Source organism: Bacillus cereus group sp. N12 (assembly GCF_016483575.1).
In the GTDB taxonomy this organism is placed as follows: Bacteria; Bacillota; Bacilli; order Bacillales; family Bacillaceae_G; genus Bacillus_A; species Bacillus_A toyonensis.
The window spans coordinates 1-40,932 of sequence record NZ_JAEHBO010000051.1 but is presented as its reverse complement, the minus strand read 5'-3'; the positions used below and the strand labels follow the sequence as shown (position 1 = coordinate 40,932).

Sequence of the window (40,932 nt, the reverse complement as noted above, 5' to 3'; positions counted from 1 at the left end):
TATGTAGACGATCGTATGAAAGGACAAGCTGTATACGATATGATGCAAGGCATTGATTATGATATACAGTCTTACTTAAATGAGGCCCGTAAAGAAGTGAATGAAACGATGTGGTATGGAAAAGTAGATGGGTTTATTAATGAAATAAATCGTATTGCTCTTCTAAATGAAGTAACGTCAGAAAATAAATGGCTCGTTAATAATGGAATTTATTTTGCTAGCCGTTTAGGGAAGTTTCATAGCAATCCAAATAAAGGATTAGAGGTTGTTACACAAGCGATGCATATGTATCCACGTTTAAGTGAACCGTACTTTGTTGCGGTAGAACAAATTACAACAAATTATAACGGGAAAGATTATAGCGGGAATACGGTAGATTTAGAGAAGATTCGTAAAGAAGGAAAAGAGCAATACTTACCAAAAACGTATACATTTGACGATGGATCTATTGTATTTAAAACTGGGGCTAAAGTGTCTGAAGAAAAAATTAAGAGATTATATTGGGCTGCGAAGGAAGTAAAAGCGCAATATCACCGCGTAATCGGAAATGACAAAGCTTTAGAACAAGGTAATGCAGACGACGTATTAACGATAGTAATCTATAATACTCCAGATGAATATCAGTTAAACAGACAATTGTATGGATATGAAACAAACAACGGTGGAATTTATATTGAAGAGACAGGTACATTCTTTACATATGAGCGTACGCCAGAGCAAAGTATTTATAGTTTAGAAGAGTTATTCCGTCATGAGTTTACTCACTATCTTCAAGGGAGATATGAAGTTCCCGGTTTATTTGGAAGAGGAGATATGTATCAAAATGAAAGATTAACTTGGTTCCAAGAAGGGAATGCAGAATTTTTCGCAGGATCTACTCGTACAAATAATGTAGTACCGAGAAAGAGCATCATTAGCGGATTATCATCTGATCCTGCAAGCCGTTATACAGCAGAGCGCACACTATTTGCTAAATATGGTTCTTGGGATTTCTATAACTACTCGTTCGCATTGCAGTCTTACTTATATACGCATCAGTTTGAAACATTTGATAAAATTCAAGATTTAATTCGTGCGAATGACGTGAAAAATTATGATGCATATCGTGAAAATCTAAGTAAAGATTCTAAGCTAAATAAAGAGTATCAAGAGTATATGCAGCAGTTAGTTGATAATCAAGATAAGTACACTGTACCGGAAGTAGCAGATGATTATTTAGCTGAACATGCACCAAAGTCGTTAACAGAAGTGAAGAAAGAAATTAGTGAGACGTTGTCTATGAAAGATGCAAAAATGACAAAACACGAGTCTCAATTCTTTAATACATTTACATTAGAAGGTACGTTTACAGGTAGTGTAACAAAAGGCGAATCAGAAGACTGGAATGCAATGGGTAAAAGAGTAAATGAAGCTTTAGAACAATTGGCGCAAAAAGAATGGAGCGGCTACAAAACGGTTACAGCATATTTCGTCAATTATCGTGTGAATAGTTCCAATGAATTTGAATATGATGTAGTCTTCCATGGTATCGCAAAAGATGACGGAGAAAATAAAGCTCCGACAGTTCATATAAACGGTCCTTATAATGGGCTTGTAAAAGAAGGAATTCAATTCAAAAGTGATGGATCAAACGACGAAGATGGAAAAATCGTTTCTTATTCATGGGAGTTTGGAGACGGAAGAACAAGTACAGAAGTTAATCCAGTACATGCATATGAAAAAGAAGGAACTTATAAAGTAGTGTTAAGAGTAAAAGATGATAAAGGAAAAGAGAGTAGAAGTGAAACAACTGTTACGATTAAAGATGGAAGTTTAACAGAATCTGAACCAAATAATCGTAAAGAGGAAGCAAATCGTATCGGACTAAACACTACTATAAAAGGTAGCCTTATCGGCGGGGATCACACCGATGTTTATACATTTAATGTAGCAGCAGCGAAAGATCTCGATATTTCTGTTTTAAATGAGTATGGAATTGGGATGACGTGGGTACTTCACCATGAATCAGATATGCAAAATTATGCTGCTTACGGTCAAGCTAATGGAAATCATATAGAAGCAAAATTAAATGCAAAACCAGGTAAGTATTACTTGTATGTATATAAATATGATAATGGCGATGGAACGTACTCATTATCACTAAAATAAGTGCTTTTCCAATGTATGTTTAACTTTACTTTTTGTGGAAAATAGTATATTATATAGATATATAATATATCGGTTATTTTCTAGGAGGAGCCTGTCACAATAGGTTTCTCCTGTTCTTTTTTAGAGACCTGTCTTACAGGTTTTTCTTTAAAGAGTAAATAACTGAAAATTGAGATTAATAATCTTTGAAAGAGGTGAGGCATACACATAACAAAAAAGGGATTGTTTAAGAAAGGGGGATAAGAAATGTTCTTGTTTGGTTATCCACTTGAAACAATTTATTTATATGGATTTGTTATTGCGACTATACTCACTGTTATTTATATTTTCTTTGGAGATATATTTGAATCAATATTTAGTTTTGGGGGCGGATCTGTATCCGTTGTTACCTTATTACTTAGTTTCTTCGCTATGTTATGTGGAATTAGTTATATAGGAGAATATTTATTTTCCTTTAATAGTACTATTATTTTCGCTGGTTCATTTGCTATATCTTTTATCGGTGTTTTCATAATGAAAATATTAATTTTAAAACCGATTGCAGAAGCAGAACAAAATACCGTACAACGTATGGATGAATTCATTGGTTGCAAGGGAGAAGTCATTACGACAATTCCTACAGAAGGATTTGGTGAAGTATTAATCTCCTCCCAATTTGGAAGTAATGCAATCCCAGCTAAAACAATTGGAAAGAAAGACATTTCACAAGGAACCGAAGTTATTATCGAGGGGGTTCAAGATGGTGTTTTGCTTGTACAAAACATCGCTTATTCTTTAAAGAAACCAAAATTATAAGGGGGAATTTACATGACAATTCCATTAATTATCGGTGGAGTTTTACTCGCAATTTTAATTCTACTCATTTTAGTATTCATTACGAAGTATCGAACAGTTGGTCCAGATGAAGCGTTAATTGTTACAGGGAACTGGCTTGGTGGTGGGAAAAATGTTGTTACCACTGATGATGGAAAGAAGATTAAGATTATTCGCGGTGGCGGTACTTTTGTAGTTCCAATTATGCAAAGAGCAGAGCCTTTAAGCCTATTAAACTACAAATTAGAAGTTGGTACACGTGATACGTATACGAAACAAGGTGTACCAATTACAGTAAATGGTGTTTCTATTATTAAAGTAGGATCGACAATTGAAGAAGTTTCTACAGCAGCTGAACAATATTTAGGAAAAGAAACGGAAGAGTTAAAAATAGAAGCAAAAGAAGTTTTAGAAGGGCATCTCCGTGCTATCTTATCTTCTATGACAGTAGAAGATGCGTATAGTAATAGAGAGCAATTTGCTCAAAAGGTGCATGAAGTAGCTTCTACAGATTTAAAGAAGATGGGTCTTCGCATCGTCTCTTTTACAATTAAAGAAATAATGGACAAAAACGGATACTTAGATGCGCTTGGACAGCCGCAAATTGCAATGGTTAAGCGTGATGCAACAGTTGCAAATGCAGAGCGTGAAAAAGAGGCACGAATTGAAAAAGCTCGTGCTGAGAAAGAAGCAAAAGAAGCAGAATATCAACGTGATGCACAAATCGCTGAAGCTGAAAAACATAAGGAATTAAAAGTGCAGTCCTATAAGAGAGATCAAGAACAAGCTCGTGCAGATGCGGACCTTTCTTACGAATTACAACAAGCGAAAGCGCAACAAGGTGTTACAGAAGAGCAAATGCGCGTTAAAATCATTGAGCGTGAAAAGCAAATTGAATTAGAAGAAAAAGAGATTGCACGTCGTGAAAAGCAATATGATGCAGAAGTGAAGAAAAAAGCAGATGCAGATCGCTATGCTGTCGAACAATCAGCAGAAGCGGAAAAAGTAAAACAAATGAAAAAAGCAGATGCGGATCAATATAAGATTGAAGCAGAAGCAAGAGCACGTGCAGAAGAAGTTCGTGTAGAAGGTTTAGCGAAAGCAGAGATTGAGAAAGCACAAGGTCAAGCGAAAGCGGAAGTACAAAAAGCACAAGGTACAGCAGAAGCAGATGTTATTAGATTAAAAGGTTTGGCTGAAGCTGAAGCCAAACAAAAAATTGCAGAAGCATTTGAATTATATGGTCAAGCGGCAATTATGGATATGGTTCTTAAAATGCTTCCAAGTTACGCGAAAGAAGTCGCAAGCCCACTTAGCAACATTGATAAAATTACAGTTGTCGACACAGGCGGCGGTGGTAAGAATAGCGGTGCTGGAAAAGTAGCAGGGTATGCGACTGATTTAATGGCAACGATGCAGGAGACATTAAAAGCTTCCTCTGGTATTGATTTAAAAGAGTTATTAGAAGGGTTTGCAGGTAAAGGTGCAGTACAGCAGTTATCGAATGATAAACCTGTCGTATCTGTAGTAGAAGATAAGAAAAAAGAAGTAGAAAAAGATAAAGAATAGTAAGGTAGGAAGAACCTCTAGCATGTGCTAGAGGTTCTTCTATGAATCGTAATATTTCGAATAATATACATTTTTATACATTGTTTTAATTATTTAATTTTTATAGAATGAAGTAAGTATGCAATAATCCTTTAAATTTAGAAAGATGGGTAAAAGAGAAATAGAGAGTCTCGTCAATCTATTTATATCTTAAAATTTTTATAAATGGATTAATTGTAATTTATTGCATGTAAAACGGTATGGAGGGGTAGAAATATGTTTCAAAGGAAGTTAAGGAGTAGTAGTTTAAAAACAAAGTTACTTGTTTCATTTATTATCATTTTAATTCTTCCAAGTATTGTAATTGGTTGGACGTCTTATCAGCAGGCGAAAACAAATTTTAATGAAACGATTTTAAACTCGGCGAAAGATAATATAAAAATTTTGGATAATGTAATTAATAAGGAATTGGATAGTAAAAAAGTAGATGCAACTTATTTTACGAAATTATTTACACAATCAAGTTACCAAGCGGATCAAATACAAAATATCCAAAATAAACTAGAAGAATATAATAAGTTACATCCGGAAATGGAAGCTATCTATACTGGGTCTAGCAACGGGCAATTTATTCAATCACCGGCAATTCAAATGCCAGAAGGATATAATCCTACAGAAAGAGATTGGTATAAAGAGGCAGTGAAAAAAAGCGGAGAAGTGATTGTAACTGCTCCATATAAGTCAAAAACGACAGGGAATACTGTTATCACACTGGCAAAACAAAATGAGGATAAAAGTGGCGTTCTTGGGATTGACTTAATTATCAATAATATTGTAACTACTTCCAAGATGGTTAATATCGGTAAGGAAGGTTATGTAGCGATATTTGATCAAGATAAAAATGTAGTCGCACACCCGACACTGAAGCCGGGTGAGAAGTTAGAAGAGAAACTTAGTAAGGAATTTTATAAACAGGAAGCTGGTGATTTTCATTATTCATTAGATGGTGAAGATCGTAACATTACTTTTAAAACGAATAAGAAAACTGGATGGAAAATAGCGGGGATAATGCCTTCAAAAGAAATTATTCAAGCGGCTGAACCTATTTTCTATAAAACGATAACTGTTATTGGGATTTCATTAATGATTGGTGGGGTTTTAATTTACTTCATAATTGCTTCTATTATTAAACCGTTAAAACAACTTGTTCTATCATCTAGGAAAATTAGTGAAGGTGATTTAACAGAATCTATTACAGTTCATTCTAAAGATGAAATCGGGCAGTTAGGAGAAAGTTTTAATGAGATGGCATCATCATTACATAATGTCATTTCCAATATAAATATTTCAGCAAGTCATGTAGCAGCATCTTCAGAAGAATTAACAGCTAGCATGAAGCAGACAAGTGAAGCGACAGAACAAATTACACAAGCTATAGAGCAAGTGTCGAGTGGGGCTGAAATACAAACGAGAGAAGTTGAAGAAGGAGCGACGTTATTAGAAGAAGTTACAGAAGGAGTTCAGCGTGTTGCTGATAGTTCTTCATTAGTATCAACAGCTTCTATGTATACGAAGAAAAAAGCTGAAGATGGTGGGAAGTTAGTTGAGCAAACTGTGAATCAAATGCAATTAATTCATGAGTCAGTTTCAAATTCAGATAAAGTCATTGCTTTATTAGATGATAAGTCGAAACAAATCGGAGCAATTCTGGAAGTGATTCAACATATTGCAGAGCAGACAAATTTATTAGCATTAAATGCTGCAATTGAGGCTGCAAGAGCTGGGGAGCAAGGAAGAGGATTTGCAATTGTAGCGGATGAAGTGCGAAAATTAGCTGAACAATCAGGACAGTCTTCTACGGAAATTGGAAAACTAGTGAAAGAGATTCAATTTGATATAAAAGAAACGGTAAGCTCTATGAATCAAGTTGGAACAGAAGTACAATCAGGTCTTGTAGTTGCAAATGAAACGAAGCAAAGCTTTGCTGAAATATTGAAATCTACAAATGATACAGTTGTGCAAATTGATAGTATGGTAGAAGTAGCGAAACAAATGACGGTAGATGCCAAACAAGTAAGTGCATCTATTAATGAAATTGCAGCTACGATTGAAGAAAATGCAGCAAGTGTTCAAAATATTGCTGGCTCTTCTGAAGAGCAATTAGCTTCAGTAGATGAAATTAATGGAGCAGCAGTTCACTTATCACAAATGGCAGAAGAATTGCAAGAGATGATTGGCAAGTTTAAAGTGTAATAAAAAATATTAAGAAACGAGGTAGTAATTTTACTTCGTTTCTTTTTTTATGGAGATAAAAATAAAGAAATGTGTAGTAACCGTGTTATGATTAAGTTTAACAATTGAAAAAACTGTATTTTCTTTAAATTCTATCTTTATCCATGTTAGGGGAATGGTTTTGAAATTAAAAAAATTAAAACTACAACCGAGAATTACATTAACTATTAGTACACTTATTCTTGTTGTGCTTTTGTTAACAAGTTATTTGTTTTACTACATATTATCTGAAACAGTAGAAGAGCAAATTGGTAAAAGAGCTTTGCATGTTGCGAAAACAGTTGCAGCTATACCGGAAATCGCGGAAGCTTTTCAAAAAGAAAATCCAGCTTCTATTATTCAGCCGATTGCAGAAAAAATTCGAATTGATACAGATGCTGATTTTATTGTGGTTGGAAATAAAGAAGGGATTCGTTATGCACACCCCAAGAAAGACAAAATAGGAGAAGTAATGGTTGGTGGAGATAATAAAGGAGTGCTATTAGAAGGGAAATCTTACGTTTCGAAAGCAACGGGATCACTAGGACCTTCCTTACGCGGAAAAGTTCCAATCCGTAATCAGGATAATAAAATTATTGGTGTAGTATCTGTTGGATTTTCAATGGATGATATTCATGGAGCGGTAGAAGTGTATGGAAAGCGTGTATTTTGGATTACAATAATCGGTTTGTTAATGGGGATAATCGGTTCCATATATTTAGCTGCAAGTATAAAAAGAATGATGTTTGGGATGGAACCAGAAGAAATTTCATCTTTATATGAAGAGCATAGTACAGTGATTCAATCTGTACGAGAAGGGATTATCGTAATTGATAAAAAGGGCATGATTAGTTTAGTCAATCAAGCAGCCTACGATATTCTTTCACTAGACAACCGAAAAAATATCATTGGATCATTTATTTTAAATATAATTCCTAATTCATCCATACTAGATGTACTTCAAACTGGTGAAGAACAGTTTGATCGTCAATTAAATATAAAAGGGCAGGCTGTTATTGCTAATCGTCTACCTATTAAAGTAAATAATAAAGTAACCGGCGTCGTATCGAGCTTACGTTTGAAATCTGAAATGGATCAGTTAACAGCAGAATTATCTCAGACGAAGCAATATACAGAGGCGTTACGAGCACAAACCCATGAATACAATAATTTATTGTATACGCTTTCAGGTCTTATCCAATTAGAGTCATATGAAGATGCTCTAGAGCTCATTCATAAGGAGACGGCGGTATATCAAGATTTTGTTCAATTTATTATGAAGCGAATTCAAAATCCATGGCTAGGTGGAATTTTAATTGGATTTTATAATAGGGCAAGAGAGTTGAAGATTGATTTTGTACTAGATCGAGAAAGTAGTTTAGAAACATTAAGTCCGCATATTGAGAGTAATTATGTCGTTTCGATTTTAGGGAATTTAATTACGAATGCATTTGAAGCAATTGAAAAAAATCAAGAGCATGATAAGAAAGTTAGAATGTTTGTAACAGATATCGGAGAAGAAATATTAATTGAAGTGGAAGATTCGGGGCAAGGGATTCATGATGAAATAATTACTAGCATATTTTATAAAGGCTTTTCAACGAAAGAAGGAGAGAAGCGAGGATATGGATTAGCAAAAGTGAAAGAGTTAGTAGAAGATTTAAATGGAAGCATTGCAATTGAAAAAGGGGATTTAGGTGGTGCGTTGTTCATTATTGCATTACCGAAAGAGAGAGGCGAGTTGTAATGGGTGAGGAGATTGAAGTATTAATTGTAGAAGATGATATTCGGATTGCTGACATTCATCGGCGTTTTACTGAAAAAATTGAAGGATTTAAAGTAATTGGAACAGCAACGACTGGGGAACAAGCGAAGGAATGGCTAGAGCTTGTGAAGCCACAACTCGTTTTATTAGACGTGTACTTACCTGATATACAAGGAACAGAACTTGTCACATATATTAGGCATAATTTGCATGATACAGATATTATTATGATTACAGCTGCATCGGAAACAGATGTAGTAAGGCATGCTTTACGTGGTGGAGTAACTGATTATATCGTAAAACCACTTATGTTTGACCGTTTTAAAGCGAGTTTAGAAAGTTATCAAAAAAAGATTAGGCAGTTAAAGAAAAGCAATCAATTATCTACAGAACAAATTGAACACTTATGGTCTCAAAGAGGTGTGAAGGGAAATACAGTTGAATATGCTCCAAAAGGAATAGATCCTTTAACTTTAGCGAAAATAAAAAAGCATATGTTAACAGTTAATGAAGAAGGAATTACCGCAGAAGTGTTAAGCTCGATGGTTGGAGTAAGTCGATCAACAGCGAGACGCTATTTAGAGTATTTAATATCTGGGAAGAAAGTACATGCAGAGCTTATATATGGAAGTGTAGGGAGACCAGAGAGAAGGTATTTTCTCGTTTCTTCATAACAAAAACAGTAGAGGATTTATTTCTTCTACTGTTTTTTGCGTCTTATATTGGAATAATCCCAATTACAATTCCAGTAATCAACATCACCATTGTCGTTCCAACGGCCCACAATAAAGTGAAGCGTTGATGTTCACCAAAATCAACTTTAGCCATTCCGACCAATAAATAAGTGGAAGCGACAAGAGGACTTAATAAGTGAACGGGTTGACCGAGTAAGGAAGCGCGTCCCATTTCAGCTGCACTAATTCCATAAGTAGCAGCAGCCTTCGTTAAAATAGGTAATACCCCGAAGTAAAATGCATCATTGGACATGAAAAATGTGAACGGCATACTAAGAAGAGCTGTAATAATTGGCAACTGTGGTCCAAGTGCATCTGGTATAAGAGTTACTACACTTTGAGCCATTGCATCTACCATTTTTGTTCCAGATAAAATACCAGTGAAAATTCCAGCAGCAAATACGAGTGAAACAACAGCTAATACGTTTCCTGCATGAGAGGCAATACGTTCTTTTTGTTGTTCTAAGTTTGGATAGTTAATCATAACAGCAATAGCGAAAGCAACTGTAAAGAGAACAGGTAACGGCATAACTTCTAGTATGAGACAGACAAGTAATGTAGCGGTCAATAAAAAGTTAATCCATAGAAGTTTAGGGCGTTTATGCACGGCAGCTTCTACTGTGGCAGCTTGCTCATCCATTGTTTGCATTTGTTTTAAATATTGCACATCTATAATGCCTAAACGTTTTCTTTCTTTTTTTCCAAGATAGTAGGCAACGAAAACTACCCAAATTGCACCAGCAATCATTCCTGGTATAAGTGGTGTAAAGAGCTCTGATGCATCTAGTCCAAGTGCACTCATAACTCGAGCAGTTGGTCCACCCCAAGGTGTAAGATTTGTCACACCTGCCCCTAACATAACAACCCCAGCTAATATAAGTGGATTCATTCCGAGACGTTTATATAATGGGTACATTGCGGAAACAGTAATCATATACGTTGTTGTTCCGTCCCCATCTAATGAAACAATAATAGTAAGAATGGCTGTACCAACAACAATTTTTAAAGGATCCCCTTTTACAAATTTTAATATTTTACTAATGACAGGATCGAATAAACCGCTATCGATCATAATTCCAAAATATAAAATGGCAAACATAAGCATAATACCGGTAGGTGCTAATTTTTGAATGCCCTCTAACATCATAGGACCCATGTCTGCATAAAATCCGCCAATTAATGCGAAAGTAATTGGAATTAATATTAATGCTACTAATGCTGACATACGTTTCGTCATGATTAAAAACATAAAGACAAATACCATTGTAAATCCAAGTAGAGCTAACATCCGATCTCCCCCTTAAAAAAATGATTGCGCTTTCAAAATAAAGTAAAAATTCAGAACAATGTTTTTTGTTTATCATAAAAGCATCTATCCAAATGGTAAATAATTTGAAAAATAACACCATTAGAAGCATAATTTTTATTTTGGTCATATTGTTCACGAAGGTAATTTTGAATTTTTAAAAATATAATTTACTTCTAACAAGAGTGATAGAATAAGGTGAAAATAGTGAAGTGCGAAGTAGGGAGTAGATTTTGAATGGAAACGAGAATAGAAGAAGTTTATAGTTCTTATGAGGGGAAGATAGAAGAGATTTTTGTTAATGAATCTTCTTATGTATATGAGTGGGAAAAATTAATGATGGTCCGAAAAAATAATGGTGAGCTTGAAAAAGTCGCGGTCGGTATCAGTGGAAATATAAGATTAGTAAATGTAGAAGTTGGGCAGAAAATTAATACAGATACATTATTAGTTAAGTTAGAAGATGATTTATTAATTACAGGCTGTGAATGATGAAAGATGTGTAGAAATAGCTACACATCTTTTTTGTTTTCTATATTACAAAAAGCACATTGTTTTTTCACAAATCCCACACAAGTTTTTGATATTCTCCTTGTGGAGTATACGGTTTTTAGGGAGGAATAGTGATGAGAATAAAGTATGTTGTGCTTGCTATATGTTTATGTTTCTTATTTACGATAGTGGGGTGTGGGAAAAAGGGAACAACAGCTGTGGCAATTGATGAGAAACATGATAAGTGTGATATTTGCCAAATTGGGGTAACGGATAATCAATTTGCAACAGAAATCATTTTAGAAAATGGAAAAGCGTTAAAGTTTGATGATATTGGTTGTATGTATAAATGGATGGAGATTAATCCAGGCGAAAAGACGAAAGAACAATTTGTTCGAGATTATGATTCGAAAGATTGGGTTTCGTTAGAAGACGCTACTTACGTATATGATAAAACAATAACGACACCAATGGCTTATAATGTCATTTCATTTAAAAATAAAAAAGATGCAGAGAGCTTTGTATCTAACTATAAGGGTAAGGTTCTTTCGTATAAAGAGCTAGCAGAGCATAAATGGGAAATGAATAAAGAAATGATGGGGAAACCGAAAACAGGGAATCACGGTGGGCATCATTAATACTAGAAAAAGACAACTATATAGTTGTCTTTTTCTAGCATTACTCAGGTGCAAATATAGAAAAGGTGTAAAATTTTTAGAAGAACGGTTACAATGGAGTATAGTGACCTAAAGCAATCATTTATCCCGCATTAACGGGCAGTAAGATCCCCACCTCAAAATTTAGTGAAAGCAAAGAAGTTAGGTGGAGATCAACTGCCCGTAAAAGCCTGATTGGTTCAACTAATAATTAGTGGTAGATGAACAAAACCCCCACTAATTAAAGTTTCACTTTATGTACTTTTTAGAAATGTATACAAATGCGGTTAAAACGTGCTAAACTAATTGCTTCATAATGTTAATGATGAGGCCATCAGGCGTATCATTCCAATAGGTTGAGAAACATAGGAAAAGCTTAAGATAATCCGATTAAAGAAGGAATATAAAGGGCTTATGGATAAATGTACTCAAGAAGAGTTATTGTATGTGATGGAGGAATGGTTAAGAAAACATTATCTTTCATAGGAGCTGTAGTTGTGAGAAAACAAAAAATTTTATTATGTATGTTATTAGGACTTTTAATGACGGTAGTGGCTTGCGATAAGCAAGAGGAACCAGAATCGAAACCGGTTCATGTGAAAAACGAAAAGAAAAAAGAAAAGCATAAAGAACAAGAAGAAGTTAAAGAAGAAAAAAGTATAAATTTACTGGACAAACAGTTGTTACTTTCAGCGACTCTTGGAGACACAGAGACAGCTATGAAGTTGATTCAGGATGGAGCGAATATAAACGTAGAAGGTGACAACCGAGAAACGCCTATCCTTGCAGCAACGTACCAAAATCATGTAGAGACAGTTAAAGCATTAATTGGTGCAGGTGCAAATATTGAAGTCAAAGATGAGAAACAAAGCAATCCATTCCTTTATGCAAGTAGAGAAGGGTATACGGATATTGTAAAAGTATTAATTAATGCAGGAGTTAATACGAAAGAAACGACTAAGTCAGGTGGCACAGCACTCATTTCTGCATCTGAGCGTGGTCATGTAGAGGTTGTTAAAGAATTATTAGAGCATACAGATATTGATGTGAATTATAAAAATGAACGTGGTGGTACAGCTTTAATAGAAGCAATTGTATTGGGAAATGGTAGTGAAAGCCATAAGAAAGTAATTCAAATGCTTATTGACCACGGGGCAGATGTAAATATGGCCAATAAGGAAAATATTACGCCGCTGCAATATGCTGAAAAAAGAGGTTTTAAAGATATTGCGAATGTGTTGAGAATAGCTGGTGCGAATGAAGTAGTGCAGCCGCAACCACAATCGGTGGAATAATAAGAAAAAGACATAAAGAGTACGAAATAATCCCATTTAGATAGACAGAATGAAGAAGTCATTTTAGTATGATTGATTCAGTAATGTGTATTTAAATGGGATTTTTGTTTTGAACATCAGAAAATAGAGTATGAATGGATGGTATATGGAGGCTACACAGGGTAATGAAGGAGGGCATAAATGCGATTTTCAGAACTTGAGTTAATAGTAATTCAGGCAGAGGTTTTATTTGTTCATAATCAAGTGGGAAGAATAAAGAGTGTAAATGAACAGGGAAATCCGAAAGCACCACGTTTTTTTCTTAGCAAAACTCGTGAAGGGAATATAACGAGATATCATTGTAGTCTGGATGGTGAAATAATAAGTAAGATTGAGAAATTAATTCGAGAACGTTCAAATCACATAGAGATAGCAAAGATCATGAAAGTATTAAATGAAGAGAGAACGGTAGAGAATATTTGGATGGGTCCTGCTTACATGTTTCCAAATAATTCAAATGAGCCGACTAGGGTGATACAAATAACAGAGAAGAATAAAGAGCTCATGCGAGAAAATTTTCCTAATCTAATAGAACAGATGGAATGGAGGCAACCTTATTTTGCAATTGTTGAAAATGAACAAGTCGTTTCTATATGCTGCAGTGCAAGAAGTACGCCTATAGCTGCTGAGGCAAGTGTGGAAACTGTAGAGGGCTTTCAGGGAAAGGGATATGGTGCTGATGTCGTTAGAGCTTGGGCAATGTCAATAAAAGAAGAAAAACGTATTCCGCTTTATAGTACCTCTTGGGATAATTGTGCTTCACAAGCAGTGGCGAGAAAACTAAAACTCATTAACTATGGAATTAATTTACATATTGATTGAAATGTAAATATTGTTGTGTTCTGTTAGAGTTTATTCGTATATCTAGATTATTGTAAAAGTAATATGGTGAATATTAACATTCGATTAACACCTAATTAACAATTTATCAAAACTGACTTAATAAATGCGTAATATAGTAAAGGTAACAAAATAACTAGGGTAGAGAACATTTGAGAACACCCGCTTACATATAACGTGCCACTTTCTTAGGTGTGCTCTATTCCCTAGAGTTCAAATAAGGAGAAAGGTGTTCTATGTAAGTAGGTGTTTTTAGTTTGGATAAAAATAGAAAAGCTAGGTGGAATAAATGTTTAAAGAACCTCATATCGCGATGATAAAGGATTGGAAAGGGTATAAAGCATACAAAAAATTACCGAAAACAGTTTTTCTTATGACTGGTTCAATGCTGGAGTTACCAGAGCGTGTATACGAATTACAGAAACATGGACATGATGTATTTCTTCATTGTGATTTTATACAAGGCTTAAATACGAACACAGAGGAAGCCCTTTTGTATATTCAAGATGTTATCGGAGCACAAGGTATTATTTCAACAAAAGGTTCGACAATTCGAAATGCCAATAAAATTGGATTAAAAACGATTCAACGAATTTTTATTGTCGATACTTTATCTCTTACAAAATCAGTTGAAAATTGTAAAACGACTAAACCAAATGCGGTAGAGATTATGCCTGGAATTATGCCTTCTATTATTAAACAGCTAGCAGAGAAAATAGAGTTTCCCATTATTGCAGGTGGATTGATTCAAACGCGGGAAGATGCGGAAACTGCCATTCGTGCAGGAGCAAGTGCGATTTCAACGAGTCATTATGAAGTATGGATACAAGAAGAAAAAAGGAGTGCAACCTTGTGATCGAATTGAAAGATGTTTCAAAGGTATATAAAAATGCGGAAGAGACAGCGGTTAAAGACGTATCGGTTCATATTAAGAAGGGAGAATTTTTCGTTTTAGTTGGACCTTCGGGATGTGGAAAAAGTACATTACTACGAATGATTGCTGGCTTAGAAGAAATCTCTTCGGGAGATTTAATGATTAATGAACGTGTTGCAAATGATTTAGAGCCGAAAGACCGTAATCTATCAATGGTATTTCAAAATTATGCACTATATCCACACCTAACTGTAGAAGAAAATATTTTATTTGGACTTAAGGTAAGGAAGGTACAAAAAGAAGAGCGACAAAAGCGATTAATGGAAGCTATTGAAATGGTAGGGCTGAAAGAGTATGTGAAAATGAAACCGGGCCAATTATCAGGCGGACAAAGACAGCGTGTTGCGCTTGCCAGGGCAATCGTGAGTCAAGCACCGATTTGTTTAATGGATGAACCACTTTCGAATTTAGATGCGAAATTACGTGCGCAAATGAGAATTGAAATTAGAGAAATTCAGCAACGACTAGGAATTACGATGATTTACGTTACTCACGATCAAATAGAAGCGATGACTATGGGAGATCGTATCATGGTCTTGAATAAAGGAAGTATACAACAAGTTGGAACACCTCTTGATATATACAACGAACCAGCAAACGAATTTGTTGCAAGTTTTATAGGTTCTCCTTCTATGAATATAAATGATGGAGAAGTGGATAAAGAAAAAGGCGTATTACATATAGGGCAATTGCAAATTCCATTATCTATTGGACAGTTAAAGCAATTACCAGCAGGGACAATTCGAATAGGTATGCGTCCTGAGCATATTGCATTGTCTGAGGCAGGACAAGAAGTTACGCTGCAATCTGTAGAAGTATTAGGGAATGAGTCTATATTAAACTTTGCGGTAAATGGAACAACTTGGAGTGCGAAAGTCATAGGACAGTTACTCCTGAACAAAGGTGACAAAGTAAAATTATTATTCTCGCAAGAAAAACTATGTTTCTTTCACCAAAATAAGAATGAACGATTAAAAGTGGTGGCTGAAGAAGAGTTGAAAGTGGTGGCGAAATAATGATTGAAGTAGGGAAGTTACCAGTTCAAACAGCAGTGTCAAAAAAGAAGAGTTTATGGGGCAGAACGAAAGATTTAAGAATAGGATTATTGTTTTTGGCTCCATCTATTTTGTTATTTTCAATTTTTCTTTTCTATCCATTGTTTAGGACGATTTACTATAGCTTTTATTTAACAGATATACACGGAGAAGCCAATCTTTTCGTTGGCTTAGAAAATTATCAATATTTATTTTCTGATCCTGCTTTCTACAAAAGTATAAAGTCAACTTTATTATTTGTTTTATATACAGTGCCTACTAGTATTGTATTCGCCTTATTTCTTGCATTAATTGCAAATGAAAAAGTAAGAGGTATTGGATTGTTCCGTGTTCTCTTTTCTTCAACGATGGGAATATCAGTAGCTGCTAGCGCAGTGATTTGGCTATTTTTATTTCATCCAAGTGTAGGGTTATTTAATAATATATTAGCCGCTATGAATCTTCCGGCAATCGCATGGTTAACGAGTCCGGACTGGGCACTGTTTTCTGTATCGGTTACAACGGTTTGGGTGAATACAGGATTTGCATTTTTAGTTATATTAGGTGGTTTGCAAAATATTGATACGTCTTTATATGAGAGTGCATCTATAGATGGTGCTAGTTATTTATATAAGCTTCGCCGCGTTACATTACCGATGCTATCACCAACTTTATTCTTTATCGTGACAGTAACGTTAATTAGTGCATTCCAAAGCTTTGGACAAATTGATATTTTAACGCACGGTGGACCGAATGATGCAACGAATTTAATTGTGTATTCGATTTATAAAGAGGCATTTGTGAATCATCAATTTGGAACAGCGAGTGCACAAGCGATGGTATTATTTGTTTTCATTTTTATTGCTACATTACTTCAATTCAAGTTTGCTGAGAGAAAGGTGCATTATAAATGATCGTTAAACAGTGGAAACAAAATTTCCTATTATACATGCTGCTCATTATTAGTGCAGTAATGGTGTTTTTTCCTGTACTCTATGCGTTTTTAATAAGCTTTATGACACCAGATGATATTCAAATGAGAAGGTTATTTCCGACCCAATTTACTTTCGATAATTTTATGAATATCTTTCAAAAAGTACCGCTTTTTACATACTTGTACAACAGTTTAATTGTATCGACGATTGTTATGATTGGACAACTTATCGTATCCAGTTTAACAGCTTATGCTTTTGTTTTTCTTCAGTTTAAAGGGAGAAACGTAATTTTCTTCTTGTTTATTTCAACGATGCTTATTCCGTGGGAAGCAACGATGGTACCGAACTTTTTAACGATTCAAAACTTTGGTTGGATCAATAGCTTTGCTGGGATGACAGTGCCATTTTTTGCAACAGCTTTCGGTATTTTCTTACTACGCCAACATTTTATGACGCTTCCGAATGAATTGAAAGAAGCTGCTTTTATTGAAGGGATTGGAAATGTAAGGTTTTTATTCAGCGTTGTAATTCCGTATTGTAAAACGAGTTTTATTACGCTTGGAGTATATAGCTTTTTAACAACATGGAATATGTACTTGTGGCCGCTCTTAGTGACCACTGATGAAAAAGTCAGAACAGTTCAAATTGGTGTGAAGCAACTTCAATCTCAAGAAGTTGCAACTGATTGGGGAAGCGTAATGGCCGGTGTTACGGTTATCGTCATTCCAACGTTGATTTTACTATTTTTAGGGCAAAAGCAATTACAACAAGGATTAACAAAAGGTGCAATTAAATAAGCATACATAGGAAAAGGTGGGATTGAGATGAGTTTATTGAAAAAAAGTGCTGCTCTTTTAATGGCAGCCACAATGGCATTAACTGGGGCTGCTTGTTCAAATAGTAAAACAGAGGGGAAACCTGAAGCGCAGGCAAAAGTAGCACCAGTTGAAAAAAATGGTGATAAAACTGTAATTCGTTTTTGGCATGCGATGGGTGGAAAAACACAAGGTGTACTAGATGGGCTTGTTGCAGACTATAATAAATCGCAGAATAAGTACGAGATAAAGGCAGAGTTTCAAGGAACATACGAAGAGTCTTTAACGAAGTTTAAAACGATGTCTGCTACGAAAGAAGCTCCAGCTCTTGTTCAATCGAGTGAAATTACAACGAAATATATGATTGATAGCAAAAAGATTACGCCTATCGATAGTTGGATTAAAAAAGATAAGTACGATACATCAAAATTAGAAAAAGCAATTACAAATTATTATTCAGTTGATGGAAAAATGTATTCTATGCCATTTAATTCATCTACGCCAGTATTAATTTATAATAAAGATGCTTTTGCAAAGGCTGGGTTAGATCCAGAGAAAGCTCCACAAACATATGCTGAATTAAAGGAAGCCGCGAAAAAGTTAACGATTAAAGAAGGCGGAAATGTAAAACAATATGGATTCTCTATGCTCAATTATGGTTGGTTCTTTGAAGAATTGTTAGCGACACAAGGGGCTTTATATGTAGATAATGAAAATGGCCGTAAAGATGCTGCAAAGAAAGCGGTATTTAACGGTAAAGAAGGACAGAAAGTATTTGGAATGTTAGATGAATTGAATAAAGCTGGTGCACTAGGAAAGTATGGAGCAAGTTGGGATGATATTCGTGCCGCGTTCCAATCTGGACAAGTTGCTATGTATTTAGATTCTTCAGCAGGTGTTCGTGATTTAATCGATGCATCTAAGTTTAATGTAGGTGTTTCGTATATTCCGTATCCAGAAGATTCAAAGCGAAATGGTGTTGTTATTGGCGGTGCATCATTATGGATGACGAATATGGTTTCAGAAGAAACGCAGCAAGGTGCATGGGACTTTATGAAATATTTAACGAAGCCAGACGTACAAGCAAAATGGCATACTGCAACAGGATATTTCTCAATTAATCCAGATGCATATAATGAATCGTTAGTAAAAGAGCAATATGAAAAATATCCACAGCTAAAAGTAACAGTAGAACAATTACAAGCGACGAAGCAATCTCCAGCAACTCAAGGTGCATTAATTAATGTATTCCCAGAATCACGAGATGCAGTTGTAAAAGCATTAGAAGCAATGTATGACGGAAAGAATAGTAAAGAAGCGTTGGATGAAGCTGCAAAAGCAACAGATAGAGCGATTAGCATTTCAGCTCGTACGAGCCAAAAATAAAAGAAAGCCGTATCCTAAAGGGATACGGCTTTCTTTATAGGGAGATAAGGGATCAAAGAAATGATGAACTCTTATCTCTTTTATATGAGTAAAGGGTCTAGAATGAATATTGTCCTTTTCATTATTTATTTAACTCCATTGCAACTTGTTTACCATTTACGAAAACCTCTACCACCGCTACTACAACTTCCATCACTTTTTTCATATCTCATCTCTCCTTGTTTTTTGTTTCATTTCTTACTTTTAGTATAAGGAAATATAGTAATTACAACTATCGAATTGAATGACAAGAGACTTACAGTGTTGTAAGGAAATTAGCTGCATTTGTAATAATAATACTTTCTAGTAATTGAGTTCAGAAAATTCCTTTAAATAAAGTTATAATTAGAAATAACTTTATTTAGAAAGAAGGAGAAAAATGAATAGGATACTTGTCATTAGTGATATTCATGGAGAGATTGATAAATTTAAAAAGTTACTTGAGGAAATACAATACAACGCAAAACAAGATCAATTAATTCTATTAGGGGATTATGTGGATCGTGGTCCGAATGCACGTGCTGTACTTGAAAAGGTGAAAGAGCTAAAAGAAGAAGGAGCATTCGTTTTAAAGGGAAATCATGAAGATATGATGATTAAAGCGCTAACGACAGATGAGGAACGTTCATGGAACCATTGGGTAAAAAGAAATGGTGGAGATAAAACGTTATATAGCTATGGATTTGTAGAAGAAGATATTGCAGTTAATGAAGGGGACTTCCAAAAGCCAATTTTACAATCTCACGTATTAGAGGAACATGTAAAATTTATTCAAGAATTAGATCATTACATTGAAACAGAAGAGTATATATTTGTACATGCTGGTGTTGAGCCAATGAAACGAGTTTCTGAATCTGAAACATATACGTTAATGTGGATCCGTAATGAATTTCATAGTGGGTATAGTGGCGAAAAGGTTGTTGTATTTGGCCATACGGAAACAAAAACGCTTCATGGTAGTGAGAATTGCGGAGTATATTTTGGTAGTAATCGTATTATTGGAGTTGATGGCGGGGCTGTGTATGGCGGTCAATTAAATTGTTTGGAGTTGCCGAGTAAAAAGGTGTACGTAGTAAAAAATTGAAAGAGATAAGGGGAATCTTATTTCTTTCAATTTTTTATTAAGCAAAATTTAAGAAAGAGTTTTTATAATAAAGGCTCAAAATTTTATATCTAGCAAAAACTTAGAAGGAAATAGTTGAAAATGAAATTACATAATAGGATTACATTCTTTCGTTATGAAGAGCAGAAATGTAATAATAAATAGAATTGAACTATAGTATGGAAGGTGAGAATATGCGCTTACTTGTAGTAGAAGATAATGCTTCGTTATTAGAGTCTATCGTACAAATTTTGCGTGATGAATTTGAAGTAGATACAGCGTTAAATGGAGAAGATGGATTGTTTTTGGCAATGCAAAACATTTATGATGCAATTTTACTTGATGTGATGATGCCAGGAATGGACGGGTTTGAAGTAATTCAAAAAATACGTGATGAAAGAATTGAAACGCCAGTCCTGTTTTTAACAGCAAGAGATTCTTTAGAAGATCGAGTGAAAGGATTGGATTTTGGCGGAGACGACTATATCGTAAAGCCGTTTCAAGCACCAGAACTAAAGGCGAGAATTCGTGCTTTATTACGCAGAAGTGGTAGTTTAACAACAAAGCAGACAATTCGATATAAAGGAATTGAATTGTTTGGAAAAGATAAAGATGTTCAAGTAGAGGGACAAGATATTAAGCTGACATTAAAACAATATGAGCTTTTAGAGTATCTCATTCAAAATAGCGGAAAGATTTTAATGCGTGAACAAATTTTCGATCGTGTTTGGGGATTTGATTCAGATACGACAGTAGCAATTGTAGAAGTGTATGTGCATCATTTACGTAAAAAATTAGAGCCATTCGGTTATCAGAAAGATATTCAAACTGTTCGTGGTATTGGATATATATTAAAAGAGAAATGAAAAAAGGAAGTATGTTTCAAAAAACACGCATTCGTCTGACTATAGTGAACTCATTAGTATTTATCCTATTAATAGGAGTATTAGGTAGTATTGTTTATTCGTACACATATAAGCGTATTTATAATGAAGTGGATCAATCTATAAAAATGATGGCTCAGTATGGAGAAAAACTAGATGTTAAAATACCACCAAGAAAACGCATGGAGAATATCCAAATTGGAGATCCGCGGGTAACTAGAATAACTTGGAATGGGAAAATAGTGAAAATAGAAGGCGATAATCGTAAATTCCGTTCTATTTTTGAAGAGAATTTGGAAAAGTTTTCTCCAAAAAAGTTAGAGGATTTGCAAGATATTGAAGTGCAAGGACGATATTTTAGAGCATTTTCGCTTCAAAAAGATGGAGAAATAGTTCAAATCGTGCGAGATATAACAGCGGAAGAAGGAATGTTAAATACTTTATTTTTAATTCTCGTGATAGGTTGTAGTATAGGAAGTCTCTGTGCAATAGGTATCGGCTTTTTCCTAGCTGGCAGAGCACTCATACCGATTCAAAATTCATGGGAGAAACAGCAGCAGTTCGTTTCCGATGCATCGCATGAATTAAGAACGCCACTTGCAGTTATTCAATCAAAAACGGATGTGTTATTTCAGTCACCATCCGCTACGATAGAAGAAAAAGTGATGGACATTTCTACAATATCTAAGGAATGCAGGCGGTTATCGAAACTAGTTAGCAACTTATTGTTGTTAGCACGTTCGGATTCTAATCAAATTGAGATGGATAAAAAAACATTTGAAATGGGTAAATTGTTAGAAGAAATAGTAGATCCATATAAAGAAATTGCTTCTTATCAAGAAAAAGAGATGATATTAAAAGTAGAACGTAACATGTCTTTTATGGGTGATAGAGAGCGGATTCATCAAATGATGGTCATATTGTTAGATAATGCGATGAAATATACGAATGAAGGCGGTCATATTCGAATTGATTGCACGCAAACGAGCAGCTCGATTTGTATACAGGTGAAAGATGATGGGATAGGCGTGAAAGTAGAGGATATCCCAAAATTATTTGATCGTTTTTATCAAGGGGATAAAGCAAGGAGTACATCAGAGGGAGCAGGATTAGGTCTTTCAATCGCCAAGTGGATTGTAGAAAAGCATTACGGAAAAATATTAGTAGAGAGCAGATGGGGAGAGGGTACTTGTTTTGAAGTAGTTCTCCCTAAAAATCAAAAAATATAAGTAAGAAGACGATCTTGTTTTTACAAGGTCGTCTTTTTTTTAAGGGAAAGTTAAGAAACTATTTATATTATGTATTGCATAAAGAAAAATCGTTACATGAAGAAGAGATTATAGAGGTGTATGTGAGTAAATTTTCTCGATCATAATGTTATCTTAGGCAGTGATGAGATGTATGTATAGTATTTAAAAAATGATCCCGCTATTTTCTGGACAGTAAAACTCGACTGGAGTCGGGCTGTCCGGAAATACTCGATTGGTGAAGGCTAATACTCAGTGGAGGATGAAGCTCCCCACTGAGTATAGTTTCACTTTATGGGAATGATGGGAAAGAAAGTATAAGAGGGAGGAATTAATTTTGAAAAAGAAAATGATGGTGGTATTCACTATTGGAGTAATGAGTTTAAGTATATTAGGCGGTGCCTCTCCTTCTGAAACATCAAAAGGAAAGACAGACTATGCGCAGCGCAGTAAAGAGCAATTAAACAATGGAAAGATACATGTAATAAATACAGAAGAAAAAGCAGAGAAATTAGGTATTGAAACGGAAGGAAAAGAACAAATTACGCTAGAAAAAGAAATTCATGAAACAGAAGTAGGCAGAGAAGCAGAACAGTTAGGAATTTCGATTGAAGGAAAAGATGTTGGAATTCTTTCAGAAGAAATCTATGAAACAAAAGTGAAGCAAGAAGCGTTAAACTTAGGGATATCTGTAGAGAACAAATCGATTGTGGATTTAATAAGCCAAATCAATGCAATCAAAATTAATAAGGAAGCAGAGAAATTAGGCGTTTCGACTGAAGGAAAAGAAATAGAAGAGGTTGCGGAAGAAATTTATGGAACGAAAGTAAGAGAAGAAGCAGGAAAGTTAGATATTTCTCAAAAAGGAAAAGAGATAGAAGAGTTAGCGCAAGAAGTGTACGAACAAAAAATACAGGCAGAAGCAAAAAAATATCATATTGATTTGTATGGTAAAGATATATATCAAGTATTAAGAGAAATTAATGAACAAAAAGTGCTACAATTGGCAGATGAGCTTAATATGGACAAAATGAATATGAACATTCAAGAATTAGCAGAAAAAATAAAAAGAGATCAGCCTGAAAAAGGAAAAGAACTAAATTTTGTACCGATGGTTCGAACGGATGCTGACGCGTTTTATTCTTATTTAACGAATTAAAAAGGGCGTGAGAGTGATACGAAAATTGAAGTGGTATATATGCATAGCTTTACTTGGCGTAGCAGTATGGAGCGTATATACAAATGGAATCACAAAGTATATGGAGAAATTAACATCCTTCATACAAAGCGGAAAAAGAACGGAGTTTAGTAATAAGGATGAAAAGATCCTCTTATCAAATGTGTCTTTAATTCAGCAGTTACCAGAGCTGGATAGAGGGTGTGAAGTGACAAGTTTAGCAATGATGTTACAATACGCAGGCGTTTCAGTAGATAAGATGAAATTAGCAAATGAAATAAAAAAAGTTGATTTTATGGTTGATGGTGTACGCGGAAATCCGAATGAAGGGTTTGTAGGAAATATTTATACCTTTTCTGAATCCGGTTATGGTGTATATCATGGGCCACTTTTTCAGTTAGCGAAAAAATATTTATCTAATAAAGCTGTGGATTTAACAGGAAAGAGTATAGAAGAAATGTATAAGAGTGTAAAAGCAGGGCAACCGGTAGTCATGATTACAAATGCAACATATGCTCCTTTAGATGAAGATGAATTTACTACATGGAAAACAAATAGTGGGAATGTTTCTATTACATATAATGAACATTGTGTTGTACTTATTGGGTACGATAAGGAATCTGTATATATTCGAGACCCGCTTGATGATAGCTTAGATGTGAAAGTACCAAGAGAAAACTTTGAACAGGCATGGGTGCAAATGGGGAGTCAGGCAATTAGTTATGTAAAGAGCTCTAAATAAATTAGGAAGGAGAGTTTTAACAATATAGCTATAAGGTGAAGGATAGAGATTTAAAGAATTATAAGAAAAGTTTTGTAGGATGTTGTGTTTAGAATAGAAGCTGTTAAGAAATAAGAGAACTTTAGCATATATAATGCTAAAGTTCTCTTATTTTTATGATTAAAATGCTTAGAAGTAGTGAATATGTAAAAATGCATAATTGAAGAAAAAAAATACATGTTATCATTATATATTGTTTTATGTATGTTAATTGTATAAAATTACACAAGTATTCACATTACATAAAGGAGGCTTATTATGCAAAATATATTTAACTGGGTTAAATGTATGAGTATCAAGAAAAAATTAATCATTTCATTTTTTATTATTTTAACTATACCAGGACTTATTATCGGTGGTGTTTCATATCAAACTGCCAAAACAAATTTTGAACATCAAATGACAGATAAAGCAAAGGAGAATATTTCAGTTTTAAATACTGTTATTTCTCAAAATATAGAAGAGAAATTTGTTGATGCGACGTACTTTGCAGACATCTTAACAGAGGATACATATCCAAATGGACAAGAAGAAATAGTAAGAACGAAGTTAGCACAATATATAAAGCTTCATCCAGAAGTAGAAGGTATTTATATTGGAGCGCAGACGGGGAAGTTTATAAGAGAACCATTTATTCAAATGTCTGATGGCTATAATCCAACAGATAGATCATGGTATAAAGAAGCGCATGAAAATAAAGGAAAGGTAATTGTTACTGCACCGTATCAATCGGCATCTACAAAAAATATGGTAGTAACAATTGCTAAAGAAGTAAAAGATGGTAAAGGTGTTATAGGTATTAACTTGAATTTGGATAACATCCTAAAGATTTCAAAAATGATTAATATTGGTGAAAAAGGCTATGCAGTTATTTTAGATCAAAATAAGCAAATTGTTAGTCATCCGTCTAGAAAGCCTGGTTCAAAGGTTACTGATCCTTGGATTAAACCAATTTATGAAGACAAACAAGGAAATGTATCTTATACAGAACAAGATGATAAAAAGAATTTAATCTTTGCAACAAATGAGAAAACAGGATGGAAAATAGTTGGAGTTATGTTTGACGAAGAAATTATGCAAGCTGCCAGTCCAGTGTTTTATAAAACTTTGATTGTCATAGCTATCGCTATTGCATTTGGTAGTGTATTAATTTATTTCATTACAAATTCTATTACAAGGCCATTACGAAAAATAGCTGAATCTGCACATAAAATTAGTAAGGGAGATTTAACAGAGAAAATTACAATCCATTCCAAGGATGATATAGGGAAATTAGGGAATTCATTTAATGAAATGTCTACGTCTTTACAAGATGTGATTACCCAAATTAGCTTTTCAGCAGAACATGTTGCAGCATCGGCAGAAGAGTTAACGGCGAGCGTACAGCAAGCGAATGATGCGACAGATCAAATTACAATTGCAATGGAACAAGTATCAGGTGGGGCTGAATCACAAAGCCAAGGTGTTGAAGAAGGCGCGGCTACATTACAACAAGTAAATATAGCAATTCAAGATGTAACTGGAAGCGCAGAGTCAATTTCTATTTCCTCATTACATGCGCGAGAAAGAGCTGAAGAGGGAGAAGATTTAGTTGAACAAACCGCAAAACAAATGCAGTCTATTTCTAGGTCGGTATCCCAGTCAGATGCTATTATTAAACTTCTTGATGAAAAATCAAAGCAGGTAGGAGCTATTTCTGAAGCAATTCAAAACATTGCTACTCAAACGAACTTATTAGCTTTAAATGCGGCTATTGAGGCAGCAAGGGCAGGTGAACAGGGACGAGGATTTGCTATTGTAGCCGATGAAGTTAGAAAATTAGCAGAGCAATCAGGAGAATCATCTGGAGAGATTGCAAATTTAATTGCAGAAATTAAGGCTGATATTGAACATACTGTTAAGGCAATGGATAATGTGAGTGGGGAAGTTCAACAAGGCTTAGATGTTGTAACAAAAACGAAAGTAAGTTTTACAGAAATTTTAAGTTCTACTACTCATATTGTTTCTCAAGTTAATCAAATGGTAGAAACAACGAGGAGAATCGCTGGAGATGCAAATGAAGTGACAAATGCTATTGATGAAATTGCAGCGGCTGCAGAAGAAAATACAGCTAGTATGCAAAGTGTTGCAGCTTCAACAGAAGAACAAGTAAATTCGATGGAAGAAATTAGTTCAGCTTCGCAAAACTTAGCTGAGATGGCCGAAGAACTACAAGCAATGACTAGTAAATTTAAAGTATAATAACAGCAAATAAGTAAGGTGAAAATAATATCACCTTACTTATTTTTCTATTCAGCAATTAGGGGAGTCATTAGTGGGATGAAAAAAAGAAAAAAACTATGGAATTTATGGAAAACGATTACATTGCTAGTTTGTACAGTTGTAATTTTTTCTTTACTTGTTACAGATATATTAATTAGTCATAATGTAGAGCGGACAACGGAGGATAGCCAGGCAGAGAAAGCAAAAACGATTGCCCATATTGTGGCAAATGATTCGATTGTAATCGATGGTTTGATTGGAAAAGCAGATACTTCTGCAATTCAAACGTATACAAATAGAATATTAAAAAACACAGGTGTTCAATTTATTGTAGTTATGGACATGAATGGAATAAGAAAATCACATCCAAACCCTCAAAAAATAGGTCATCATTTTATTGGAGGAGATGAAGGGCCTGCATTGAAAGGAAAGGAACATGTATCGCTAGCAGAAGGAACGTTAGGTATTTCAATGCGAGTGTTTGTACCTATATTTTCTGAAACAGGTGAACAACTTGGAGCGGTAGCCGTTGGTATCTCGGCAGATAATGTAAAAGAGAGAGTTAAGGAAAGTAGACATATTATTTATATCGGTGTCGGAGTTGGAGTGCTAGTCGGGATTATAGGAGCAATATTGCTAGCTAGACATATAAAGAAAAGTTTATTCGGTCTTGAGCCGCACAGGATAGCGAAAATTCTTGAAGAAAGAAATACGATGTTACAATCTGTAAAGGAAGGCATTATTGCTGTAGATAAAGAGGCGAGAGTAACGTTAATTAATAATGAAGCGAAACGTCTATTTAAAAAAAGTGGACTTGAAGAAGATTTTATAGGTAAAGACGTTGAGCTATATATGCCGAATTCGCGTATAAAAGAAGTATTGCAAACGGGAGAGGTACAATTAAACGAAGAACAAAATATTTACGGAATTACGATTGTGACGAATCGTGTTCCTTTATATGTAAAAGGAGAAATAGTTGGCGCGATTGCAACATTTCGTGATAAAACAGAGATTAGAAAACTAGCAGAGGAACTAACTGGTATTAGGCTATATGCGGAAGCATTACGGGCACAATCTCATGAGTTTATGAATAAAATGCATGTCGTATTAGGGCTTACACATATGAAACAATATGAAGAATTACAAAAGTATATAAGTGGCATGGTATCAGAGCATCAATATGAAATTGGTGGAGTTATGAAAAGAATAAAAAGTCCAGTATTTGCTGGTTTTTTACTAGGTAAACTTAGCTATGCTAGGGAGAAAAATATTAAGTTAATTATAAGTGAAGATTCTTACTTGCCGGAAATATATGATGAAAGTATTACTCATGAACTTATTACGATTGTAGGGAATTTAATAGATAATGCATTAGAGGCAGTGATACATTGCAAAAAGAAACAAGTTGAAATTGGGGTGCGATATCAGGATACATTAACTATTACAGTGCAAGATACGGGGAAAGGTATAGAAGAAGACGAAGTGGATGCATTATTTACAAAAGGTTATTCCACAAAAGGGGATAATCGCGGTTATGGTTTGTATCTTGTAAAAGAAAGTATACAGCGAATAAATGGGGAGATTCACATTTCCTCCTTATTAGGAGAGGGAACAACGATAACAATTGAAATACCTAAAGGTAGGGATGAGAAGCAAATATGATTAAAGTTTTAATTGTAGAAGATGACCCGATGGTAGCAATGTTAAATACACATTATTTAGAGCAAGTAGGAGGATTCGAACTTGTTCAAGCAGTTAACTCAGTAAAATCGGCGATAGAAGTATTAGAGAAATCACGAATAGATTTAGTCTTACTTGATATTTTTATGCCTGAAGAGACTGGGTTTGAGCTTTTAATGTATATTCGGAATCAAGAAAAGGAAATCGATATTATGATGATTTCAGCTGTACATGATATGGGGAGTATTAAAAAAGCATTACAATATGGCGTAGTAGATTATTTAATTAAACCATTTACATTTGAACGATTTAAAGATGCATTAACTATATATCGAGAAAAACTTACTTTCATGAAAGAACAACAAAAAATTAGTCAATCGGAATTAGATTCGTTAATTTTACAAAAAGAAAAAAGAGAGCCTACTGTCAATAAAGAGCTCCCGAAAGGATTAACGAAGCAAACGTTGCAATTAATTTGGCAGAAGATCGAGTCACTGAATGGACGAGCGTTTACAACAGATGAAATGGCACAATTAGTAGGAATTTCAAGAGTTTCTATTCGAAAGTATGTAATATTTTTGACTGAAATTGGAGTGTTAGAAAACGAAATGGTGTATCAGCATGTGGGAAGACCTGTAAGTAAATTAAGATGTGTTGATCAAAATAAAATAGGTTTTTACGTATAAGCGACTTATTATAAGTCGCTTATACTTTTTTTAATTACAAAACCAATTACAAAACTTACAAAAACTATTTTTACTATTGAAAGCGTTTTAATATTGTTATTAAGAAAACAAGGGGGTGCCATATGGGAATTCAAAAGAATGTGGAAGCGGTATCATTTGCTGAAGGAAATGAATTGAAAAATGAATCTTTCGCTTCTAAAATTATGAACGTTAAAATCGGTGTTATACCTTTACCGTTATATGTAGTATTGGCTGCTATTATTTATGGGGCATCTGTATATAATAAATTGCCAGCAGACATGATTGGTGGTTTTGCAGTTATTATGATCATGGGTATTTTCTTAGGTGACATTGGGATGAGAATTCCAATTTTAAAAAATATCGGTGGTCCAGCAATTCTCTCATTATTTATTCCATCATTACTTGTATTTTTTAACTGGATGAATCCAGCTTCAATGGAAGCTGCGACTATGTTAATGAAAAAATCGAACTTTTTATATTTATATATTTCTTGTTTAGTAGTCGGAAGTATTTTAGGAATGAATCGTAAAGTGTTAGTGCAAGGTTTTGTTCGTATGTTTATTCCTTTAGTAGTAGGAACGTTAGCTTCTGTAGCAGTAGGATTATTGGTCGGTTCACTATTCGGGTTTGAAATGAAGCATACATTCTTCTTTATTATCGTACCAATTGTGAGCGGTGGTATTGGAGAAGGGATTTTACCATTGTCATTAGCATACAGTGACATTTTAAATGAATCATCAGCAACATTCGTATCACAGCTTATTCCGGCAGCTATTATTGGGAATATGTTTGCAATCGTGAGTGCAGGGTATATGAAGCGTTTAGGTGAGAAGAGACCTGAGCTTAGTGGTAATGGTGTATTAGTGAAAACAGACAATCAAGCAGAATTATTAAAAGAACAAAATACAGAGAAGCCAATTGATTTCTCATTAATGGGAGCAGGTTTATTAATTGCATGTACGTTCTTCATCTTCGGAGGGTTTGCTTCTAAGTTCATCGGTATTCCTGGGGCAATCATTATGATTTTCTCAGCAGCACTTGTGAAATACTTTAAACTAATGCCAGCAAAAATGGAGCAAGGAGCATTCCATTTATATAAATTTATTTCAAAGAATTTAACTTGGCCGTTAATGGTCGGATTAGGATTGCTATATATTCCGTTAAAAGACGTAGCGGCAGTTCTTTCAGTGGGATATGTTGTTGTTTGTGCATCGGTTGTTCTTACAATGGTAGCATCAGGTTTTCTTATAGGAAAAGTGATGAAAATGTATCCAGTTGAATCAGCAATTGTAACTGGATGTCATAGCGGTTTAGGCGGAACTGGAGATGTTGCTATTTTATCAGCTTCAAATCGTATGGAATTAATGCCTTTCGCACAAATTTCGACGCGTTTAGGCGGGGCAGCAATGGTTGTAACAGCGACAATCTTATTAACAATGTTTTCATGATCAAACAAGCTAGCTATATTCATATAGCTAGCTTGTCAAATTAAGGGGAGATTATAAGTATGTTAGAAAATCAAATTAATGAAAGATCATTGTTATTGCATAAAGAGTTGGTAGGGAAAATTGAGATTACAAGTAAGGTAGAAGTTAATACAGCAGATGATTTAAGCCTGACTTATACACCAGGTGTAGCGGAGTCTTGTAAAGCAATTGCAGCAGATGAAGAAACAGCGTATGACTATACAGCAAGAGGGAATATGGTTGCAGTTGTTTCAGATGGAACAGCAGTACTTGGTTTAGGGAATATTGGACCGAAAGCGGCTATGCCTGTTATGGAAGGGAAAAGTATTTTATTTAAAAAGTTTGCGAATGTAGATGCTTTCCCGTTATGTTTAGGGACGACGAATGTGGATGAAATCGTTACCCTTGTGAAAAATTTAGAACCTACATTTGCAGGTATTAATTTAGAAGATATTGCAGCACCACGTTGCTTTGAAATTGAAAAACGATTAAAAGAAGAAACGAATATCCCTGTATTCCATGATGATCAACATGGAACAGCTATTGTCGTCTTAGCAGCTGTTATTAATGCATTAAAAGTTGTAAGTAAACAAATGGATAATGTGAAAATTGTTATTAACGGTGCGGGTTCGGCAGGAATTGCAATTGGAAAATTATTATTAAAAGCTGGTGCAAAACACATTACGTTAGTTAGCTTAGAAGGTATTGTTTGTGAAGGTGAAACATGGATGAACGAAGCGCAAATTGAAGTTTCAAAGAAGACAAATCGAGAATATGTGCGTGGAACATTAAAAGAAGCGATTCATCAGGCTGATATCTTTATTGGCGTATCTGCGCCTAACGTATTAACGAAAGAACTTGTAAAGACGATGAATGAGAAAGCGATTGTGTTTGCAATGGCAAATCCAATTCCAGAAATATTCCCAGAAGATGCATTAGAAGCTGGAGCTGCTGTAGTTGGAACTGGTCGTTCTGATTATTCAAATCAAGTAAATAATGTATTAGCGTTCCCTGGTATATTCCGTGGTGCTTTAGATGTACGCGCGACTGATATTACAGAAGAGATGAAATTAGCGGCAGCATATGGGATCGCTAACATAATTACGGACGAAGAGCGTAGTGCGAACTATGTAATTCCAAATCCATTAGATAAAAGAGTTGTTCCGAATGTTGCAGAAGCAGTAGCGAAAGCAGCCATAGATTCAGGTGTGGCACAAATTACGAAAATGCCAAGTTATAAATAGTAAAAAGCAGTGCCTTCAAGGCACTGCTTTTTTGAGGTAAGAAATCAAAATAATGAAGAAGTGTAGAGTTATTCGTGCTCCCGCATTATTTATCCCGCCCAAAATTCAGTGGATGCAAGGAAGTAGATTAGTTTTGACAACTTACTCAACAGTGATTACAAATTGATCATAATATTTTTCATTCACATATATATTTAATACCCATAATCCGGATGAAGGTAGCGATATAGTGAGAGGGAGTTCGTTTGTAGTAGAATCGATTGTATTTGAAGTAGTCCAAGTTTGTTTGGAAGTTTCTTGTTGATAGAGTATTGGTGTTGGAGTTACAGATCCTTGTTTTAGCGCGATAATAGATAAATTTCCAGTTGGTATTTCAGGGTCTAGAAAGTACCACATAATTTCATTTTGTTCATTTGCGACAATAGGTGTATCAGCAATTGCAATTCTTCTTTCAATCCCCTTTAAAGGTATCTTTCCGTCTACGAAGGAGGGCGCTTCTTCCCAATTTACATCTTTTAAAACACTAAGATGAAAAAAGGAAGGGGCGTTAACCTGAGATGATGATATTACTATGGCTTCTTTTTTTAGTGCTTTTGAATCAGGTTGAGCCTGTGTGCATCCAGTGATGAGAAAGGAGAAAAGTAGCATAGTTCCGATTTTTTTCATGGTGCCACGCTCCTAATTATTATTGTTAGTGTAATTGTATTTGCTAGATAGCGGGACAATTCCTTTAAAGTATAAAAAGAGGTCGTAAGTTTTGTACGACCTCTTTTGACATTTTTTTATATTTGTTCAGTTGTGTAGGTTGGCTCGGTCTCTTTTTGAGGCATCGTCAAAAAAATAACAGACAGAACGATACATACGCCGCCTAATAATTGATATGATCCAAACGATTCATTTAGCCAAGTGATTGAAACGATGGCTGCTACAAGTGGTTCAATACTAGATAAAATACTTGTTTCTGTTGCTGCTAAATATTTAAGACTACCAATATAAAGAAGGAAAGAAAGGGTCCCACTAATAATGATAAGAATAAGCATAGAAAAAGTTTTTAGTGTAAGAGTTTGTGAAAATTGATTCCACCCAAATGAACGATTATAAATAAGCAGTGCAATTCCTCCGATTAACATCCCCCACCCAATTACTACAGTTGTTCCGCATTCTTTAATGAGAGAAGCTGGATGAAGGGTATAAAATGCAAATCCAATTGCCGTTAATAGTCCGAAAATAATGGCTGCTTTGGATAAAACAATATTTTCGATTGAGCCATTTGTAATAATAAAGTATGTTCCTGTTAGCGCAGTTATAATTGCAAGTAGTTGCATAGAAGTAGGGAATTTTCTTTGCTGAAATGCAACATACATTGTAATAAGAACAGGGCCTAGAAATTGAAAGAGTGTTGCTGTGACAGCATTACTAATATGAACTGTTTCGATAAAGGCATATTGCGCACCGAGCATGCCAAGAATAGAGAAAATAATAAGCTGTATAGAATGTCTAGGATGTTTCCAAATTTGAAATATGTTTTGTTTCTTTATTAGTAGGATAGACAAAATAAATACTCCTGCAAGCAACAAGCGAATTGTTAAAAAATCAATTGATGATACGTTCGTATGTTGAAATAGCCATTGAATCATCGGTCCAGATAATCCCCATAATGTGGCTCCTGTAATAATCATAATGAGTCCAATACGTCTACTTTTGTTCATGATCATGCATCTCCTCTTTAGTATTTGATTTTTTATGTGTGACATGATAAAAGGAATTATATATAAAATCTGGTACTGTAAGAAGTATCAGGTTTTAGTTTTATTAAGGGGTCAGATATTATGTTAGAATTAACGCCTAATTTAAATATGAATGGTAAGAAGGCATTGTATGTGCAGTTGTACGAGTATATAAAAAAAGAAATTAAAAATGGAACGATTCTATCTTTTACGAAGTTACCGGCTAAGCGAAAGTTAGCAACACATTTACAAGTAAGTAAAAATACAGTAGAGGCAGCTTACGAGCAATTACTTGCAGAAGGTTATATTGAATCAATTTCGAGAAAAGGTTATTTTGTATGTAAGATTGAGCAAATGGTTCATGTAGAAGAAAACGAAGAGAGAATAGAAGAAGTACCCTTTCAGGAGAGGGATTATAAATTTGATTTCACACAAACAGGAGTCGATACAAATGCTTTTCCGTTCAATATGTATCGGAAAATTATAAATGACGTATGGCAGCCTCATAATAATGAGTTGCTCTTTCTTGGTCACCCACAAGGAGAATGGAGCTTAAGAGAAGAAATTGCGAACTATTTGTATGAATCTAGAGGTGTGCGTTGTGCAGCTAGTCAAATCGTATTAGGAGCGGGAACACAAATATTAGTGAAATTACTGTTTCAATTATTAAAGGGAAGTAATTATGCAGTTGAAAACCCAGGATATCATAGAAAAATGGTTGTTTTTGAACAGGGAGAAAAAAGAGTTCAAATGTTATCTTTGGATAGAGAGGGAATTTGTATTGTAGATTTAGAGAATAGCGATGCGAACGTTGTATTTGTTACTCCTTCTCATCAGTTTCCATGCGGAATGATTATGCCTATCACGAGAAGGATGCAGCTTTTACAATGGGCGAAGAAAGAAGAAGGTAGGTATATTATTGAAGATGATTACGATAGTGAATTTCGCTATTCGGGAAAACCTATACCGGCACTGCAAGGGTTAGATACAGACGGGAAAGTTATTTATATGGGGACGCTATCGAAAGCATTGTTGCCATCATTACGGATGAGCTATATGGTGTTACCAAAGAAATTGATTAAAAAGTATCAGCAACAATATTTATTTTATACACAAAGTGTTTCAAGAATGGATCAAGAAGTGATTAGAAGGTTTTTAAATGAAGGATATTGGGAAAAACATATTCATAAAATGCGTGTCGTCTATCGAAAGAAGAGAGATCGACTTGTTTTTGAACTAGAAAAGTACTTCTCAAATCGTGTTGAAGTGATAGGAGAAGATTCAGGATTGCACATTTTATTAAAGGTGCATAATGGAATGCGGGAAGAAGAATTAATTAAAGAAGCTGCGAAACATAGTATCAAAATATACCCTGTGTCTACGTACTATAAAGACGGTACTGCACCTGAAAATATAGTGCTACTTGGATTTGCGATTTTATCAGAAGAAGAAATTGCGAAAGCGATTCAATTATTAAATAAGGCATGGTTTATAAAAAAGTAAAAAAACATCCTCATATATGAGAGGATGTTTTTTATTATTTATTTTCATCTAGGAATAAGACCATATGCTCTTCATCCCAATATTGTCCGTTATATTTCAGTGAACGTTCTTGTACACCAAACGTTTTAAAGCCTAATGACTCATAAAGTTTCTTCGCACCATCGTTTCCGACAACAACATCAAGCATAACTTGTTCTACGTCTAAAGATTTAGCAAGCTCAAGACATTCTTTAATAAGTGCTTTTCCTGCTCCAAGTCCGCGTGCTTTTGGAGACACATATACGGAACCAATTTTTGCTTTATGTTCTTGTTTTACATATGGTTTCGTTTCCAGTGTAGCAACTCCGATTAATTTTCCGTTTTTAAATGCACCTAGTGTATAGTTTTCGTCTTGTGCTAATTTTTGTGCTTTATATTCAATAGCACACTCTTTATTAATAATATCTTCATAAGAAGAGCTGAAAGCTTCAGGGTTTTGCTTTAATCCTTCTACGCGAAGTTCTAAGTAAATTTCTGCTTCGTCTTTTGTTAATACATGGATATCCAATTATATCACCCTCCAGATCTTTGACAAATGTACCTTTATTTTATATTGAAATAAGAATAATTTCAAAAGCTTAGCTTATAAGGGCAGATTTTATGAACAAAATAACACCAGTAGTGTTTACTACTACTGGTGTTTTCACACGCATCTTATTCAAAAGGAATCTCGATTATAAAGTTTGTTCCCACTCCTAATTGGCTTGTTACTAGAATGGAACCGTTATGCAATTCTACAATTTCCTTTGCAACAGCCAGTCCGATACCTTTTCCTCCAGTAGCCCTCGTTCTGGATTTATCAACACGGTAAAAGCGATCGAAAATATGCGGGATATCTTCTTTTGGAATACCTTCACCTTCATCTTGTACACTTATTGTAAAATAATCTGCTTCCGTTAGTACACGTATTGTTATAGTAGTGTTTTCTGGTGAATGCTGATAAGCATTATGCAATAAATTTAACATAACTTGTTCCATGCGTCTTTCGTCTATGCAAACTTCTAAATCGTATTTACAATATACATGAAGTTGCATTTGTTTGTTCGTTAATGTTGTTTTTGTTTTTTCAACCATTCTTTCTAAAAATGGTTGAAGAAGCATCGTTTGTTTTTTAATAACAAATTGGTGTTGTTCTAATTGTACAAGCATAAATAAATCTTGTACGAGATCGGTTACACTATCCGTTTCGTCCTCAATGATTTGTAAATATTCTTCGCGTTCTTCTTTCGTTAAAGAGTCTCTCTTTGCTACCTTTGCATAACCTTTCATATAGGTTAATGGAGTTAATAATTCGTGAGCAACACTAGCGAGAAATTCATTTCGTTCTTTTTTCATATACGTAAGTTCACTCGATAAATCTTCAATCGTTTTTGCTAAACTTCCAAGTTCATCATTTCGTTTAATTCCTAATTGAATTGGCTTATTTAATTTTGAAATTTTTTCGGTCGCTCTTTTCATTTTTATAAGCGGCTCTGTAATAACTCGAGAAAAAACAAAGACAGAAATCGTTGTTAAAATAATTGTTAAAATACTGATGATAAGAAATTGGTCCATGAGTTTAATTAACATATTTTCTAAAAAAGATGTCTTTAATAACATATGTAAGTTACCTTGAAATCCAGTTATTTCAAGTGGGCTTACTGTTGAGATGAATTTCGATTTTTTCCAGTTTTTTTCTACGATCACCCCGTTTTGGGGGATATTTTTCGTTTTGCAAATAAGTTGTTTTTGCATTTCCTTTGTTACGGGTTCTGAGGTGGAAATGATTTTGCCGTTCTTGTCAGTTATAATGATAGTGGTATCGGTGTTAGCAATTAATTCTGAGCCAATTAATTCTTCAGCTGCATGCTCGATAGTGAACTCTTGATACCAAGGGCGTTTAGGTCGTTCGGTGTTTGGTTTTTGTTTAGAATATTCATTCCATTTTGCGCGGTTTACAATTTTGTCACGATACCGATTGCCTTTTTCTAATAGAGCACCTGTTTCTTCTGTAATCCGCATTTTTGAAATACTTTTGTAAAAGGATACGAAAGCAATTGTTTCAATACATAAAGCTAATATTAAAAAGTATGTCCCAATTTTAAGTGAAAGTTTACTCATTTTCCCACCATACCTTATTCATAATAAAGGGTCAGTGGTATGATATTTCCACTGACCTAAGTAATTATTCACTTTTCCATTTATATCCGACTTTATAAACGGTTTCTAAATAATCCTCGACTGGAAATCCTTTTTTACGTAATTTATCACGGATATTGCGAATATGCGAATCAATCGTTCTATATTCGATATCTGTTTCATAGCCCCAAATTTTTTCGATTAAATCATCTCGGCTGTAAGCACGGTTTGTATTTTGTAAAAACAGTCCAAGTAATGAAAATTCGATAGGAGTTAGTGAGATTTTTTCGTCATACACTGTGACAGTATGTTTCGTTTTATCCCACTCAATACCATTGAAGCTAACAAAGCCATCTTTCTTTGTCCGGCGTAATATAGCTTCAATTCGTGCGACTAATACATGCTCATCAAATGGTTTTGTGATATAGTCGTCTGCTCCCATAGTAAGGCCTTTAACCATATCGTAATTTTGATTACGAGCTGTTAGCATAATGATTGGAACGTTGGAAATTTGACGGATTTGATAGCAAGTATCCCATCCGTCCATATTTGGCATCATAACATCTAATAAAATAATATCGAATTTTTTTTGCTCGATTAATTCCAGCGCTTCAAGGCCAGATTTAGCTTTCATACAAAAATAGCCGCGAGGGCTTAAGAAAAGATCTAGCAATCGTAACATACGTTCTTCATCGTCTACTAATAAAATTTTTACCATAATCTTGTGCACCCCAAACTATTCATTCTACTTGTATAGTTTACATGAAAATAATAAAAAACTCTTTTTATGTGATTGAATGGATGGCTGATTTTTTCGCTCAGGGCAATTGACATAAAAAATGCACTAGTTTTGCACAACTATTATTTATAATAGAAAACGTAGCGACACAAATACCCTATGTTGCGACATAACGTCATGTCATTTTATTTATAAAATGACAATTCCATTCTATTGTGTATGTGAGATAGAGAGGGTTTTCGTATTCACCTCGCATCGGATAAGAAAAATTTCCTATCTCACACTTTTTTTAAAAGGAGATAATACACATGAATCCAAAAGAAGAAGTTTCAAAAAAAGAAAAGCAAGATCGTAATACGGTTGTAATGTGTGTTGCCGTATCTATGATTATTATTATAAGTTGCGTAAATAAAATTTTGGGAATTTTATAATATAAAAAAGCTGATTACTTGTTAACAAGCAATCAGCTTTTTTTATTTTATCCGATTGGTGTGGAGTAATAACTAGTGGGGGAATGACCTCTTGGATTAAAGTTCTACTTTATCAAGAGGCATATTTTTATATAATAAACCAAGGTAAAATTGCTAATCCAGAAGTTACCATTGCTGTAGCACATATTAAAAAGATAGCTCGTTTTTTTTGTTTCATGTCACATTCTCCTCTACGTATCAATTGAATGCTGTTCGTTCATTTTATATTTTTAGTATAGTGAATGGAAAGGATTGGTACGATCGATAAAGGTGACATGAAGATTACATTGTTGTAATGAAAAAAGCATCTTTCTTAATAAGAAGATGCTTTTAGAAAACTATCCCGCTATTTGTGGATTAATAATCAGTGGGGATAGACACCCCCCACACCAATTAAAGTTTCATTTTATATTGAAGTATTAATCATTTAAGAATAAAACCATATGTTCTTCGTCCCAATATTGACCGTTGTGCTTTAATGAACGTTCTTGCACGCCGTAAGTTTGGAAACCTAATGACTCATATAGTTTTTTTGCGGCATCGTTACCAGCTACAACATCGAGCATAAGTTGTTCTACATGTAATTTATCGGCATTTTCAATAATGGCTTTAATTAGAGCTCGTCCTGCCCCAAGGCCACGTGCTTTTGGGGAAACAAAAACGGAGCCGATTTTTGCTTTATGTTCTTGTTTAATGAATGGTTTTGTTTCTAAAGTAGCAATACCAATCAAATCGTTATCGTTGAAGACACCTAGAGTATACTTATCCGGATTGCTTAATCTTTTTGCCATAGCAGCTACAGGATTTTCATGTTTAAGAACATCTTCATAAGAAGAGCTAAAAGCTTCCGGGTTCTTCGTTAAACCTTCCATACAAACTTTTAAATATATTTCTGCGTCCTCTGTTGTTAATAAGCGAATTTCCATAGTTGTAACCTCCTTGGTGGATTTCAAATAAATCCATTACTTTTATAAGATTGAGTATGCGTTTTTTAGCAGTCTCTTTTAATTTGTAAAAGAATGAAAAGATATATGCTACAATGTTTTGATTTAATTGTGTAATGAAATTATATATTAACTTTATTAACTATTCAAGTCTTTAATATATTACATTTTTATAACTAAAATAACTCCTCGATCGAGGAGTTATTTTTTAAACATTCAATTGATAGCCATCAATTCGTTTTGGATGTGTGTAAATATTACAAGAGTCATTTCTAATAAATCCTACGACTGTAATGCCTAAGTCATGAGCAAGTTGCAAGGCTAGTTTTGTTGGAGCGGATTTAGATAGAACAATTTCACAGCCGATTTTTGAAACTTTGAGTAAAATTTCAGATGAAATACGTCCGCTAAATGCGATAATTTTTCCTTTAACAGATATATCATTACGTAAACAATAGCCGTATATTTTATCTAATGCGTTATGTCTTCCGATATCCATTCTTGATATAAGGATATTGTTTCGATCACATAGCGCAGTATTGTGAACACCGCCGGTTTGGCGAAATGTAGTGGAAGATTGTTGTAAGGCATTCATTAAGTAAAAGCATTCTTCAGGAGTAATTTTTACATGTATATCATGTAAATCTTTTGCTTTTGCGGCGTCGTTTACGAAAATAAAGCCTTGTCTACCTTTTCCGCAGCAAGAAGTGATGTATCGTTTGTTATATAAAGTTTGATAGAGTGGATTCACTTTTGATGATTTTACATGGACAATTCCGTTCTCTTTTTGAACCCATATTTCTTCAACATCTTTATAGGAAGAAATAATTCCTTCAGAAATTAAAAAACCAACTACCATATCTTCAATGTAATTTGGTGTGCATACAACTGTTACGTATTCTTCACCATTTAATTTAATAGTAATAGGAGATTCTGTAACAATCTCATCAACTTGTTTTGAAAATGAGCCAGATTGATAGCGTACAATCGTATATGTCTCTTGCGTAAACTCCATATTAAATTCCCCTTTTATATGTATTTTTCTCCCACATTTATCATAAAACATTGAAAAAATAAAAACACCTATTAGCAGGGAAATCACAGATTATTTTGGTTATTATTGTATATGTACGATATAATAGAACTGTAGAATAGTGACATTTTCAAGCTTTCGTAGTTATACCTTATAACATCAGGAATCGACTTCATAAGAAAAGGATTTCAGCAGAGCGTTTCAAAAATATGTACAGTAACTCGTTTTTTGAAAACGGATTCATAAACGTGTTGTACAGTTGGTTGTAAGGAGTGGGGAAACTATGGCAGAACAGACAGTCCGTGTAACCGTTGATGGTAAAGAATTTGCTGCATCAGGTGAAAAGACGATACTACAATTATTTAACGAGAGTAACTTGGAACATCCTCAAATTTGTCATGTACCAGAAGTAGATCCAATTCAAACTTGTGATACATGTATTGTAGAAGTAGATGGGAAGTTAATGCGTGCTTGTTCAACGCAAATAGAGAACGGTATGCATATTGAAAGACAGTCGCAGCGCGCAAAAGAGGCGCAGACTGAGGCGATGGATCGAATATTAGAGAACCATTTATTGTATTGTACTGTTTGTGATAACAATAATGGTAACTGTAAAGTGCATAATACAGTGCATATGATGGAAATTGAAGAACAGAAATACCCGTATGAACCGAAAGTAAGTGCGTGTGAAGTGGACATGTCACATCCGTTTTACCGGTATGATCCAAATCAATGTATTGCTTGTGGACAGTGTGTAGA

General features: G+C 34.5%; 36 protein-coding genes and 2 pseudogenes. 30 read left to right on the top strand and 8 right to left on the bottom strand.

Annotation, left to right across the window (positions count from 1 at the left end; genetic code table 11):
• The 7 genes and pseudogenes from colA to JDS92_RS20325 form a co-directional block, all read left to right on the top strand.
• Positions 1–2,148, top strand: a 2,148-nt coding sequence (gene colA / locus JDS92_RS20350; RefSeq protein WP_199632437.1) for a collagenase ColA, incomplete at its 5' end; no start/stop codon positions are given.
• Between the two features lie 246 nt (positions 2,149–2,394).
• Positions 2,395–2,943, top strand: coding sequence for an NfeD family protein (locus JDS92_RS20345; protein ID WP_000478275.1), 549 nt, complete (start codon positions 2,395–2,397; stop codon positions 2,941–2,943).
• A gap of 12 nt (positions 2,944–2,955) precedes the next feature.
• Positions 2,956–4,530, top strand: coding sequence for a flotillin family protein (locus JDS92_RS20340; RefSeq protein ID WP_000154995.1), 1,575 nt, complete (start codon positions 2,956–2,958; stop codon positions 4,528–4,530).
• Positions 4,531–4,785: 255 nt separating this feature from the next.
• Positions 4,786–5,820: pseudogene (locus tag JDS92_RS31565) on the top strand (HAMP domain-containing protein); the annotation flags it as partial.
• Positions 5,815–6,762, top strand: coding sequence for a methyl-accepting chemotaxis protein (locus JDS92_RS31560; protein ID WP_370115443.1), 948 nt, complete (start codon positions 5,815–5,817; stop codon positions 6,760–6,762). The pseudogene JDS92_RS31565 and the gene JDS92_RS31560, both read left to right, overlap by 6 nt.
• A gap of 160 nt (positions 6,763–6,922) precedes the next feature.
• On the top strand, positions 6,923–8,527 hold the full coding sequence (locus JDS92_RS20330; protein WP_199632436.1) for an ATP-binding protein: 1,605 nt from the start codon (positions 6,923–6,925) through the stop codon (positions 8,525–8,527).
• Complete coding sequence (locus tag JDS92_RS20325; protein WP_000503458.1) at positions 8,527–9,219, top strand: response regulator; 693 nt, start codon at positions 8,527–8,529, stop codon at positions 9,217–9,219. The genes JDS92_RS20330 and JDS92_RS20325 overlap by 1 nt, the downstream gene beginning before the upstream one ends.
• A gap of 43 nt (positions 9,220–9,262) precedes the next feature.
• Here JDS92_RS20325 and JDS92_RS20320 read toward each other — a convergent pair whose 3' ends face one another.
• Entirely contained in the window at positions 9,263–10,567 is a 1,305-nt protein-coding gene (locus JDS92_RS20320; protein ID WP_199632435.1) for a CitMHS family transporter, read from the bottom strand.
• Between the two features lie 255 nt (positions 10,568–10,822).
• Here JDS92_RS20320 and JDS92_RS20315 point away from each other — a divergent pair, with 255 nt between their 5' ends.
• From JDS92_RS20315 to JDS92_RS20225, 20 genes and pseudogenes are all read left to right on the top strand, one after another.
• Positions 10,823–11,077 (top strand): hypothetical protein, encoded by a 255-nt coding sequence (locus JDS92_RS20315; RefSeq protein ID WP_000450026.1) that lies wholly within the window; start codon positions 10,823–10,825, stop codon positions 11,075–11,077.
• Positions 11,078–11,211: 134 nt separating this feature from the next.
• The gene (locus JDS92_RS20310) at positions 11,212–11,715 is read left to right on the top strand and encodes a nitrous oxide reductase accessory protein NosL (protein ID WP_097957569.1); all 504 of its coding nucleotides are present in this window, start codon (positions 11,212–11,214) and stop codon (positions 11,713–11,715) included.
• Positions 11,716–12,155: 440 nt separating this feature from the next.
• The gene (locus JDS92_RS20305) at positions 12,156–13,028 is read left to right on the top strand and encodes an ankyrin repeat domain-containing protein (protein ID WP_016107490.1); all 873 of its coding nucleotides are present in this window, start codon (positions 12,156–12,158) and stop codon (positions 13,026–13,028) included.
• 180 nt (positions 13,029–13,208) lie between these two features.
• The gene (locus JDS92_RS20300) at positions 13,209–13,889 is read left to right on the top strand and encodes a GNAT family N-acetyltransferase (protein ID WP_199632434.1); all 681 of its coding nucleotides are present in this window, start codon (positions 13,209–13,211) and stop codon (positions 13,887–13,889) included.
• Between the two features lie 307 nt (positions 13,890–14,196).
• Positions 14,197–14,763 carry a glycerol-3-phosphate responsive antiterminator gene (locus JDS92_RS20295; RefSeq protein WP_097957572.1) on the top strand — a complete coding sequence of 189 codons (567 nt, stop codon included), beginning with the start codon at positions 14,197–14,199 and terminating at the stop codon, positions 14,761–14,763.
• Entirely contained in the window at positions 14,760–15,857 is a 1,098-nt protein-coding gene (locus JDS92_RS20290; protein ID WP_141556010.1) for an ABC transporter ATP-binding protein, read from the top strand. Before JDS92_RS20295 ends, JDS92_RS20290 begins: the two co-directional genes overlap by 4 nt.
• On the top strand, positions 15,857–16,789 hold the full coding sequence (locus JDS92_RS20285; RefSeq protein ID WP_000573572.1) for a carbohydrate ABC transporter permease: 933 nt from the start codon (positions 15,857–15,859) through the stop codon (positions 16,787–16,789). Before JDS92_RS20290 ends, JDS92_RS20285 begins: the two co-directional genes overlap by 1 nt.
• Entirely contained in the window at positions 16,786–17,607 is an 822-nt protein-coding gene (locus JDS92_RS20280) for a carbohydrate ABC transporter permease (protein ID WP_199632433.1), read from the top strand. Before JDS92_RS20285 ends, JDS92_RS20280 begins: the two co-directional genes overlap by 4 nt.
• Positions 17,608–17,634: 27 nt before the next feature.
• Positions 17,635–19,011: an ABC transporter substrate-binding protein gene (locus JDS92_RS20275; RefSeq protein ID WP_097957575.1), complete on the top strand. Its 1,377-nt coding sequence runs from the start codon at positions 17,635–17,637 to the stop codon at positions 19,009–19,011.
• Between the two features lie 418 nt (positions 19,012–19,429).
• Positions 19,430–20,134, top strand: a complete 705-nt coding sequence (locus tag JDS92_RS20270) for a metallophosphoesterase family protein (RefSeq protein WP_097957576.1) — start codon at positions 19,430–19,432, stop codon at positions 20,132–20,134.
• A 212-nt stretch (positions 20,135–20,346) separates the two neighbouring features.
• The gene (locus JDS92_RS20265) at positions 20,347–21,018 is read left to right on the top strand and encodes a response regulator transcription factor (protein WP_001238627.1); all 672 of its coding nucleotides are present in this window, start codon (positions 20,347–20,349) and stop codon (positions 21,016–21,018) included.
• Between the two features lie 11 nt (positions 21,019–21,029).
• The gene (locus tag JDS92_RS20260) at positions 21,030–22,265 is read left to right on the top strand and encodes a sensor histidine kinase (RefSeq protein WP_199632432.1); all 1,236 of its coding nucleotides are present in this window, start codon (positions 21,030–21,032) and stop codon (positions 22,263–22,265) included.
• A 355-nt stretch (positions 22,266–22,620) separates the two neighbouring features.
• On the top strand, positions 22,621–23,442 hold the full coding sequence (locus tag JDS92_RS20255; RefSeq protein WP_199632431.1) for a transporter: 822 nt from the start codon (positions 22,621–22,623) through the stop codon (positions 23,440–23,442).
• Between the two features lie 13 nt (positions 23,443–23,455).
• Complete coding sequence (locus JDS92_RS20250; RefSeq protein ID WP_199632430.1) at positions 23,456–24,202, top strand: C39 family peptidase; 747 nt, start codon at positions 23,456–23,458, stop codon at positions 24,200–24,202.
• A 297-nt stretch (positions 24,203–24,499) separates the two neighbouring features.
• Positions 24,500–25,543: pseudogene (locus JDS92_RS31715) on the top strand (HAMP domain-containing protein); the annotation flags it as partial.
• A complete protein-coding gene (locus JDS92_RS31710) occupies positions 25,535–26,482 on the top strand; it encodes a methyl-accepting chemotaxis protein (RefSeq protein WP_472926310.1) in 948 nt (315 codons plus the stop codon). The pseudogene JDS92_RS31715 and the gene JDS92_RS31710, both read left to right, overlap by 9 nt.
• A gap of 78 nt (positions 26,483–26,560) precedes the next feature.
• Entirely contained in the window at positions 26,561–28,165 is a 1,605-nt protein-coding gene (locus tag JDS92_RS20240) for a sensor histidine kinase (RefSeq protein ID WP_199632428.1), read from the top strand.
• Entirely contained in the window at positions 28,162–28,869 is a 708-nt protein-coding gene (locus tag JDS92_RS20235; RefSeq protein ID WP_199632427.1) for a response regulator, read from the top strand. Before JDS92_RS20240 ends, JDS92_RS20235 begins: the two co-directional genes overlap by 4 nt.
• A 122-nt stretch (positions 28,870–28,991) precedes the next feature.
• Positions 28,992–30,338 (top strand): 2-hydroxycarboxylate transporter family protein, encoded by a 1,347-nt coding sequence (locus JDS92_RS20230; RefSeq protein ID WP_000512713.1) that lies wholly within the window; start codon positions 28,992–28,994, stop codon positions 30,336–30,338.
• A 59-nt stretch (positions 30,339–30,397) separates the two neighbouring features.
• A complete protein-coding gene (locus tag JDS92_RS20225; protein WP_000892431.1) occupies positions 30,398–31,600 on the top strand; it encodes an NAD(P)-dependent malic enzyme in 1,203 nt (400 codons plus the stop codon).
• A 141-nt stretch (positions 31,601–31,741) separates the two neighbouring features.
• On the opposite strand, the gene JDS92_RS20220 is transcribed toward JDS92_RS20225, so the two are convergent.
• Complete coding sequence (locus JDS92_RS20220; RefSeq protein WP_000719665.1) at positions 31,742–32,266, bottom strand: DUF4871 domain-containing protein; 525 nt, start codon at positions 32,264–32,266, stop codon at positions 31,742–31,744.
• A 116-nt stretch (positions 32,267–32,382) separates the two neighbouring features.
• Positions 32,383–33,309, bottom strand: a complete 927-nt coding sequence (locus JDS92_RS20215; protein WP_097957600.1) for a DMT family transporter — start codon at positions 33,307–33,309, stop codon at positions 32,383–32,385.
• A gap of 120 nt (positions 33,310–33,429) precedes the next feature.
• Here JDS92_RS20215 and pdxR point away from each other — a divergent pair, with 120 nt between their 5' ends.
• Positions 33,430–34,830: a MocR-like pyridoxine biosynthesis transcription factor PdxR gene (gene pdxR, locus JDS92_RS20210; protein WP_199632426.1), complete on the top strand. Its 1,401-nt coding sequence runs from the start codon at positions 33,430–33,432 to the stop codon at positions 34,828–34,830.
• A gap of 34 nt (positions 34,831–34,864) precedes the next feature.
• Here the strand turns inward: pdxR and JDS92_RS20205 are convergent, their stop codons facing one another.
• The 3 genes from JDS92_RS20205 to JDS92_RS20195 all read right to left on the bottom strand — a co-directional run bounded on the left by JDS92_RS20205 (position 34,865) and on the right by JDS92_RS20195 (position 37,705).
• Positions 34,865–35,377, bottom strand: a complete 513-nt coding sequence (locus JDS92_RS20205) for a GNAT family N-acetyltransferase (protein WP_000351217.1) — start codon at positions 35,375–35,377, stop codon at positions 34,865–34,867.
• A 146-nt stretch (positions 35,378–35,523) separates the two neighbouring features.
• On the bottom strand, positions 35,524–36,969 hold the full coding sequence (locus JDS92_RS20200; protein ID WP_087969866.1) for a HAMP domain-containing sensor histidine kinase: 1,446 nt from the start codon (positions 36,967–36,969) through the stop codon (positions 35,524–35,526).
• Between the two features lie 64 nt (positions 36,970–37,033).
• Positions 37,034–37,705, bottom strand: a complete 672-nt coding sequence (locus JDS92_RS20195) for a response regulator transcription factor (protein ID WP_000238941.1) — start codon at positions 37,703–37,705, stop codon at positions 37,034–37,036.
• A 329-nt stretch (positions 37,706–38,034) separates the two neighbouring features.
• On the opposite strand from JDS92_RS20195, the gene JDS92_RS31265 reads away from it, so the two are divergent.
• Entirely contained in the window at positions 38,035–38,157 is a 123-nt protein-coding gene (locus JDS92_RS31265) for a hypothetical protein (protein ID WP_001068395.1), read from the top strand.
• Between the two features lie 458 nt (positions 38,158–38,615).
• Here the strand turns inward: JDS92_RS31265 and JDS92_RS20190 are convergent, their stop codons facing one another.
• A complete protein-coding gene (locus JDS92_RS20190) occupies positions 38,616–39,122 on the bottom strand; it encodes a GNAT family N-acetyltransferase (RefSeq protein ID WP_087949286.1) in 507 nt (168 codons plus the stop codon).
• A 226-nt stretch (positions 39,123–39,348) separates the two neighbouring features.
• Positions 39,349–40,155 carry a formate dehydrogenase accessory sulfurtransferase FdhD gene (fdhD, locus tag JDS92_RS20185; RefSeq protein ID WP_000397291.1) on the bottom strand — a complete coding sequence of 269 codons (807 nt, stop codon included), beginning with the start codon at positions 40,153–40,155 and terminating at the stop codon, positions 39,349–39,351.
• Between the two features lie 301 nt (positions 40,156–40,456).
• Between fdhD and JDS92_RS20180 the strand changes: the two genes are divergently transcribed.
• The coding region (locus tag JDS92_RS20180; protein WP_199632425.1) for a 2Fe-2S iron-sulfur cluster-binding protein at positions 40,457–40,932 on the top strand (476 nt) is incomplete at its 3' end.

Coding starts and splice junctions, on each gene's coding strand:
- JDS92_RS20200 (WP_087969866.1), bottom strand. CDS start 36,969: ATGAGTAAACTTTCACTTAAAATTGGGACATACTTTTTAATATTAGCT.
- JDS92_RS20190 (WP_087949286.1), bottom strand. CDS start 39,122: ATGGAAATTCGCTTATTAACAACAGAGGACGCAGAAATATATTTAAAA.
- JDS92_RS20315 (WP_000450026.1), top strand. CDS start 10,823: ATGGAAACGAGAATAGAAGAAGTTTATAGTTCTTATGAGGGGAAGATA.
- JDS92_RS20300 (WP_199632434.1), top strand. CDS start 13,209: ATGCGATTTTCAGAACTTGAGTTAATAGTAATTCAGGCAGAGGTTTTA.
- JDS92_RS20340 (WP_000154995.1), top strand. CDS start 2,956: ATGACAATTCCATTAATTATCGGTGGAGTTTTACTCGCAATTTTAATT.
- JDS92_RS20230 (WP_000512713.1), top strand. CDS start 28,992: ATGGGAATTCAAAAGAATGTGGAAGCGGTATCATTTGCTGAAGGAAAT.
- JDS92_RS20270 (WP_097957576.1), top strand. CDS start 19,430: ATGAATAGGATACTTGTCATTAGTGATATTCATGGAGAGATTGATAAA.
- fdhD (WP_000397291.1), bottom strand. CDS start 40,155: ATGGAGTTTACGCAAGAGACATATACGATTGTACGCTATCAATCTGGC.
- JDS92_RS20320 (WP_199632435.1), bottom strand. CDS start 10,567: ATGTTAGCTCTACTTGGATTTACAATGGTATTTGTCTTTATGTTTTTA.
- JDS92_RS20295 (WP_097957572.1), top strand. CDS start 14,197: ATGTTTAAAGAACCTCATATCGCGATGATAAAGGATTGGAAAGGGTAT.
- JDS92_RS20280 (WP_199632433.1), top strand. CDS start 16,786: ATGATCGTTAAACAGTGGAAACAAAATTTCCTATTATACATGCTGCTC.
- JDS92_RS20240 (WP_199632428.1), top strand. CDS start 26,561: ATGAAAAAAAGAAAAAAACTATGGAATTTATGGAAAACGATTACATTG.
- JDS92_RS20345 (WP_000478275.1), top strand. CDS start 2,395: ATGTTCTTGTTTGGTTATCCACTTGAAACAATTTATTTATATGGATTT.
- JDS92_RS20220 (WP_000719665.1), bottom strand. CDS start 32,266: ATGAAAAAAATCGGAACTATGCTACTTTTCTCCTTTCTCATCACTGGA.
- JDS92_RS31710 (WP_472926310.1), top strand. CDS start 25,535: ATGTCTACGTCTTTACAAGATGTGATTACCCAAATTAGCTTTTCAGCA.
- JDS92_RS20275 (WP_097957575.1), top strand. CDS start 17,635: ATGAGTTTATTGAAAAAAAGTGCTGCTCTTTTAATGGCAGCCACAATG.
- pdxR (WP_199632426.1), top strand. CDS start 33,430: ATGTTAGAATTAACGCCTAATTTAAATATGAATGGTAAGAAGGCATTG.
- JDS92_RS20215 (WP_097957600.1), bottom strand. CDS start 33,309: ATGAACAAAAGTAGACGTATTGGACTCATTATGATTATTACAGGAGCC.
- JDS92_RS20225 (WP_000892431.1), top strand. CDS start 30,398: ATGTTAGAAAATCAAATTAATGAAAGATCATTGTTATTGCATAAAGAG.
- JDS92_RS20310 (WP_097957569.1), top strand. CDS start 11,212: ATGAGAATAAAGTATGTTGTGCTTGCTATATGTTTATGTTTCTTATTT.
- JDS92_RS20285 (WP_000573572.1), top strand. CDS start 15,857: ATGATTGAAGTAGGGAAGTTACCAGTTCAAACAGCAGTGTCAAAAAAG.
- JDS92_RS20305 (WP_016107490.1), top strand. CDS start 12,156: ATGTACTCAAGAAGAGTTATTGTATGTGATGGAGGAATGGTTAAGAAA.
- JDS92_RS20235 (WP_199632427.1), top strand. CDS start 28,162: ATGATTAAAGTTTTAATTGTAGAAGATGACCCGATGGTAGCAATGTTA.
- JDS92_RS31265 (WP_001068395.1), top strand. CDS start 38,035: ATGAATCCAAAAGAAGAAGTTTCAAAAAAAGAAAAGCAAGATCGTAAT.
- JDS92_RS20195 (WP_000238941.1), bottom strand. CDS start 37,705: ATGGTAAAAATTTTATTAGTAGACGATGAAGAACGTATGTTACGATTG.
- JDS92_RS20260 (WP_199632432.1), top strand. CDS start 21,030: ATGTTTCAAAAAACACGCATTCGTCTGACTATAGTGAACTCATTAGTA.
- JDS92_RS20325 (WP_000503458.1), top strand. CDS start 8,527: ATGGGTGAGGAGATTGAAGTATTAATTGTAGAAGATGATATTCGGATT.
- JDS92_RS20265 (WP_001238627.1), top strand. CDS start 20,347: ATGCGCTTACTTGTAGTAGAAGATAATGCTTCGTTATTAGAGTCTATC.
- JDS92_RS31560 (WP_370115443.1), top strand. CDS start 5,815: ATGGCATCATCATTACATAATGTCATTTCCAATATAAATATTTCAGCA.